44 protein-coding genes and 1 pseudogene are annotated in these 48,036 nt (G+C 65.1%); 28 read left to right on the top strand and 17 right to left on the bottom strand.

Going from position 1 to position 48,036, the window contains the following annotated elements:
- Both PMI15_RS08425 and PMI15_RS08420 read left to right on the top strand, forming a co-directional pair.
- Positions 1-337, top strand: a pseudogene (locus PMI15_RS08425) (DJ-1/PfpI family protein); the annotation flags it as partial.
- Between the two features lie 35 nt (positions 338-372).
- Positions 373-1,353, top strand: coding sequence for a tripartite tricarboxylate transporter substrate-binding protein (locus PMI15_RS08420; RefSeq protein ID WP_007866692.1), 981 nt, complete (start codon positions 373-375; stop codon positions 1,351-1,353).
- 50 nt (positions 1,354-1,403) lie between these two features.
- Here the strand turns inward: PMI15_RS08420 and PMI15_RS08415 are convergent, their stop codons facing one another.
- The 3 genes from PMI15_RS08415 to PMI15_RS08405 all read right to left on the bottom strand — a co-directional run bounded on the left by PMI15_RS08415 (position 1,404) and on the right by PMI15_RS08405 (position 6,014).
- A complete protein-coding gene (locus PMI15_RS08415) occupies positions 1,404-2,600 on the bottom strand; it encodes an FAD-dependent monooxygenase (protein WP_007866690.1) in 1,197 nt (398 codons plus the stop codon).
- Positions 2,600-5,488 (bottom strand): aconitate hydratase, encoded by a 2,889-nt coding sequence (locus PMI15_RS08410; RefSeq protein ID WP_007866688.1) that lies wholly within the window; start codon positions 5,486-5,488, stop codon positions 2,600-2,602. Before PMI15_RS08410 ends, PMI15_RS08415 begins: the two co-directional genes overlap by 1 nt.
- A gap of 112 nt (positions 5,489-5,600) precedes the next feature.
- On the bottom strand, positions 5,601-6,014 hold the full coding sequence (locus tag PMI15_RS08405; RefSeq protein WP_007866686.1) for a hypothetical protein: 414 nt from the start codon (positions 6,012-6,014) through the stop codon (positions 5,601-5,603).
- Positions 6,015-6,166: 152 nt separating this feature from the next.
- Between PMI15_RS08405 and PMI15_RS08400 the strand changes: the two genes are divergently transcribed.
- Positions 6,167-7,009, top strand: a complete 843-nt coding sequence (locus PMI15_RS08400) for a helix-turn-helix domain-containing protein (protein ID WP_036838067.1) — start codon at positions 6,167-6,169, stop codon at positions 7,007-7,009.
- Between the two features lie 85 nt (positions 7,010-7,094).
- Positions 7,095-9,401, top strand: a complete 2,307-nt coding sequence (locus tag PMI15_RS08395; protein ID WP_007866683.1) for a molybdopterin-dependent oxidoreductase — start codon at positions 7,095-7,097, stop codon at positions 9,399-9,401.
- A gap of 37 nt (positions 9,402-9,438) precedes the next feature.
- Here the strand turns inward: PMI15_RS08395 and PMI15_RS08390 are convergent, their stop codons facing one another.
- The 4 genes from PMI15_RS08390 to PMI15_RS08375 form a co-directional block, all read right to left on the bottom strand.
- Positions 9,439-9,801 carry a DUF1428 domain-containing protein gene (locus tag PMI15_RS08390; RefSeq protein ID WP_007866681.1) on the bottom strand — a complete coding sequence of 121 codons (363 nt, stop codon included), beginning with the start codon at positions 9,799-9,801 and terminating at the stop codon, positions 9,439-9,441.
- A 179-nt stretch (positions 9,802-9,980) separates the two neighbouring features.
- The gene (locus PMI15_RS08385) at positions 9,981-11,078 is read right to left on the bottom strand and encodes an ABC transporter ATP-binding protein (protein ID WP_007866680.1); all 1,098 of its coding nucleotides are present in this window, start codon (positions 11,076-11,078) and stop codon (positions 9,981-9,983) included.
- Between the two features lie 4 nt (positions 11,079-11,082).
- Complete coding sequence (locus PMI15_RS08380; RefSeq protein ID WP_007866678.1) at positions 11,083-12,684, bottom strand: iron ABC transporter permease; 1,602 nt, start codon at positions 12,682-12,684, stop codon at positions 11,083-11,085.
- Between the two features lie 34 nt (positions 12,685-12,718).
- Complete coding sequence (locus PMI15_RS08375; protein ID WP_007866675.1) at positions 12,719-13,747, bottom strand: iron ABC transporter substrate-binding protein; 1,029 nt, start codon at positions 13,745-13,747, stop codon at positions 12,719-12,721.
- A gap of 256 nt (positions 13,748-14,003) precedes the next feature.
- On the opposite strand from PMI15_RS08375, the gene PMI15_RS08370 reads away from it, so the two are divergent.
- Together PMI15_RS08370 and PMI15_RS08365 are read left to right on the top strand one after the other, a co-directional pair.
- Positions 14,004-14,507: a pyridoxamine 5'-phosphate oxidase family protein gene (locus tag PMI15_RS08370; protein WP_007866673.1), complete on the top strand. Its 504-nt coding sequence runs from the start codon at positions 14,004-14,006 to the stop codon at positions 14,505-14,507.
- A gap of 17 nt (positions 14,508-14,524) precedes the next feature.
- Positions 14,525-14,908 (top strand): hypothetical protein, encoded by a 384-nt coding sequence (locus PMI15_RS08365; RefSeq protein WP_007866670.1) that lies wholly within the window; start codon positions 14,525-14,527, stop codon positions 14,906-14,908.
- A 69-nt stretch (positions 14,909-14,977) separates the two neighbouring features.
- Here PMI15_RS08365 and PMI15_RS08360 read toward each other — a convergent pair whose 3' ends face one another.
- Genes PMI15_RS08360 through PMI15_RS08335 form a run of 6 tightly spaced genes read right to left on the bottom strand, consistent with a single transcriptional unit; the run spans position 14,978 to position 21,715 of the window.
- Positions 14,978-15,478, bottom strand: coding sequence for a BON domain-containing protein (locus PMI15_RS08360; RefSeq protein WP_007866668.1), 501 nt, complete (start codon positions 15,476-15,478; stop codon positions 14,978-14,980).
- Positions 15,479-15,533: 55 nt separating this feature from the next.
- Positions 15,534-18,149: a bifunctional aconitate hydratase 2/2-methylisocitrate dehydratase gene (locus tag PMI15_RS08355; RefSeq protein WP_007866665.1), complete on the bottom strand. Its 2,616-nt coding sequence runs from the start codon at positions 18,147-18,149 to the stop codon at positions 15,534-15,536.
- Positions 18,150-18,200: 51 nt separating this feature from the next.
- Positions 18,201-18,854, bottom strand: a complete 654-nt coding sequence (locus PMI15_RS08350; RefSeq protein ID WP_007866663.1) for a hypothetical protein — start codon at positions 18,852-18,854, stop codon at positions 18,201-18,203.
- A 33-nt stretch (positions 18,855-18,887) separates the two neighbouring features.
- Positions 18,888-19,889, bottom strand: a complete 1,002-nt coding sequence (locus tag PMI15_RS08345) for a CoA ester lyase (RefSeq protein WP_007866660.1) — start codon at positions 19,887-19,889, stop codon at positions 18,888-18,890.
- Positions 19,886-20,671: a trans-aconitate 2-methyltransferase gene (tam, locus tag PMI15_RS08340; protein WP_007866658.1), complete on the bottom strand. Its 786-nt coding sequence runs from the start codon at positions 20,669-20,671 to the stop codon at positions 19,886-19,888. The genes PMI15_RS08345 and tam overlap by 4 nt, the downstream gene beginning before the upstream one ends.
- A 57-nt stretch (positions 20,672-20,728) precedes the next feature.
- On the bottom strand, positions 20,729-21,715 hold the full coding sequence (locus PMI15_RS08335; protein WP_007866656.1) for a malate dehydrogenase: 987 nt from the start codon (positions 21,713-21,715) through the stop codon (positions 20,729-20,731).
- Between the two features lie 301 nt (positions 21,716-22,016).
- Here PMI15_RS08335 and PMI15_RS08330 point away from each other — a divergent pair, with 301 nt between their 5' ends.
- The 22 genes from PMI15_RS08330 to PMI15_RS08225 all read left to right on the top strand — a co-directional run bounded on the left by PMI15_RS08330 (position 22,017) and on the right by PMI15_RS08225 (position 44,829).
- On the top strand, positions 22,017-22,814 hold the full coding sequence (locus PMI15_RS08330; RefSeq protein WP_007866654.1) for a GntR family transcriptional regulator: 798 nt from the start codon (positions 22,017-22,019) through the stop codon (positions 22,812-22,814).
- 127 nt (positions 22,815-22,941) lie between these two features.
- The gene (sdhC, locus tag PMI15_RS08325) at positions 22,942-23,388 is read left to right on the top strand and encodes a succinate dehydrogenase, cytochrome b556 subunit (RefSeq protein ID WP_007866652.1); all 447 of its coding nucleotides are present in this window, start codon (positions 22,942-22,944) and stop codon (positions 23,386-23,388) included.
- Between the two features lie 18 nt (positions 23,389-23,406).
- Positions 23,407-23,772: a succinate dehydrogenase, hydrophobic membrane anchor protein gene (gene sdhD / locus PMI15_RS08320; protein WP_007866650.1), complete on the top strand. Its 366-nt coding sequence runs from the start codon at positions 23,407-23,409 to the stop codon at positions 23,770-23,772.
- Positions 23,773-23,821: 49 nt separating this feature from the next.
- Positions 23,822-25,615, top strand: coding sequence for a succinate dehydrogenase flavoprotein subunit (gene sdhA, locus PMI15_RS08315; protein ID WP_007866648.1), 1,794 nt, complete (start codon positions 23,822-23,824; stop codon positions 25,613-25,615).
- Positions 25,616-25,663: 48 nt separating this feature from the next.
- The gene (locus PMI15_RS08310; protein ID WP_007866645.1) at positions 25,664-26,368 is read left to right on the top strand and encodes a succinate dehydrogenase iron-sulfur subunit; all 705 of its coding nucleotides are present in this window, start codon (positions 25,664-25,666) and stop codon (positions 26,366-26,368) included.
- A 24-nt stretch (positions 26,369-26,392) separates the two neighbouring features.
- Entirely contained in the window at positions 26,393-26,701 is a 309-nt protein-coding gene (locus tag PMI15_RS08305; RefSeq protein ID WP_007866643.1) for a succinate dehydrogenase assembly factor 2, read from the top strand.
- A 49-nt stretch (positions 26,702-26,750) separates the two neighbouring features.
- Positions 26,751-28,061 (top strand): citrate synthase, encoded by a 1,311-nt coding sequence (gene gltA, locus PMI15_RS08300; RefSeq protein WP_007866641.1) that lies wholly within the window; start codon positions 26,751-26,753, stop codon positions 28,059-28,061.
- Positions 28,062-28,241: 180 nt separating this feature from the next.
- Entirely contained in the window at positions 28,242-29,216 is a 975-nt protein-coding gene (locus PMI15_RS08295; protein WP_036838063.1) for a LysR family transcriptional regulator, read from the top strand.
- A gap of 59 nt (positions 29,217-29,275) precedes the next feature.
- Positions 29,276-30,697 carry a 3-isopropylmalate dehydratase large subunit gene (gene leuC, locus PMI15_RS08290; RefSeq protein ID WP_007866636.1) on the top strand — a complete coding sequence of 474 codons (1,422 nt, stop codon included), beginning with the start codon at positions 29,276-29,278 and terminating at the stop codon, positions 30,695-30,697.
- Between the two features lie 24 nt (positions 30,698-30,721).
- On the top strand, positions 30,722-30,859 hold the full coding sequence (locus PMI15_RS08285; protein ID WP_007866634.1) for an entericidin A/B family lipoprotein: 138 nt from the start codon (positions 30,722-30,724) through the stop codon (positions 30,857-30,859).
- Positions 30,860-31,510 carry a 3-isopropylmalate dehydratase small subunit gene (gene leuD, locus PMI15_RS08280; RefSeq protein ID WP_007866632.1) on the top strand — a complete coding sequence of 217 codons (651 nt, stop codon included), beginning with the start codon at positions 30,860-30,862 and terminating at the stop codon, positions 31,508-31,510. It abuts the gene before it with no gap.
- 72 nt (positions 31,511-31,582) lie between these two features.
- Positions 31,583-32,653 carry a 3-isopropylmalate dehydrogenase gene (leuB, locus tag PMI15_RS08275; protein WP_007866628.1) on the top strand — a complete coding sequence of 357 codons (1,071 nt, stop codon included), beginning with the start codon at positions 31,583-31,585 and terminating at the stop codon, positions 32,651-32,653.
- Between the two features lie 285 nt (positions 32,654-32,938).
- Positions 32,939-34,078, top strand: a complete 1,140-nt coding sequence (gene asd / locus PMI15_RS08270) for an aspartate-semialdehyde dehydrogenase (RefSeq protein WP_007866627.1) — start codon at positions 32,939-32,941, stop codon at positions 34,076-34,078.
- 253 nt (positions 34,079-34,331) lie between these two features.
- On the top strand, positions 34,332-37,091 hold the full coding sequence (locus PMI15_RS08265; protein ID WP_007866606.1) for a FimV/HubP family polar landmark protein: 2,760 nt from the start codon (positions 34,332-34,334) through the stop codon (positions 37,089-37,091).
- Between the two features lie 39 nt (positions 37,092-37,130).
- A complete protein-coding gene (gene truA / locus PMI15_RS08260; protein WP_007866603.1) occupies positions 37,131-37,925 on the top strand; it encodes a tRNA pseudouridine(38-40) synthase TruA in 795 nt (264 codons plus the stop codon).
- Positions 37,922-38,653 carry a phosphoribosylanthranilate isomerase gene (locus PMI15_RS08255; protein ID WP_007866600.1) on the top strand — a complete coding sequence of 244 codons (732 nt, stop codon included), beginning with the start codon at positions 37,922-37,924 and terminating at the stop codon, positions 38,651-38,653. Before truA ends, PMI15_RS08255 begins: the two co-directional genes overlap by 4 nt.
- Positions 38,631-39,923, top strand: coding sequence for a tryptophan synthase subunit beta (trpB, locus tag PMI15_RS08250; RefSeq protein WP_007866597.1), 1,293 nt, complete (start codon positions 38,631-38,633; stop codon positions 39,921-39,923). Before PMI15_RS08255 ends, trpB begins: the two co-directional genes overlap by 23 nt.
- Positions 39,920-40,738, top strand: a complete 819-nt coding sequence (gene trpA / locus PMI15_RS08245; protein ID WP_007866594.1) for a tryptophan synthase subunit alpha — start codon at positions 39,920-39,922, stop codon at positions 40,736-40,738. The genes trpB and trpA overlap by 4 nt, the downstream gene beginning before the upstream one ends.
- 108 nt (positions 40,739-40,846) lie before the next feature.
- Positions 40,847-41,719: an acetyl-CoA carboxylase, carboxyltransferase subunit beta gene (accD, locus tag PMI15_RS08240; protein WP_007866591.1), complete on the top strand. Its 873-nt coding sequence runs from the start codon at positions 40,847-40,849 to the stop codon at positions 41,717-41,719.
- A gap of 125 nt (positions 41,720-41,844) precedes the next feature.
- The gene (locus tag PMI15_RS08235) at positions 41,845-42,507 is read left to right on the top strand and encodes an LON peptidase substrate-binding domain-containing protein (RefSeq protein ID WP_007866589.1); all 663 of its coding nucleotides are present in this window, start codon (positions 41,845-41,847) and stop codon (positions 42,505-42,507) included.
- 150 nt (positions 42,508-42,657) lie between these two features.
- Positions 42,658-44,205: a lysine--tRNA ligase gene (gene lysS / locus PMI15_RS08230; RefSeq protein WP_007866587.1), complete on the top strand. Its 1,548-nt coding sequence runs from the start codon at positions 42,658-42,660 to the stop codon at positions 44,203-44,205.
- A gap of 99 nt (positions 44,206-44,304) precedes the next feature.
- A complete protein-coding gene (locus PMI15_RS08225) occupies positions 44,305-44,829 on the top strand; it encodes a YgjP-like metallopeptidase domain-containing protein (RefSeq protein ID WP_036838071.1) in 525 nt (174 codons plus the stop codon).
- A 26-nt stretch (positions 44,830-44,855) separates the two neighbouring features.
- Here the strand turns inward: PMI15_RS08225 and nagZ are convergent, their stop codons facing one another.
- From nagZ to recO, 4 genes are read right to left on the bottom strand one after another with little or no spacing between them, the layout of a single operon-like run.
- Positions 44,856-45,914, bottom strand: a complete 1,059-nt coding sequence (nagZ, locus tag PMI15_RS08220) for a beta-N-acetylhexosaminidase (RefSeq protein ID WP_007866583.1) — start codon at positions 45,912-45,914, stop codon at positions 44,856-44,858.
- Positions 45,915-45,945: 31 nt separating this feature from the next.
- Entirely contained in the window at positions 45,946-46,341 is a 396-nt protein-coding gene (acpS, locus tag PMI15_RS08215) for a holo-ACP synthase (RefSeq protein WP_007866581.1), read from the bottom strand.
- Positions 46,338-47,144 carry a pyridoxine 5'-phosphate synthase gene (locus PMI15_RS08210; RefSeq protein ID WP_007866580.1) on the bottom strand — a complete coding sequence of 269 codons (807 nt, stop codon included), beginning with the start codon at positions 47,142-47,144 and terminating at the stop codon, positions 46,338-46,340. Before PMI15_RS08210 ends, acpS begins: the two co-directional genes overlap by 4 nt.
- A gap of 12 nt (positions 47,145-47,156) precedes the next feature.
- Positions 47,157-47,909, bottom strand: coding sequence for a DNA repair protein RecO (recO, locus tag PMI15_RS08205; RefSeq protein WP_193372143.1), 753 nt, complete (start codon positions 47,907-47,909; stop codon positions 47,157-47,159).
- Between the last annotated feature and the right edge of the window lie 127 nt (positions 47,910-48,036).

Below are 48,036 nucleotides of genomic sequence, written 5' to 3'. Positions count from 1 at the left end.
GCGAACCCCCTGCCACTGGCAGGCCATCGATTTTCTGTCGGCGTTCGGCGCCATCGTCACCAGGGAGCGCATGTGCGTGGACGGAAATATCTTCACCGCGGGCGGCGTGACATCCGGCATCGACATGGCCTTGAAGGTCGTCGCAATGCTGATGGGAGACGAAGCCGCCAAGCAAATCCAGCTCCAGATCGAATACGACCCCAAGCCGCCCTTTCCAGGTGGTACACCCTTTACCTCGGAGCCGGGCATCGTTGAAAAATGCCTGGCCGCCACACAGGCGCGGCGGGCTTTGCGAGCCTCGGCTGTCGGCCATGCAGCCCTTCGCATGCCGGCTTGAAAAGTACTGAAGTACCGGTAACCCAGGAGAAACTTATGAGCAAGAAACTGTTTTCACTGCTTGTGTGGGCTTTGCTGGCATGTGGCGCGGGCGCGCAGGCGCAAGGTGCCTACCCCTCAAAACCGGTCACCCTGATTGTTCCCTACCCCGCGGGAGGTCCCATGGACAAGCTCGCGCGGGAATTCGCCTTGCCAATGGAGAAGCAGTTGGGACAGCCCGTCGTCATCCAGAACCTGTCAGGCGCCGGAGGCAACCTGGGCAGCGCCATCGCCGTGCGTGCGGCTCCCGACGGCTATACCCTGCTGCTGAACCATATCAGCATGGCGACAGCCCCTGCCCTGTATCGCCGCCTCGGCTTCAACCCCGAAACGGATTTCGAACCTTTGGGCATCATGGCCGAATCCCCGCTGATGCTGGTGACGCGCCCGCAGATCGCGGCAGGCTCGGCGGTTGAACTGGTGCGATGGATCGCCAGGCAACCACAGGTCAAGCTTGCCAATGGCGGCATTGGGTCGGCATCACACCTGTGCGGCCTGCTGCTGCAGTCTTCGCTGGGCATCGGCATGACCACCGTTCCCTATCGCGGCACCGCTCCGGCATTGACGGATTTGCTGGGAGGCCATGTGGACCTGATGTGTGATTTGACGGCCAATGTGCTCCCTCAGGTATTCAACGGAAAAACCAGGCCCATCGGCGTGACATCACGCAAGCCGCTCAGCGTTCCCGGCGCCTCATCAATCCCGACGCTCGAGAAATTCGGCATCCCCTCCGTCCAGGTTGGCGTCTGGTACGGCCTGTACGCGCCGAAGAACACGCCTGCGGCAGTACAAACCAGGATCAACAGCGCATTGCTGGCCGCCATCCAGACGGACGCATTCAAACAGGCGCAACTCGCTTCCGGGATCGATGTGGTTCGAGACGCGCGCAACACGCCCGCGGGCCATCGCGAATACCTGCGCAGCGAGATTGCGCGCTGGACGCCGGTGATCAAGGCGGCGGGAGCCTATGCGGACTAGGGCCGTGAGGAAGCGCGCAGCGATACATCACCCGACGGTTTCCCGAACCATCAGGACTGCGCGCTTGCGGCCCCATACAACCAAGGCAAATCCAGCACCTTCTCCCCCAGCATCTTCATCGCCATGTCCCGCCCCCACCGAACCACTCCATCGGCATGGAAAATCTGCCCGTTGCGCAGCGCCCTCGCCTGCACACGCGCATTGCGTTGCCAGCGGTTGAGCGCATAGCGCTGCAGCATGGTGGGCACGTCCAGGGCCGGGTCCAGCGCCTGGGCCAGGGCGCGGCCCAGTTCGGCGGCGTCTTCAATCGCCATGCCCGCGCCTTGCGCCAGGTAGGGGCGCATGGGATGGGCGGCGTCGCCCAGCAGGGCCACACGGCCGACCGCGTGCTGGTGAGCGCCCTGCATGGGCGCGCGGTCGTGCAGCACCCACAGGCGCCAGCCTTGGATGGCGTCCATCACTTCGCGTAGCGCGGCGCAGCAGCCGGCGGTTGCGGCGGCCAGGTCGGCGGCGTTGGCGCTGTGATCCCAGAGGTCGGCTTCGGACGCGACTTCGCCATGCACGATGGCCACCACGTTGAGTGATTCGCCGCCGCGCACCGGGTACTGCACCACATGCATGCGCGGCCCCAGCCAGGCAGTGACCTGCTGGCTCCTGAGCCCTTCGGGCAGGTCCGCCTGCCGCACCAGTGCGCGGTATGCCAGGTGGCCGGTGCGGCGCGGCAGGCCGTCGCCCAATAACTCCTGGCGCACCGTGCTCCAGATGCCGTCGGCGCCTATGAGGGCGTCGCCTTCAATGCCGGGGCCGTCGTCGGCCTGCACCGTGACGGCTTGCGCGGTCTGGCTGAAGGACTGCAGCGGGCGGCTCAGGTGCAGCTTGACGTCGGCGTTTTGCTGCACGGCCTCCAGCAAAAGGCGGTGCAAATCCGCGCGGTGCAAGGTGGCATAGGGTGCGCCATAGCGTTCGGCGATGGTGGCACCCAGCGGCAACTCGCCCAGCACCTGGCCCGAAATGGCGCTGCGCACCTGCAGGCGCTCAGGAAACGCGGCCACGATCTGCAAGGCGCCGGCCAGGCCCCAGCCCTGCAGCACCTTGACCACATTGGGGCCGAGCTGGATACCCGCGCCGACCTCACTGAACGCGTTTGCGCGTTCAAACAGGCGAACATCCCAGCCGGCGCGCGACACCGCGAGCGCCGCCGCCAGTCCGCCGATGCCGCCGCCGGCTACCAGGGCTTGCCTGAACATCAAGCCAGCAACTGCCGCAATACAAAAGGCAGGATGCCGCCGTTGCGGTAGTAGTCGACCTCGATGGGTGTATCCACACGCAGGATCACGGTGACTTCCTCGCGCGAGCCGTCGGCGCGCGTGATGACCAGCTTGGCCTCGCTTTGCGGCTTGAGTTCGGGGTGCGGAATCACGTCGATGACTTCGGTGCCGGTGAGCTTGAGGGTTTGCCACGATTCGCCCGGCTTGAACTGCAGGGGCAGCACGCCCATGCCCACCAGGTTGCTGCGGTGTATGCGCTCGAAGCTGCGCGCCACCACGGCCTTGATGCCCAGCAGCTGCGTGCCCTTGGCGGCCCAGTCACGCGAGGAGCCGGTGCCGTATTCCTCGCCGGCAAAAATCACCGTGGGCGTTCCCTGCGCCATGTACTTCATGGCGGCGTCGTAGATGAACATCTTTTCGTTGCCGGGCTGGAACAGCGTCACGCCACCCTCTTCACGCGAACCTTCCGCGTCGGGCGGGATCATCAGGTTCTTGATGCGCACATTGGCAAACGTGCCGCGCATCATCACGTCGTGGTTGCCGCGGCGCGCACCATAGCTGTTGAAGTCGGCCTTCTGCACGCCGTTTTCCTGCAGCCACAGCCCAGCGGGAGAGCTGGCCTTGATGGAGCCGGCCGGCGAGATGTGGTCGGTGGTGATGGAATCGGCAAACAGCGCCATGATGCGAGCGCCCTTGACCGACACGCTGCCGGCCGCACCTGCGGCCATGCTGAAGTCCTTGAAGAAAGGCGGCTCGGCGATATAGGTGCTGGCGGGCCAGGTGTAGGACGTGCCCTTGACGCCCTTGATGTTCTCCCAGAGCTTGCCCGGCTCTGTCTTGACCTTGGCGTAGTTGGCGCGGAAGGCCTTACCGTTCATGGCGTACTTCATGAGCTTGTAGATTTCGTCGCTGCTCGGCCAGATATCGCCGAGGTAGACGTCCTTGCCACCCTTGCCCTTGCCGACGGGCTCGGTCATCAGGTCGCGCATCACCGTGCCGGCAATCGCATAGGCCACCACCAGCGGCGGGCTGGCCAGGAAGTTGGCCTTGAGGTTGGGGTGTATGCGCGCCTCGAAGTTGCGGTTGCCCGAAAGCACGGCCGCGCAGACTAGGTCGCTTTTGGTGATGGCTTCGTTGAGCTCGGGCGTCAGGTCGCCGGCATTGCCTATGCAGGTGGTGCAGCCGTAGCCGGCCAGCGCGAAGCCGAGCTTTTCAAGGTAAGGCAGCAAACCGGTTTCCGTGAGGTACTCGGTCACGATGCGCGAGCCGGGCGCCAGCGAGGTCTTGATGTGCGGCTGCACCTTGAGGCCCGCCTCCACCGCCTTCTTGGCCAGCAGGCCCGCTGCCAGCAGCACGCTGGGGTTGGAGGTATTGGTGCAGCTGGTGATGGCGGCGATCAGCACGTCGCCGTTGCCCACCGTCACGCCGGGCGGCGAATGCACCACCTCGGTCTGTGCCGTGGCTGGTGCGTCCGTGGTGTTGCTGGCGCGGGCATGGGCCAGCGTGGGCCGGTTGCCTTCCATCTCGACCACGGCGCGCGCGGCGCCCGCGGGTGTGGGCGGCGCGGCCGGCAGGGTGTCCTGGCGGCCTTCGTCGGTGCGGCGCACCAGGTGGCGCGTATTGAGCATGGCCGGCGGCTGGTTGAAACCGTTCTCGGCAATCGGCTTGCTGAACAGCGACTTGAACTGGCCGGCGACATTGCCGAGCTCGATGCGGTCCTGCGGGCGCTTGGGGCCGGCCAGGCTGGGCGTGACGTCGCCCAGGTCCAGCTTCACCACATGCGAGTAGTCGATCTCGCCCGCCTTGGCCACGCCGAACAGGCCCTGGGCCTTGAAGTAGGCTTCAAAGGCTTCGATCTCTTCCTTGGTCCGGCCCGTGCCCTTGAAGTAGTCAATGGTTTTTTCGTCGACCGGGAAGAAGCCCATGGTGGCGCCGTACTCGGGCGCCATATTGCCTATGGTGGCGCGGTCGGGCAAGGCCAGCGTGCGTGTACCCTCGCCGAAGAATTCAACAAACTTGCCGACGACCTTTTCCTTGCGCAGCTGCTCCGTCACGCGCAGCACCAGGTCGGTGGCGGTGACGCCTTCGCGCAGGCGGCCGGTCAGCTCAAAGCCGACCACGTCGGGCGTGAGGAAGTAGACCGGCTGGCCCAGCATGGCGGCCTCGGCCTCGATGCCGCCCACGCCCCAGGCGACCACGCCAATGCCGTTGATCATGGTGGTGTGGCTGTCGGTGCCCACCAGCGAGTCGGGGTAGTACACGCCACCGGCCGTTTTATGCACGCCGCGCGCCAGGTATTCGAGGTTGACCTGGTGCACGATGCCGAAGCCCGGCGGCACGACGCCGAAGGTGTCGAAGGCCTGCATGCCCCACTTCATGAACTCGTAGCGCTCGCGGTTGCGCTGGAACTCGAGCTTCATGTTGAGGTCCAGCGAATTTTTCTTGCCGTAATAGTCGACCATGATGGAGTGGTCGACCACGAGGTCCACCGGCACCAGCGGCTCTATGGCTTTCGGGTTCTTTCCCAGCTTGAGCGCCACGCTGCGCATGGCGGCCAGATCGGCCAGCAGCGGCACGCCGGTGAAATCCTGCAGCACCACGCGCGAGACCACAAAGGGGATTTCCTCGCTGCGCTCGGCCTTGGGCAGCCAGTTGGCCAACTGGGCCACGTGTTCGGCCGTGACTTTTTTGCCGTCACAGTTGCGCAGTACCGATTCGAGCACGATGCGCATGGACACCGGCAGGCGCGCGACTTTGGGGAATTGTTTGGCCAGTTCCGGCAGGGAGTAGAACTTGCCGGTTTTTCCCGAAACGGTCTTGAAGCTTTTGAGCGTGGAGGGAAAAGCGTGGGGAGGCGGTTTGGCCATGGCGGACTCCTTTTTTATTGACGGCAGCCCCCATTCTGGCAGGCACTGCGGCCCCGTGGGGGGCCGAGCCCGCATATCCTGCCCTCCTGCCCAGTCTTGTGCTTTCTTTTTCTTACCAAGCCGGTTGCGGCGCCGCGCGGCGCAGGCCGAAGTATTGCAGTTCGGCCAGCACCGCGACCGTCAGCGCCTGCACCACCACATAGGCCACACCCAGCATGGAAGGCGACACCCGGCCGCCGACCAGCAGCAGCACGCAGGCCAGCGCCCAGCCTATATTGCCCGCCACCAATACCCAGACGATGGACCGCGGCAAAGGCTTACGCGTTGAAACAAACGCAACGATGGCGGCATAGACCAGCAAAAACGCCCCGGTGTAGGCAAGCAAGCCCTCGGGCAGGTTCAAGAGGCGGGCCATCGCGGCCGGAAAAGCGACCTGCAACACGCCGCAGGCAATGCACGACAGCGCATCCACGCGCAGCACGTTGCGCAGGAAGTTGGGGGAAGACAGCATGGAACTCGAAGACATGGCAAAACTCCTGATGCGGCAGCCGGTGACGTGGATCAGCGCGCCGGGCCGCCGGGTCGGTGCGCATGGAAGCCATCATTCCCGGGCCCCGGCCGACCGTCGATAACCTGGCAGGTAATGGAAAACCGGCCCCATGGCTTTACGATGAGGCCATGACCGCCAGCACCCACTCCCCCAGCCGCCCGGCGCCGCGCAGCGCGCCCCAGCCCTTTGGCGACCACCTGCGCCACTGGCGCCAGCACCGGCGCCTGAGCCAGCTGGATCTGGCCCATGAGGCCGACATCTCGACGCGCCACCTGAGTTTTGTGGAAACCGGCCGATCCGTGCCCAGCCGCGAAATGGTGCTGCGGCTGTCGGAGCGGCTGGACATTCCGCTGCGCGAGCGCAACGTGCTGCTGGTGGCCGCCGGCTACGCACCCATGTACCGCGAAAGGCCGCTGGCCGACCCGGCCCTGGACTCGGCGCGCCGGGCGGTGGAACTGATTCTGAAAAGCCACGAACCCTGCCCCGCGCTGGCGGTAGACCGCCATTGGAACCTGGTGGCAGCCAACGCCATGGTGCCGCACCTGCTGGCGGGCGCCGACCCCTCCCTGCTGCAGCCGGGCCAGACCAATGTGCTGCGGCTGAGCCTGCACCCGAAAGGCCTGGCGCACGCCATCGTCAACATCGTGCAGTGGCGCAGCCATATCTTTGAACGGCTGCGCCAGCAGGTCACGGCCACGGCCGACCCTGGGCTGGCGGCGCTGCTGGAGGAACTGCGCGCCTACCCCTTGCCGCCGGGCGCCGAAGACACGCAGCTCGACGGAGAGCACCTGGGTGTGGTGATGCCGCTGCGGTTTCGCACGCCGGCCGGTGTGCTCAACTTCATCAGCACCACCACGGTGTTTGGCACGCCCGTGGACGTCACCCTGCAGGAGCTGGCGCTGGAGACTTTTTTCCCGGCGGACGAGACCACCCTCCAGATGTTGCAGGGCTTGAGGAACCCGAAACCCTGAACGCCATGTCGCCCGCGTGATTGGCAAGCCGGCGCCGCAAGCGCGTAATGAGGGGACAGACCAGCCACAGACAGCGGAGACAGCCATGACCGAATCCACAGCCATCCAGTCAAACGGGGAGACCACCCACCACCGCATCTGCCCGCTCTGCGAGGCTTGCTGCGGACTGGAGCTCAAGGTGAAAGCCGGCAAGGTCATCAGCATTCGCGGGCACGAGGCCGATGTCTTCAGCGCCGGCTACATCTGCCCCAAGGGGGTGGCGCTGAAAGACCTGCATGAAGACCCTGACCGGCTGCGCACACCGCTGATCAAACGCGACGGGGTGTTTGTCGAAGCCAGCTGGGACGAGGCGTTTGAGGAAATCAACCGCCGCCTGCCGCCGCTGATAGCCGCCCACGGCAAAGACAGCGTGGCCGTGATGGCCGGCAACCCGACCTCGCACAAGGCCGGCCTGCTGCTGTACTTTCCGCGCCTGGTGCGCGCACTGGGCTCGCGCAATGTGTACTCGGCCTCCACGCTGGACCAGATGCCCAAGCAATTGGCCTCCGGCCTGATGTTCGGCAACTGGCTGAGTGTGGCCGTGCCCGACATCTCGCGCAGCGACTTTGTGCTGATGCTGGGTGCCAACCCGCTGGCCAGCAACGGCAGCCTGTGGACCGTGCCCGACTTCAAGGGCAAGGCCAAGGCGCTGCAGGCGCGCGGCGGCAAGCTGGTGGTGGTGGACCCTCGCCGCACCGAGACGGCCGCCATGGCCGATGAGCACCACTTCATCCGCCCCGGCGGCGACATGTTCTTTTTGCTGGGCCTGCTGCACACCGTGTTTGCCGAGAAGCTCGCCCACCCCGGCCGGCTGGCGGAGCACCTCAACGGCCTGGCCGAGCTTGAAGCGGCAGTGGCGCCGTTTGACGCGGGCACCGTGGCCGCGCGGTGCGGCATCGGCGCGGACACCATCCGCAGCCTGGCGCGCACGCTTGCAGGCACACCGCGCGCCGCCGTCTACGGCCGCATCGGCACCTGCACGCAGGAATACGGCACGCTGGCCAGCTGGCTGATCGACGTGCTCAATGCCGTGACCGGCCATCTCGACGAAATCGGCGGCGTGCTGTTTCCCAAGGCCGCGGCCTTTGCCGCCAACACCGCGGGCCGACCCGGCAGCGGCAAGGGCGTGACCACCGGCCGCCACCACAGCCGCGTGAGCCGCGCGCCCGAGGTGCTGGGCGAGCTGCCGGCCACCTGCCTGGCCGAAGAAATCGAAACCGCGGGCCCCGGCCAGGTCAAGGCCTTCATCAGCATCGCGACCAACCCCGTGCTGTCGGTGCCCAACGGCGAGCGCCTGTCGCGCGCGCTGGACCAGCTGGACTTCATGGTCAGCCTGGACATCTACCTCAACGAAACCTCACGCCACGCAGATGTGATTTTGCCCGGCCCCTCGCCGCTGGAAGACATGCACTACGACGTGGTCTTCACGCAGTTCTCGTGGCGCAATCACGCGCGCTACAGCGCACCGGTGTTTGCCCGTGCGGACGGGCAGCCCGATGAATGGGAGACCCTCACCCGGCTGACGGGCATCCTCCAGGGAAAAGGCATTGGCACCAGCGCGGTAGACCTGGACGACATACAGTTCGCACAGGACACCCAGCGCCTGTTTGGTGAGCACAGCGCGGCGGTCGTCCACGCGGTCAGCGGTCTCAAGGGGACCGAACGCCTGCTGGATGTGGCCCTGCGCAGCGGCCCCTACGGCGACGGCTTTGGCCGCAAGCCGGAGGGCTTGACCCTTGCCAAGGCCAAAAGCATGAGCGGCGCCCTGGGCGGCATGGACCTCGGCGAACTGGCGCCGCGCATCCCCGAGATATTGCGCACGCCTTCCGGCAAGGTGGAGCTGGCGCCCCCTTCGTTGCTGGCCGACCTGGCCCGCCCCGCGGCTGATTTGCTTCGCCCCGTGCCCGACCTGGTGATTGTCGGCAGGCGCGACGTCAGGTCCAACAACAGCTGGATGCACAACCTGCCCTTGCTGGCCAAGGGGCCCTTGCGCTGCACCGCCCTGGTCCACCCACAGGACGCGGCGCGATTCGGCCTGGCCGACGGCGCTATCGCGCGCATCAGCAGCAGCAAGGTGGCCGGCCCGCGGCACATCGAGGCGCAGGTGCAATTGAGTGAAAGCATGATGCCTGGCGTGGTGAGCCTGCCGCACGGATGGGGCCACGGCCAACCCGGGACACGGCTGTCGCTGGCGGCCGAGCGCCCCGGCGCCAACCTCAACGCCCTGCTGGATGAGCAGTGGCGCGACCCGCTGTCGGGCAATGCAGTGCTGAGCGGCATACCGGTGACGATCAGGGCGCTGGAGGCCCGGCCGGCGGCCAGCGCCACCGCGGCAGCGGTGGTGCAGGCCTAGGAGACAGTCCCAGGACTCAGGGTTCAGAGCTCAGAACTCAGAACTCGACGATGGTCTTGAAGCCGCCCCAGAACATGCGTTTGGCGTCGAAGGGGTGGTTCTTCGGATCCATCATGCCCTCCAGGCGCGGGTCGGACATGACCTTCTTGTTGATGCTGTCGCGCTGCTTGCGCGACTTGAAGCTGATCCACGAAAACACCACCACCTCATCCTTCTTGAGCTTGACGCTTTGCGGGAAGGAGGTGAGCTTGCCGGGCTTGACGTCGTCGGCGATGCACTCGGTGTAGTCGAGCGCGCCGTACTCCATCCAGATCTTGCCGGCCTTGCGCGCCAGCTTGCGGTAAGCGTCGACTTTCTTCTTTGGAACGGGAAGCACAAATCCATCAACATAACGGGCCATGGGAAGTCTCCTTGCTTGAGGGTCAATGAAGTGCATGCGACACAAGCGGGAAACAGCAGCGGGTGCCATCGCAGCGCTTGTGTACGCCGTACACAATATACCCAAAACAGGAATTCCCTCGCCGGAAAAAGTAACAAAGCTTGCTGGCCCTCCGGGGGCGGTCGCCCTCGGTGGCGGTTTCAGGCGCTGAAAACGTGGGCCTGGCCGGCCACCGTGATGCGCACCATGGCGCCCAGCGCCGGCGCATGCATGCTCGCGCTGTGTACCAGCAGCGGCTCATCCCAGGCGGCCGATGGCGCCGGCGCCGCGGCGGCGGGGCCGGCGCCGCGCACCAGGCGCACCGACAGCACGCACACCGAGCCGCCGAAATCGGTGTCGGTGACCGCGCCGTAACAGGCATCGCCATGCACCGCCGCTTCAGCAGGCACTTGCACCACCTGCAGTTGCTCGGGCCGCAGCATGATCTGCGCCGCGCCCCGGCGCCCGCTGTCGTTGACGGCGACACGCCCCAGCGCGCAATCGGCCCAGCCGCCGGCCAGTTGCGCGGGTAGCACAATGCTGTCGCCCAGGAAGCCGGCCACCGCCGCGTCGCGCGGCCGCAAATACACATCAAGCGGCCGGCCGGCCTGCACCAGCAGCCCCCCGCGCATCACGGCCACCTGGTCGGCAAACGAAAGCGCCTCGGCCTGGTCGTGCGTGACGAGGATGGTGGTGATGCCCGCCGCGCCCAGCAGCTGCGCCACCGCCTTGCGGGTGCTGGCGCGCAGGCCGGTATCGAGCGCCGAGAAAGGCTCGTCCAGCAGCATCAGCCGCGGCCGCTGCGCCAGCGCGCGTGCCAGCGCCACGCGCTGCTGCTGGCCGCCCGAGAGCTCGTGCGGGCGGCGCGCCAGCATGGCGCTGTCCAGCGCGACCATGTCCATCAGTTCGGCAATGCGTTCGGCGCGCCGCGGCGTGTTGCGCGGCAGGCCGAAGCCGACGTTGCCTTCAATCGTGAGATGCGGAAACAGTGCGCCGTCTTGCGGCACATAGCCTATGCCGCGTTCGTGTGCGGGCACGGCCTCAGGCCCGTCAGCCAGTTGCCGGCCGCCCAGGGTGACGCGGCCCGCGTCGGGCGCTTCGAAACCCGCGATGATGCGCAGCAGCGTGGTCTTGCCCGAGCCCGAGGGGCCGACGATGGCGGTGCGGCTGCCGGGTGCGACGCTCAGGTCCACGCCGCCCAGTGCCTGGACAGTGCCGTAGTGTTTGTGTATCGCTTTCAATTCCAGGGAAGTCGTCATCGCGTCATCGTCCCGCCGTGCGTTTGGATTGGTGGTAAAGCAGCCAGGTCATGGGCAGCGAGAGCAGCACCATGATGAGCGCATAGGGCGCGGCAGCGGCGTAATCGATCTCGCTGCTGTAGGCCCAGAAAGAGGTCGCCAGCGTGCGCGTGCCGTTGGGCGCGAGCATCAGGGTGGCGGTGAGCTCATTGGTGATGCCCAGGCCCACCAGCGCCGCGCCGGCCGCAGCACTCGGCGCGGCCAGCCGCAGGGTGACGGCCCACAGCGCCTGCGCGGGCGTACGGCCCAGGCTGCGCGCGGCCTGCTCGAGCTCCACCGGCGCCTGCGCGATGCCGGCGCGCAGGCTGATCAGGGCACGCGGCAAAAACATCAGCAGATAGGCCAGCAGCACCGTGATCGCCGTCTGGTAGATCGGCAGGCGCACGGTGACGGTGACAAGGGCCAGCGCCACCACCACGCCGGGCAGCGAGCCGACCATGTAATTGCAGGCTTCCAGCACGCGCTGCAGCCGGCCCGGCGAGCGGATCGACAGCCAGGCCATGGGCACGGCAGCCACGGTGGTCAGCAGCGCGCCGGCGAGCGCGAGACCCAGGGTTTGCAAAAGCGACGGACCGAGTTCATCGAAGCGCCAGACGGCCGCGCCGCCCGCCAGCAGCCAGCGCCCCAGCGTGAACAGCGGCACGCCCAGCGCCAGCAGGCTGAGCAGCGTGGGCAGCAGCAGGCTCAAGGCGGTCAAGCGGCCCAGCTTGCGCTTGGATGGCATGCGCGCCGCGCCCGTGCCCACACGGGCATAACGCTCCTTGCCGCGCGCGGCCGCTTCCAGCCCCAGCAACGCGAAGCAGCACACCACGAGAACGCCCGACAGCATGTTGGCGGCGGGCCCGTTGTAGGTTGACTGGAACTGGTCGACGATGGCGGTGGTAAAGGTGTCGAAGCGGATCATCACGTAAAGGCCGTACTCGGCCAGCAGGTGAAGCCCCACCAGCAGCGAGCCACCGCACACCGCGAGGCGCAGCTGCGGCAACACCACACGAAAGAACACAGCCCAGGGGCCCAGGCCCAAGGAGGCGGCGCTGTCTTCCATGCCCGGGTCCAGCCGGCGCAGGGCTGCGGCCACCGGCAGATACAGAAACGGAAAATAGGCGATCAAGGAGACCATCACACCGGCTGTGAGGCCATGCAGGCCGGGCGCCACCGTCATCCAGGCATAGCTGTGCACAAAGGCCGGCACCGCCAGCGGCGCGACCAGCAGCCAGGCCCAGGTGCGCGCGCCGGGCAGGTCGCTGCGCTCGGTGAGCCAGGCCAGCGCCACCGCCAATACCGCGCACAGCGGCACCGTGAGCGCCACCAGCAGCGCGGTATTGAGCAGCAGCTCGCCGACGCGGGGCCGGAAGATCAGGGCCGAGGCCGTGTCCCAGCCGGTCTGCACACCGACCCAGAGCACAAAGCCCAGCGGCAGCAAGGCCAGCAGCGACACCACCAGGGCCGCGCCGCCCACCCAGGACAGGCGCCAGCCGCCGCGGCCGGCCGCCGGCGCGGGCAGCAGCACCGCGGTCGCCGGCTTCAGGGCGACATCGGCACCAGCATCGAGGGGTAAGGCGCTCAAGGGAAGCGTCCGGTCAGCGGAGCCCAAAAACGGTTTACAACAGGCCGGCCTGGGTCATCAGGTCGGTGACTTTCTTGCTGTTGAGTTTGGAGGGCTCGACCTTGGGCGCCTGCAGCTCGGCCAGCGGCACCAGCTTGGGGTTGGACTGCGCGCCCGTGCCGACGGCGTACTCATAGGCATCGCCGGTTTTCAGGATGTCCTGGCCGCCCTTGCCGGCGATCCATTTCACGAAGGCCTGGGCTTCGGGCTGGTGCTTGCTCGAGGCCAGCACGCCGCCGCCGGAAATGCTCACAAAGGCGCCGGCATCCTGGTTGCGGAAATAATGCAGCTGGGTGTTGTTGCTGTTCTCGCCGGTCTTGGCCTGGTCGCCGTAGTAGTAATAGTGGTAAATCACGCCGCCCTCGATCTGGCCGGCGTTGACGGCCTTGAGCACCGTGCCGTTGCCTTTGTAAGGCGTGGCGTTTTCCTTCATGGCCTTGAGCCAGGCGGCGGTGGCGGCCTCGCCCTTGAGCTCAAGCAGCGCGCTCACGATGGCCTGGAAGTCGGCGCCCGAGGGCGACGCGGCCCAGCGGCCCTTCCAGGCGGGCGTGGCCAGGTCCAGCATGGACTTGGGCAACTGGGCCGGCGTGAGCTTGGCCTTGTTGTAGACAAACACGGTGCTGCGCGCGGCGATGCCTGTCCAGCGGCCGTGCGCGGGGCGAAAGTTGGCGGGCACTTCAGACAGCGTGGCCGCGTCCAGCGGGGCAAACAGCCCGGCGGTGTCAACCAGCGCCATGGCGGGCGAGTTCTCGGTCAGGAACACGTCTGCGGGTGATGCGGCGCCCTCCTGCACGATCTGGTTGCCCAGTTCGGTATCGCTGCCGTTGCGCAGCGTGACCTTGACGCCGGTTTCCTTGCTGAAGGCCTCGGCCCAGGCCTTGGTCAGGCTGGCGTGCTGCGCGTTGTAGACCACGATGCCTTCGGGCGTGGGCTTGACGCCCTGGGCGGTGGCGGCCAGGGGTGCGGCCAGCAGGCCGGCGGCCAATGTGGCGGCGGCGGCGAGGAATGGGAGGGACAATTTCATGAAACACCTTCAGGGGATGGAAAACGGCGCGTGCTGCGGCGGGTCACGCCTGTAAGCAAGCCGTAATACAAATGCGAATTACTTGCATCTGTATGGTAACCGCTTCCACAGCCCCGGGGCATGTCTGGTGGGTAAACCTGGGCGGACCGTGAGGCTGTGGGCCCGCGCTGACAGACGGCCGCGACCGAGGCTGATGCGCCGACCCCGTATGCACTCCTAGCATGGGCCGGATACGCCAACTTTTCAGGGAGTTCCCATGAGCACACCCAAATCCGACCACGATACGCTGTGGGAGCTGATCCAGGGCATACGCTTCGGCATGCTGACGCACCGACATGCCAACGGCATGCTGCACGCCCATCCGCTGACCACCCAGAACCAGTCGCTGGACGAGGACGCGCGGCTGTATTTCTTCATCTCGCGCAAAAGCGAGCTCGCGCAACGCCTGCAACAGGACGGCAACGTCAACGTGTCTTACGCCGACCCCGGCGAAGACAGCTATGTGTCGCTGTCGGGCCAGGCGCTGGTCGCCGAGGACCAGGATAAAAAAGAGGAGCTCTGGTCGCCGCTGGCCCGCAGCTGGTTTCCCGCCGGCGTCCACGACCCGGACCTGGCTTTGCTCGAAGTGCGCGTCCACCATGCCGAATACTGGGACGTGAAGGAAAGCAAGATGGTGCAACTGTTCAAGATGGCCAGGGCGGCCATCACGGGCGAACTGCCGCGCAAGCTGGGCGAGCACAAAGAACTGCACATTTCCTGACCCTGAAGGCTTGCCCCATGCCCTTTATCTCGTTCAACAAATCCACCGAGCCGGCCGCGCCCGACGACCTGCGCATCAACTCCGCCGCGGTGCTCTATGTGGAGGCTTCGCCGCCCGACCTGGTCGGCCGGACCTTGATCCACATGCTGGGCCAGGGCGGCACAGTCAACGCCGTTACCGAGTCCATAGGCACCGTGGTCTCCACCATAGGCGGTCTGGTGGGCTTCAGGCGCCACTACCTGGCGCCGCCGCCCGAGGACGGCGCGTCCACGGTCTATGTACAGGCGGCCAACGTGAGCTATATACGCCCCAACCTGCCGATGGCGCCGGAATTCTGGTACCTGAAGTTTGTCGACGGTTCGGAACTGCGGGTGGCGGACCCGCTGCCGTCGGGACTTTGAGCACACGCGCCAGACGCCCAAAAGAAAAGCCCGGCCGAAACCAGCAAGGCTTTGTGTCGTGGTGCCGGATTATTTTGAAGCCGATTGCGCGGGCACGTAACGGATCGGCTCATCACCCACACGCAGGTAGTTCACAACGCCCATCACGTCATCGACCAGCCAGACGGCTTTTTCAAGGGCCTCGGACTGCTCGCGCGTCTTGACGCAGCCTTTGAGAAACACCAGCCGCCGCTCACCCTGCACCCAGACGCTGGTGTCGTCAAAGCGTCCGTCGAGCTTGATGTATTGCGACACGCGCGGAATGATTTCGGCGTCGTACCAGTAGGAGTTGGGCAGCCGGCAGCGGCCCACGCGGTAGCAACTGCCGCCGTGCTGCGCCCGCACATGGGCCACGTCGCGCACTTCCTGCTCGGTGTAGAGCGGCCCTTCGGGAACCGGGCACTGGGCAATGGCCGAGGTGACCTGCAGGAAGGGATCGTTGAAGGCGTTGGTGCGAGCTTCCTGAGCCTGCACGCCCGCCGCCGGAAGAAGGGCAAAAAAAAGGAAGGAAAGAAGTGATGGTTTCTTCATCACTTCATCCTTCCAGTTCATCTTGCGGCTGTCAAGCCGCAGGCAGCGTGTCCGCTCAGGCGGGCACGCCGTCCTTCACGGTATCGGCCATGTCGGTGTAATCCTTGACCTGATCGAAGTTGAGGTACTGGTAGACCTGCGCACTGGCGGCCGTCAGAACGCCCATGTCGGCCATGTACTCGGCCTTGGTGGGGATGCGGCCCAGCTTGGAGCAGATCGCGGCCAGTTCGGCGGAGCCGAGGTAGACGTTGGAGTTCTTGCCCAGGCGGTTCGGGAAGTTGCGGGTGGAGGTGGAGAACACCGTGGCGCCCTCCTTCACCTGCGCCTGGTTGCCCATGCACAGGCTGCAGCCCGGCATTTCCATGCGCGCGCCGGCCGAGCCGAGCACGCCGTAGTGGCCTTCTTCCGTCAATTGCTTGGCATCCATCTTGGTGGGCGGCGCCATCCACAGCTTGACCGGGATGTCGCGCTTGTTTTCGAGCAGCTTGGAAGCCGCGCGGAAGTGCCCGATATTGGTCATGCAGCTGCCGATGAAGACTTCATCGATCTTGCTGCCGGCCACTTCGGCCAGGGTCTTCACGTCGTCGGGGTCGTTGGGGCAGGCCACGATGGGTTCGTGGATGTCGGCCAGGTCGATCTCGATGACGGCGGCGTATTCGGCATCCGCATCGGCCTTGAGCAACTGCGGGTCGGCCAGCCAGGCTTCCATGGCGGCGATGCGGCGTTTGATGGTGCGCACGTCCGAGTAACCCGTGGCGATCATCCACTTCAGCATCGTGATGTTGCTGTTGATGTACTCGATGATGGGTTCCTTGTTCAGGTGCACCGTGCAGCCACCGGCGGAACGCTCGGCCGAGGCGTCGCTGAGCTCGAAGGCTTGCTCCACCTTGAGGTCGGGCAGTCCTTCGATTTCCAGGATGCGGCCCGAGAAGATGTTCGTCTTGCCCTGCTTGGCGACCGTCAGCAGGCCGGCCTTGATGGCGTAGAGCGGGATCGCGTTGACCAGGTCGCGCAGCGTGATGCCGGGCTGCATCTTGCCCTTGAAGCGCACCAGCACCGATTCAGGCATGTCCAGCGGCATGACGCCGGTGGCGGCGCCGAAAGCCACCAGGCCCGAGCCCGCGGGGAAGCTGATGCCGATGGGGAAACGGGTGTGGCTGTCGCCGCCGGTGCCCACGGTGTCGGGCAGCAGCATGCGGTTGAGCCAGCTGTGGATGATGCCGTCGCCGGGACGCAGCGAAATGCCGCCGCGCGTGCTGATGAAGTCGGGCAACTCGTGGTGCATCTTCACGTCGACGGGCTTGGGATAAGCCGCCGTGTGGCAGAAGGACTGCATGACCAGGTCGGAGCTGAAGCCCAGGCAGGCCAGGTCTTTCAGTTCGTCGCGGGTCATGGGGCCGGTGGTGTCCTGCGAACCGACCGAAGTCATCTTGGGCTCGCAGTAGGTACCGGGGCGCACGCCCTGGCCTTCCGGGAGTCCGACCGCGCGGCCGACCATTTTTTGCGCCAGCGTGAAACCGCGGCCGTTGTCCTCGGGACTGACGGGCAGGCGGAACTGGGTGGACAGCGGCAGGCCCAGCGCGAAGCGCGCCTTGGCCGTGAGGCCACGGCCGACGATCAGCGGAATGCGGCCGCCGGCGCGCACTTCGTCGAACAGCACGTCGCTCTTGAGCTTGAACTCGGCGATCACCTTGCCGTCCTTGAGCGCCTTGCCTTCGTAGGGACGCAGCTCGATCACGTCGCCCATCTCCATCTGGCTCACGTCGAGCTCAATCGGCAGCGCACCGGAGTCTTCCATGGTGTTGTAGAAGATCGGGGCGATCTTGCCGCCCAGGCAGACGCCGCCAAAGCGCTTGTTGGGCACGAAGGGAATGTCTTCACCGGTCCACCAGAGCACGGAGTTGGTCGCGGACTTGCGCGAGGAGCCGGTACCGACCACGTCGCCGACATAAGCCACGAGGTTGCCCTTGGCCTTGAGTTCTTCAATGAACTTGACCGGGCCGCGCTTGCCGTCTTCCTCGGGCGTGACGCCGGGCCGCGCGTTCTTGTGCATGGCCAGGGCGTGCAGCGGGATGTCGGGACGGCTCCAGGCGTCGGGCGCGGGCGAGAGATCGTCGGTGTTGATTTCGCCGGCCACCTTGAAGACGGTCAGCTTGATGGACTGGGGCACTTCGGGGCGGCTGGTGAACCATTCGGCATCGGCCCAGCTTTGCAGCACGGCCTTGGCGTATTTGTTGCCCTTCTCGGCCTTTTCCTGCACGTCGTGGAACTGGTCGAACATCAGCAAGGTGTTTTTCAGGCCGCTGGCGGCTTGCGTGGCAACGCTGTCTTCGGCGTCGTCGAGCAGTTCGACCATGGGGCTGATGTTGTAGCCGCCCAGCATGGTGCCCAGCAGCTGCGTGGCTTTTTCACGCGAGATCAGCGCGCATTTTTCCGTGCCGTGGGCCACGGCGGCCAGGTAACTGGCCTTGACCTTGGCGGCGTCATCCACGCCGGCGGGAACGCGATAGGTGATGAGTTCGACCAGGAAAGCTTCTTCACCCTTGGGCGGATTCTTCAGCAGCTCGATGACTTCGCCGGTCTGCTTGGCGGACAGCGGCAGCGGCGGGATGCCGATCACCGCGCGCTCAGCGACATGGTTGCGGTAAGTTTGCAAGAACTCGGATGACATGCTGGTTTCTCCTGTGATCGAAATCGTGGTGTGTAAAAAATCGGTTGCTGTTTACTTGGCGGCCGAGGCGGGCTGCGCGGCGACGGCCGACGCATCGGAAGTGCCGGGTGCAGCGGCGGCAGGGGCGGCGGCGACGGCCGGCTTGGGCGCGTCCAGCACGCTGGCGGGCGGGTTCAGCTTGATGGCTTCGGCCACCGCCAGCTGCGCCGGGCTCATGCACTCGTCGGCCAGGCGTATGCCCAGCTTCTGGTTCATCAGCATGGATTTATTCGCCAGTTGCAGCCAGACGGCGCCGGCCTTCTGGTCTTCCAGGCGGATCGCGCCGGTGCTGGTGGCCACGGGGAACATGCGGTACTTGAAGTTCTTGCCGACGACGCTGAAATAGCCGGGCGCCTTGGGGTCGGCCGTGAGGTCGACCGCCGCACCCAGTTCGCAGGGCAGCTTGCCCACATGCACACGCTCGGCGATGGCCAGCTCGGCCGGCGTCAGCGCGGCTTCGGCGGCCTCAATGCCGGCGGCCACGTTCTTGGCAGCGCTCTTGAGGTTGGTGCGGCTGGACGGGTTGACGACGGGCTGCTTCTTGGCGGCGGGTTTTGCCGCGGGCTTGGCGGCCGCATCGGTCTGGGCCATGGAAAAACCGGAAGCGGCCAGCAAAACAGCGGCGGCCAGTGCGTGGACAACGGAGGGGGTGTGGAGTTTTTGCATGGGGCTTTCGTACGGTGATGAGATGGTGAACGTTCAGTGAAACGCGGTCTTGAAATAAGCTTGCGCCTCTGGGGGAAGCGCCCGGCCGGTCTGGTGCGCGCGCTCCAGCACCTGCCAGAAGAAACGGTAGCTCGCGCGGTCGTGCAGCTTGCCTTCAAAGCTGATGGGCGCCCAGTCGGCGCGAGCGGCGGCGGTGATGATTTTGGCGGCGTCTTCAATCTCGCCTTCGCCGGGCGCGAAGGCCTCCAGGATGGGGCGGATCTGGTTCGGGTGGATACTCCACATCCGGGTGTAGCCCAGTTCACGGGCGGCATGGCGTGCGGCGGCGGTCATGGCTTCAGTGTCATTGAATTCCGTGACAACACAATGCGAGGGCACTTTGCCGTGGGCATGGCAAGCCGCGGCGATTTCGAGCTTGGCGCGCAGCACCAGCGGATGCGTGAACTGGCCGCGGCTACTCATGCCGGCGGCGGGAATCGCGCCTCCATGGGCCGACACAAAATCCATGAGCCCGAAGCTCAATGACTGCACGCGCGGGTGCGCGGCGATCTCAAAGGCATTGCTCACCGCCAGCGGCGACTCGATCAGCACATGCAGGGGCAAATCCCCGGCGCCGGCGGCCAGCAGCGCCTGCTCGGCGCGCAGCACGTCGGCCAGCGATTCCACCTTGGGGACCATGATGTGTGAGAGATGGCGCGCCAGCTTGCCGGCAATGACCGCCATGTCGGCATCAAAAGCCGGGTGGCCGACCGCATGCACGCGCACGGCGACACGCGCCTTGTCGCTGGCAAGCGCCGCCAGCGCCACCACCATGGCCGCATGGTCGGCTTCGCCGCCCACGGGCGCACCGTCTTCACAGTCCAGCGTCACGTCGAACACGCAGGCGCCGAACTCCTCGATCATCTCGGCCTGTAGCTGCAGGCTTTTGCGCATGCGCGCTTCCACGCCACTGTAGTGGTCGCAGACCGGCAAAATCATGGCACCGGCCTGAGCGCCCAGCAGCACTTGCGCGGGATGAACGGCGGTGGTGCTCATGGTTTGCGTTGGGCGACGATGAACATGCGCGGGAAGGCCAGTAACCGTTTTCCATCGCTGCGCGGCGGATAGGCCCGGTCGACGCGGCGTTCGTATTCAGCGAGGTAACTCGCCCGCAGGTCCGGCGGGAGGCGGTCCACAAAAGGCTTGAGGCCCGTCGCACGCACCCATTCCACGATCGCCGCGGCCGAAGCCATGGGATGCTGGTAGGCCGTACGCCAGACATCGACGTGCGCGGCCTTATCGGCCAGCAGGTCGTAATAACGGTCTATGGAGAACAGCTCGGTGCGCAGTTTGGAGTAGTCACCGATCGCCTCGGTCCACGGCGCCTCGGCGGCCAGTTCGCGCATCAGGCGATGCGTGGGCTCGTCGCGGTTGTCCGGCATCTGGATGGCCAGCACGCCGCCGGGCGCCAGCGCGGCGAACAGCCGCGGGATCAATATGGCGTGGTCGGGCACCCATTGCAGGGCCGCATTCGCGTAAATCAGTTGGGGCGCGGCATCGCCTGAAGCGGGCTGCCAATCGGCGATGTCGCTCAACTCGAAACGCGCGGCCGGCAAGCGCTGGCGCGCGTTGGCCAGCATGGCTTCGGAATTGTCGGTGCCCGTGACCGTGGCGCCCGGAAAGCGGCGAACCAGCAACTCGGTGGAATTGCCAGGCCCGCAGCCCAGGTCGAACACCGCGGCCGCCTGCGCCAGCGGAACCCGCGCCAGCAACTCCTGGGCCGGGCGCGTGCGCTCGTCCTCATAGCGGCTGTAGAGTGCGGGGTTCCAGTCGCTCATGAGGGGCGGCGGTGGTGTGCGGGCAAGGTGCTGGGCGGCCTCGAACTGGGTACTGGTTTACAGCAGGTGCTTGACGCCGTCCTGCTCACCCTTGAGCTCGTCCAGGGTCTTGGTGATGCGTTCCTGGCTGAAGGCGTCGATTTCCAGGCCTTCGACCAGTTTGTACTCGCCGTTCTCGCAGGTTACGGGGAAGCCGAACATGATGTCCTTGGGAATGCCGTACTGGCCGTCCGAGGGGATGCCCATGGTGACCCACTTGCCGTTGGTGCCCAGCGCCCAGTCGCGCATGTGGTCGATTGCGGCGTTGGCGGCCGATGCGGCCGAGGACAGGCCGCGCGCCTCAATGATGGCGGCGCCTCGCTTGCCGACGGTAGGCAGGAACACATTGGCGTTCCATTCCTGGTCGTTGATCATCTTGGCGACGCTCTCGCCCTTGATGGTGGCGAAACGGTAGTCGGCGTACATCGTGGGCGAGTGGTTGCCCCAGACGGTGAGTTTTTCGATGTCAGCCACAGGCTTGCCGGTCTTGGCGGCGATCTGGCTGGCAGCGCGGTTGTGGTCCAGGCGCAGCATGGCGGTGAAGTTCTTGCGCGGCAGGTCGGGCGCGCTCTTCATGGCGATATAGGCGTTGGTGTTGGCGGGGTTGCCGACCACCAGTACCTTGACGTTGCGGCTGGCGACGGCATTGAGGGCCTTGCCCTGCGCCGTGAAGATGGCGCCGTTGACGGCCAGCAGTTCGGCGCGTTCCATGCCGGGGCCGCGCGGGCGCGAACCGACCAGCAGCGCGTAGTCGGCATCCTTGAAGGCCGTCATCGGGTCGCTGTGGGCTTCCATGCCGACGAGCAGCGGGAAGGCGCAGTCGTCGAGCTCCATCATCACGCCCTTGAGCGCTTTTTGCGGGCCTTCAACAGGCACTTCGAGCAGTTGCAGAATGACGGGCTGGTCCTTGCCGAGCATTTCGCCGGAGGCAATGCGAAACAGCAGTGCGTAACCGATTTGGCCAGCTGCACCGGTGACTGCAACACGGACGGGTTTTTTGCTCATGATCGAGGGCTCCAGGAAAGTTAAGAATCGGTTGATGAGGGTGTGATGTGAGATGTCTGGCGCGAGCCTGGGATATTCAGGGATGGTTTGGCGGGATTTCACCCCTCAAAATCACCGCAAAACGGCAGGCCATGCACTGGCTCAGCCCAAGATTTTACGCTTGAAAAGTGACGGGCGTCAATTTGTCTTATGTCTTATATAAGATATGATTCGGGCTTGATTCGGAGTTTATTTCCCGGGATGCCGCGCGCCCGCCGCGGCGTCGCCTCAACCTGCCGTTAACCGCCGCCAAACTGTTGCCATGGCCATCCATACGTCCTCATTGACCGATCCCGCCGCCCTCGCCGGCGATGCCGGCGCGGCGGCGGGCGTGGCGCCGGCCTTCAGCCCGCTGTACCAGCAGATCAAGGTGCTGATCCTGCAAAGCCTGCAGGCCGGCGAATGGAAACCCGGCGAAGCCATCCCCAGCGAGATGGACCTAGCCGCGCGCTTTCGCGTGAGCCAGGGCACGGTGCGCAAGGCGATTGACGAGCTGGCCGCCGAAAACCTGGTGGTGCGCCGCCAGGGCAAGGGCACCTTTGTGGCCACGCATGCCGAGCAGCATGTGCAGTACCGCTTCCTGCGCCTCATGCCCGACAGCGGCGACACCAACAGCGAAGGCCCGGCCGAGCGGCAGATCATCGATTGCAAGCGCCTGCGCGCGCCCGCCGACATCGCCCGCCCGCTGTCGCTGCGCACCGGCGACGCCGTGCTGCAGCTGCGCCGCGTGCTGGCTTTCCAGGGCACGCCGACCATCCTCGAAGACGTCTGGCTGCCCGGCGGCCCCTTCAAGGGCCTGACCGCCGAGCGGCTGGCCACCCACCGCGGCCCCATGTATGCGCTGTTTGAAACCGAGTTCGGCGTGCGTATGGTGCGCGCCGAGGAAAAAATCCGCGCCATCGCGGCCGATGAAGCATCCGCAATGCTGCTCGGCGTGCCGGTGGGCGCGCCGCTGCTCAGCGTGGAGCGCATCGCCTTTACCTACAACGACCTGCCCATGGAATTGCGCCGGGGCCTGTACCGCACCGACACCCATCACTACAAAAACGACCTTAGTTGACGGGATTCATCAAGAAGCTGCAATCGTTTGTAAGCTTATTGTTGCGTTGCAATAGAATTCGGCTGTTTAGCTGTAATTGCATCCCCGGTTACCCATCAGTTACACCCCCCCACGAAAGCCTAAAAAAATGACAGAGCTGGCATCCAAACAGCGTCCCAAGCGGCCCGAGTTCCGCAACATCAACGCGCTCTCCGACCTCCCTTCCTATCGTTTGCCGCCCGCAGGCTGGGTTTCCATCCTCCACCGCATCAGCGGCTTCATCATGTTCCTGCTGATGCCCTTCATCATCTGGATGTTCGACACCTCGATCTCTTCCGAGATCTCCTTCGAAAAATTCAAGGCCGCCTTCAATATCGGCATGCTGGGCCTGCCCGGCTTCCTCTGGAAGCTCGCGGCCCTGGCCCTGATCTGGGCCTACCTGCACCACTTCATCGCCGGCCTGCGCCACCTCTGGATGGACGTCAGCCACGCCGCCGTCAGCAAGGAATTCGGCAAATCCTCCGCCATCTTCACGCTGGCCGCGAGCATCGCCCTGACACTGGTCCTCGGCGCCAAGCTGTTCGGCCTTTACTGATCACAAGGAGCATAAAAAATGGCAGTTAACTACGGCTCCAAGCGCATTGTTGTCGGCGCCCACTACGGTTTGCGCGACTGGCTCGCGCAGCGCGTCACTGCGGCCCTGATGGCCCTCTTCACGGTGCTGCTGCTGGCCCAGGTCATCTTCAGCAAGGGCCCCATCGGCTACGACAAATGGGCCGGCATCTTTTCGGCGCAATGGATGAAGGTGCTGACCTTCACGGTCATCATCGCCCTGCTCTACCACGTGTGGGTCGGCATGCGCGACATCTGGATGGACTACATCAAGCCGGCCTCCATCAAGCTGGTCCTGAATGTGTTCACCATCGTCTGGCTCGTGGCCTGCGCCGGCTGGGGCATCCAGGTGCTGTGGCGCCTCTGAGCCACCGCCCTCCAGATCCGACAAGAAGACCGACACCCCCACAAAAATCATGACCGCAACTTCCCAACTCCCCAAGCGCAAATTTGACGTCGTCATCGTCGGTGCCGGCGGCTCCGGCATGCGCGCATCGCTGCAGCTGGCGCGCGCCGGCCTCAACGTGGCCGTGCTCTCCAAAGTGTTCCCCACGCGTTCGCACACCGTCGCGGCGCAGGGCGGCATAGGCGCCTCGCTCGGCAACATGAGCGAGGACAACTGGCACTACCACTTCTACGACACCGTCAAGGGCTCCGACTGGCTCGGCGACCAGGACGCGATCGAATACATGTGCCGCGAAGCGCCCAAGGTCGTGTACGACCTCGAGCACATGGGCATGCCCTTTGACCGCAACCCCGACGGCACGATTTACCAGCGCCCCTTCGGCGGCCACACCGCCAACTACGGCGAAAAACCCGTGCAGCGCGCCTGCGCCGCGGCCGACCGCACCGGCCACGCCATGTTGCACACGCTGTACCAGCAAAACGTCAAGGAAAAAACCAGCTTCTTCGTCGAGTGGATGGCGCTGGACCTGATCCGCGACGCGGCGGGCGACGTCGTGGGCGTGACCGCCCTCGAAATGGAAACCGGCGACGTCCACATTTTTGAAGCCAAGACCACGCTGCTGGCCACCGGCGGCGCGGGCCGCATTTTCGCCGCCTCGACCAACGCCTTCATCAACACCGGCGACGGCCTGGGCATGGCGGCGCGCGCCGGCATCCCGCTGGAAGACATGGAGTTCTGGCAGTTCCACCCGACCGGCGTGGCCGGCGCCGGCGTGCTGCTGACCGAAGGCTGCCGCGGCGAAGGCGCGATCCTGCGCAACAGCAACGGCGAGCGCTTCATGGAGCGCTACGCGCCCACGCTGAAGGACCTGGCGCCGCGCGACTTCGTCTCGCGCTCCATGGACCAGGAAATCAAGGAAGGCCGCGGCTGCGGCCCCAACAAGGACTACATCCTGCTGGACATGACCCACCTGGGCGTGGACGCCATCATGAAGCGCCTGCCCTCGGTGTTCGAGATCGGCCACAACTTCGCCAACGTCGACATCACCAAGGAACCGATTCCCGTGGTGCCCACCATCCACTACCAGATGGGCGGCATCCCGACCAACATCCACGGCCAGGTCGTCACGCAGGACGCCAACAACCAGAGCCAGGTGGTCAACGGCCTTTACGCGGTGGGTGAGTGCTCCTGCGTCAGCGTGCACGGCGCCAACCGCCTGGGCACCAACTCGCTGCTGGACCTGCTGGTCTTCGGCAAGGCCGCCGGCAACCACATCGTCGAGTTCGCCAAGACCACCACGCACAAGCCGCTGCCGGCCGACGCCGCCGACAAGACCCTGGCCCGCATCGCGCGCCTGGACAACGCGACCGACGGCGAATACGCGCAGGACGTGGCCAACGACCTGCGCGCCGCCATGCAGCAGCACGCCGGCGTGTTCCGCACCCAGGCCATCATGGATGAGGGCGTGACCAAGATCGCCGCCCTGCGCGAGCGCGTCAACCGCATCGGCCTGAAAGACAAGTCGAAGATCTTCAACACCGCGCGCATCGAGGCCCTGGAAGTTGAAAACCTGATCGAGGCCGCGCAAGCCACCATCGTGTCGGCCGCCGCCCGCAAGGAAAGCCGCGGCGCGCACTCGGTCGACGACTACGGCGACACGCCGGAGCACCCGAACGGTCGCAACGACACCGACTGGCACAAGCACACGCTGTGGTACAGCGAAGGCAGCCGCCTGGCTTACAAGCCGGTGCAGATGAAGCCCCTGACCGTCGATTCCGTGCCGCTGAAGACGCGCACGTTCTAAAAACAGACACGACAGACGGCCTGCGACCCCATAAGAAGCGAGAACCCCATGACCAAACGCACCTTCAAGATCTACCGCTACGACCCGGATACCGATGCCAAGCCCTACATGCAGACCATCGAGGTGGAACTCGACGGCCATGAGCGCATGCTGCTGGACGCGCTGATGAAGCTCAAGGCGCAGGACCCGTCCATCAGCTTTCGCCGCTCCTGCCGCGAAGGCGTCTGCGGTTCGGACGCGATGAACATCAACGGCAAGAACGGTCTGGCCTGCCTGACCAATATGCGCACGCTGCCCGAAGTCATCGTGCTCAAGCCGTTGCCGGGCCTGCCCGTGGTGCGCGACCTGATCGTCGACATGACGCAGTTCTTCAAGCAGTACAACTCGATCAAGCCCTACCTGATCAACGACAACGTGCCGCCCGAAAAAGAGCGCCTGCAGAGCCCCGAAGAGCGCGACGAACTCAACGGCCTCTACGAGTGCATCCTGTGCGCCAGCTGCTCGACCTCCTGCCCCAGCTTCTGGTGGAATCCCGACAAGTTCGTCGGCCCGGCCGGCCTGCTGCAGGCCTACCGCTTCATCGCCGACAGCCGCGACGAAGCCACCGCCGAGCGCCTGGACAACCTGGAAGACCCCTACCGCCTGTTCCGTTGCCACACCATCATGAACTGCGTCGACGTCTGCCCCAAGGGCCTGAACCCGACGAAAGCCATCGGCAAGATCAAGGAAATGATGGTTTTGAGGACAGTCTGACCGTTCGCTGACCGACCCGACACTATGGAAACCGCCGACGCCCTGCTCGATGAGCGCGCCCTGAGCAAGCTCAAGTGGCGCTGTCGGCGCGGCCTGCTGGAAAACGACCTGCTGATAGCGCGCTTCTTCCAGGGCCACGAGGCCACCCTGACCGTCAGGCAGGCTAAAGGGTTGAGTGATTTAATGGATTTGTCCGACAACGACCTGCTCGACCTGCTGTTAAAACGGAAGGCCGCTGGCCAGCTGGCGGACGAATCGGCCAAGGCAAGCGCCTCTACTTCTGAAGCCCATGACGTTTTAAAGTTGCTGCAGCCCTCGACCCCGGCTCCGTGATTCCCAGCCCGTCCCAATTTGACACTGATACGAAAGAAAGAAGCAAGAAATGAAGCTAGCTGACAACAAAGCCACCCTGTCCTTCAGCAACGGCAGCCCCAGCATTGAACTGCCGGTGTACCAGGGCAATGTCGGCCCGGACGTCGTCGACATCCGCAAGCTGTATGCCCAGACCGGCATGTTCACCTACGACCCCGGTTTCCTTTCGACCGCTTCCTGCCAGTCGGCCATCACCTACATCGACGGCGACAAAGGCGAGCTGCTGTACCGCGGCTACCCCATCGAGCAGCTGGCCACCAACTGCGACTACATGGAAACCTGCCACCTGCTGCTGTACGGAGAGCTGCCCAATGTGGCTCAGAAAGCCGACTTCGTGCACCGCGTGACCAACCACACCATGGTCAACGAGCAGATGCAGTTCTTCCTGCGTGGTTTCCGCCGCGATGCTCACCCCATGGCCATCATGACCGGCCTGGTCGGCGCCCTGTCGGCCTTCTACCATGACAGCACCGACATCAACAACCCGGAACACCGCGAAATCGCCGCGATCCGCCTGATCGCGAAGATGCCGACCCTGGTCGCCATGGCCTACAAGTACACCGTGGGCCAGCCCTACATGTACCCCAAGAACAACCTGAGCTACGCCGGCAACTTCCTGCACATGATGTTCGCCACGCCGTGCGAGGAATACAAGGTCAATCCGGTGCTCGAACGCGCGCTGGACCGCATCTTCATCCTGCACGCCGACCACGAGCAGAACGCCTCCACCTCCACCGTGCGCCTGTGCGGCTCCTCCGGCACCAACCCGTTTGCCGCCATCGCGGCCGGCGTGGCCTGCCTCTGGGGCCCGGCCCACGGCGGCGCCAACGAAGCAGCCCTCAACATGCTGGGCGACATCCAGAAACAGGGCGGCGTCGAGAAAATCGGCGAATTCATCAAGCAGGTCAAGGACAAGAGCTCCGGCGTCAAGCTGATGGGCTTCGGCCACCGCGTTTACAAAAACTACGACCCGCGCGCCAAGCTCATGCAGGAAACCTGCAAGGAAGTGCTCCAGGAAATGGGCCTGGAAAACGACCCGCTGTTCAAGCTGGCCATGGCCCTGGAAAAAATCGCACTCGAGGACGACTACTTCGTCTCGCGCAAGCTCTACCCCAACGTCGACTTCTACTCCGGCATCGTGCAGCGCGCCATCGGCATCCCCGTGCCGCTGTTCACCGCGATCTTCGCGCTGGCCCGCACCGTCGGCTGGATCGCCCAGCTCAATGAAATGATCGGCGACCCCGAGTACAAGATCGGCCGCCCGCGCCAGCTGTTCACCGGCGCCACGACCCGCCAGGTCAAGCCGCTGGCCAAGCGCTAAGCAAGCCTGCGCTTTGCGCAAAGCCCGCCTGATGGCAGCATCGGCGGGCTTTTTTACGCCCCGGCCGGGAAACGCCTGCCGGCAAGCGGGCCATCGCGTATTGCGATGACAAAATCCTATTCTTAGCGGCAAAATAGCGATTCATCGTCGTCTAACGCGATGACGACAAGCCCCACGCCCATGAAAAGCTCAGAACGCAACTTTGCCCGCCGCATAGACCTGACCTCGCTTCAGCTCTTTGTGGCCGTGTGCGAGCTGGGCAGCATAGGCAAGGCCGCCGAGCGCGAATTCATCGCCGCCTCGGCCGTGAGCAAGCGCCTTTCCGACCTCGAGGCCACGCTGGACACCCCGCTGCTGTACCGCCACACCCGCGGTGTCGACCTGACACCGGCCGGCGAAAGCCTGCTGCACCATGCGCGCTCGGTGCTGTTCAGCCTCGAAAAAATGCAGAGCGAGCTCAGCGAGTACGCCGACGGCGTGCGCGGCCATGTGCGCGTGCACGCGAGCATCTCGGCCATCGTGCAGTTCTTGCCCGAAGACCTGGGGGCTTTCACGCGCGAGCATTCCGGCATCAAGATAGACCTCGAGGAGCACCTGAGCACCGAGGTCGTGCGCGCGGTGCAGGAAGGCGCCGCCGACCTGGGCATCTGCAACACCGCCGACGGCGCGGGCGACCTGCAGATACTGCCCTACCGCAGCGACAAGCTGGTGCTCATCGTCCCCAGGGGCCACCCACTGTGCGCGCAAGGCGCCATCCGCTTCGAGGCGGCACTCGACTACGACCAGGTCGGCCTGCATTCCAACAGCTCGATTTACCTGGCCATGCGCGAGGCCGCGGCCCGGCTGGGCCGCACCATCAAGCTGCGCATCCACGTGACCGGCCTGGACGCCATGTGCCGCATGATCCACAACGGCCTGGGCGTGGGCGTGATGCCGCAGCGCGCCTTTGAGCTGACGCACGGCGTCGGCGAGCTCGAATCCATACCGCTGCTGGACAGCTGGGCGGAGCGCCAGATCCAGCTGGTCGCCCGCGACTTTTCCACGCTGCCGCTGACGGCCCGGCTGCTGGTGGAGCACCTGACGCAACCCGCGGCGCCGGCGCCCCGCGCCAAACCGGCCCAAACCGGGACCGTCCCCGTCGGTGCGGCCGCCTAAAATCACCTGCAACGACAAACACAAACACAAACGGCAACGAGAGACCACGAAGGAAAACCATGGGACGCACCCTTTACGACAAGATCTGGGACGAGCACGTCGTTCATACCGAAGACGACGGCACGTCAATCCTCTACATAGACCGCCACCTGGTGCACGAAGTCACCAGCCCGCAGGCCTTTGAAGGCCTGCGCGAGGCCGGCCGCAAGGTCTGGCGCATCAGCTCCATCGTCGCCACCGCCGACCACAACACCCCCACCACCGGCTGGGAACTCGGCTACGACGGCATCACCGACCAGGTCAGCAAGGAACAGATCACCACGCTGGACAGCAACATCAAGGAATTCGGCGCGGCCGCCTTCTTCCCCTTCCTCTCCAAGCGCCAGGGCATCGTGCATGTGATCGGCCCCGAAAACGGTGCCACCCTGCCCGGCATGACGGTGGTCTGCGGCGACTCGCACACCTCCACCCACGGCGCCTTCGGCGCGCTGGCGCACGGCATAGGCACCAGCGAGGTCGAGCACGTGATGGCCACGCAAACCCTGCTGGCCAAGAAGGCCAAGAACATGCTCGTGAAAGTCGAGGGCAAGCTCGCTCCCGGCCTCACGGGCAAAGACATCGTGCTGGCGATCATTGGAAAGATCGGAACAGCAGGTGGCACCGGCTACACGATTGAATTCGCCGGCGCGGCGATACGCGCGCTCAGCATGGAAGGCCGCATGACGGTCTGCAACATGGCGATTGAAGCCGGCGCGCGCGCCGGCCTGGTCGCCGTCGACCAGAAAACCATCGACTACGTCAAGGGCCGCCTGCTGTCGCCCACCGGCGTCGAATGGGACATGGCCGTCAAGTACTGGAACACGCTGCACTCCGATGCCGACGCGAAATTCGATGCCGTGGTCGAGCTCGACGCCAGCCAGATCCTGCCGCAGGTCACCTGGGGCACCTCGCCCGAAATGGTGCTGTCGATTGACGACCGCGTGCCCGACCCCGACAAGGAAAAAGACGCCAACAAGCGCGATGCCATCGAACGCGCCCTGAAATACATGGGCCTGGAGCCTGGCAAGGCGCTGAACGACCTCTACATCGACAAGGTGTTCATAGGCTCCTGCACCAACAGCCGCATCGAGGACATGCGCGAAGCCGCCGCCGTGATCAAGAAGATTGGCCAGAAGGTCGCGAAAAACGTCAAGCTCGCGCTGGTGGTACCGGGCTCCGGCCTGGTCAAGGAGCAGGCCGAGCGTGAAGGCCTGGACAAGATTTTTGTGGCTGCCGGCTTTGAATGGCGCGAACCGGGCTGCTCCATGTGCCTGGCCATGAACGCCGACCGGCTGGAGCCGGGCGAACGCTGCGCCTCCACCAGCAACCGCAACTTCGAGGGCCGCCAGGGCGCCGGCGGACGCACCCATCTGGTCAGCCCCGCCATGGCGGCGGCGGCGGCCGTGCACGGCCACTTTGTCGATATCCGCAAGTTTGTCTAACCCGAGCCACAGGAGGAACTTTCCATGAAAAAAATCACCACCCTGCTCGCGCTGTCGCTGGCGTCCATGTCCCTGCTGCTGGCCGGCTGCAACACCTTCCGCGGTGTCGGCCAGGACGTCCAGAAAGTCGGCGAGAAAATCGAAAACGCGGCGAAGAAGTAAATGAAAAAATTCACCATACACAAGGGCCTCGTGGCCCCCATGGACCGCGAGAACGTCGACACCGACGCCATCATTCCCAAGCAGTTCCTCAAATCGATACGCAAGACCGGCTTCGGCCCCAACCTGTTCGACGAATGGCGCTACCTGGATGCGGGCTTTCCCGGCCAGGATCCGGCCACGCGCAAACCCAATCCCGACTTCGTGCTGAACCAGCCGCGCTATGCGGGCGCCTCCATCCTGCTGGCGCGCAAGAACTTCGGCTGCGGCTCTTCGCGCGAACACGCGCCCTGGGCGCTGGACCAATACGGCTTTCGCGCCATCATCGCGCCCAGCTACGCCGACATTTTCTTCAACAACAGCTTCAAGAATGGCCTGCTGCCCATCGTGCTGCCCGAAGCGCAGGTGGCCCAGCTGTTCGACGAGGCGCTGGCCTTTCCCGGCTACCAGCTGACGGTGGACCTGGAGCGCCAGGTGATCGTCAAGCCGCAGGGAGAAGAACTCCCCTTCGAGGTGCAGGCCTTCCGCAAATACTGCCTGCTCAACGGCCTGGACGACATCGGCCTGACCCTGCGCCAGAGCGACAAGATCAAGGCCTTTGAAGCCGAGCGCCTGGCGACCAAACCCTGGCTGAACCACACCGTCGCGGGCTGAACACCCCTTCCTTTCACGCATCCGCTGCGCGTCGCCTCATAGAGGGGCGCGCAGCCATCCAAAGACTGCACCATGAAAATCGCAATCCTGCCGGGTGACGGCATTGGCACCGAAATCGTCGCCGAGGCCGTCAAGGTCCTGAAGGCCCTGGACCTCAAATTTGAAACCGAGAGCGCGCTGGTCGGCGGCGCCGCCTACGAGGCCCACGGCCACCCCTTGCCCGAGGCCACGCTCAAGCTCGCCAAAGAAGCCGACGCCGTGCTCTTCGGCGCGGTCGGCGACTGGAAGTACGACAAACTGGACAGGCCGCTGCGGCCCGAGCAGGCCATCCTGGGCCTGCGCAAAAACCTGGGGCTGTTCGCCAACTTCCGCCCGGCGATCTGCTACGCGCAACTGGTGGACGCCTCCAGCCTCAAGCGCGAGCTGGTGTCCGGCCTGGACATCCTCATCATCCGCGAACTGACCGGCGACATCTACTTCGGCCAGCCGCGCGGCCGCCGCGTCTCGCCCGACGGCCACTTTCCCGGGGCGGAAGAGGCTTTCGACACCATGCGCTATTCGCGCCCCGAGATCGAACGCATCGCCCACGTCGCCTTCCAGGCCGCCCGCAAGCGGGGCAAGCGCGTGACCAGCGTCGACAAGGCCAATGTGCTGGAGACCTTCCAGCTCTGGAAAGACGTGGTCACCGAGGTCGGCACGCAATACCCCGACGTCGCACTGGACCATATGTATGTGGACAACGCCGCGATGCAGCTGGTCAAGGCGCCCAAAAAGTTTGACGTGGTCGTCACCGGCAATATGTTCGGCGACATCCTCAGCGACGCCGCCGCCATGCTGACCGGCTCCATCGGCATGCTGCCCTCGGCCAGCCTGAACGACAAAAACCAGGGCCTGTACGAGCCCAGCCACGGCAGCGCGCCCGACATCGCCGGCAAGGGCGTGGCGAATCCGCTGGCAACGATTTTGAGCGCGGCCATGATGCTGCGCTTCAGCCTGAACCAGCCCGAAGCCGCCGCCCGCATCGAAAAAGCCGTGGATGCGGTACTGAGCCAGGGCCTGCGCACGCCCGACATTTACAGCGAAGGCACGACCAAAGTCGGCACGGTGCAGATGGGCGACGCGGTCGTCAAAGCGCTGAGCTGACGTTTTTTCGCCGCAAACCGCCTCAAACCACGGTTTTACCGATGGTTTGAGGCGGCTGTCAGCCTCGGCAAAGCCAAGCCTGGCTACAATTGACACTTATGCGCAAAAACCCCGCTTTCACCCACTGCCCCGCCGCCCTGCGCGCGGGTCATGGCGCGCCGGTTCTTGCCCAGATCACCAAAACGACCACCATTAAAGGCTAGCAAGCCTGGTTCGTCGTGCCCTGCCGGCTCGATGAGCCGGGCCCAAAAGCCATATTTTTGACTTTTTGAAGGGGCAGTTCCAATGAAACTCAAAGGCAATCTCACAGGGCTCGTCGGCTGGCGCGGCATGGTCGGCTCGGTGCTGATCGACCGCATGCAGGCCGAAGGCGATTTCGACCTGATCGAGCCGGTGTTCTTCTCGACCTCCAACGCGGGCGGCAAAGCCCCCGCCCAGGCGAAGAACGAAACCACGCTCAAAAACGCCTTTGACATTGAAGCGCTCAAGAAGTGCGACGTCATCATCACCGCCCAGGGCGGCGACTACACCTCCGAAGTTTTCCCCAAGCTGCGCGCAGCCGGTTGGAAGGGTCACTGGATAGACGCGGCCTCTACGCTGCGCATGAACGACGACGCCGTCATCATCCTGGACCCGGTCAACCTGCCGGTGATCCAGAACGCGCTGGCCAAGGGCGGCAGCAACTGGATTGGCGGCAACTGCACGGTCAGCTGCATGCTGATGGGCGTGGGCGCGCTGTACAAGGCCGGCCTGGTCGAGTGGATGACCAGCATGACCTACCAGGCGGCTTCGGGCGGCGGCGCGCAGCACATGCGCGAATTGCTGACGCAGTTCGGCACGCTCAACAGCGAAGTCCGCTCGCTGCTGGACGACCCGAAGTCCGCCATCCTTGAAATCGACCGCCGCATCCTGGCCAAACAACAGGGCTTGAGCGCCAGTGAGACCGCCAACTTCGGCGTGCCGCTGGGCGGCTCGCTGATCCCCTGGATCGACAAGGACCTGGGCAACGGCATGAGCAAGGAAGAATGGAAGGGCGGCGCCGAGACCAACAAGATCCTGGGCCAGGGCGCGAGCTTCGGCACGGCCGAAACCCCGGTCGACGGCTTCTGCGTGCGCATAGGCGCGATGCGCTGCCACAGCCAGGCGCTGACCTTCAAGCTCAAGAAGGACGTGCCGCTGGCCGACATCGAGGCCATGATCGCGGCTGACAACGAGTGGGTCAAAGTCGTGCCCAACACACGCGAGGCCTCCATCAAGGACCTCACGCCTGTGGCCGTCACCGGCACCATGCAGATCCCTGTGGGCCGCCTGCGCAAGCTGGCCATGGGCCCTGACTACCTGGGTGCGTTCACGGTGGGCGACCAGCTGCTGTGGGGCGCCGCCGAGCCGCTGCGCCGCATGCTGCGCATCCTGCTGCAGGCCTGAAATAATGCAGGTGAGCGGCTGCCAACATACAGCCGCCCATCAGTAACTACATGTCACAAGACGTTGTCGTCAGACAACATCCGAAACTTGTAAGTTGCTGCTAACTCGCTGTGTCAAAACTTAAGTGGTGTCTTAGCTTGTCAGCCTAATGCCTTGATGTTAAGGTTGTTTTTCGAAAATTCGCATCGAGGTTTTTGTGCGCATAAGCAGAATAAAGTTACATGCAGACCGAGCACTGGAGGCTCACAACCCCATGAATAATCGCGGTCGTTGGCGTATAGGCGCCCTGGCAAGTGCCATTGCACTGCTCGGCAGCCTGGCAAGTCTGGAGGCCCACGCGCTCGCGCTGGGCCGAATCACGGTTCAGTCGGCATTGGGCGAGCCCCTTCGCGCGGAAATCGAAATCGCCGATATCAGGCCCGATGAAGCGTCCAGCCTCAAGGCCGGCGTGGCCCCGCCCGACACCTTCAAGGCCGCAGGGCTTGAATACGGCAGTGTGGTTTCCGGCGTCGAGGTCAGCCTGCAAAAACGCGCCGATGGCCGCTCCTTTCTGCGCCTGAGCAGCAGCCGCCCCGTCACCGAACCGTTTGTCGACCTGATCCTGGAAGCCAGCTGGGCCAACGGCCGTATCACGCGCGACTACACCATGCTGTTCGACCCGCCGGCCCTGCGCTCGGGCAGCTCCGCAGCCGCGCCCACCGCACCGGTCCTGTCGTCCCGCCCCGCGGCGCCGCCGGCCAAGGGCATTGCCTCCATCCCCTACTCGCCGCCGGCCGGCCCCAGCACCCGGCCCGCGCCGGTCGCCAAGGCTCCCGCCGCGCCTCTCGAAAAAGTACCCGCCGGCGGAGACAAACAAGTCACCGTCAAGACCGGCGACACGGCCGGCAAGATTGCCGCCCAGAACAAGCCCGCCAGCGTGTCGCTGGACCAGATGCTGGTGGCCCTGCTGCGCAGCAACCCGGACGCCTTCATCGGCGGCAACGTGAACCGCATCAAATCCGGCGCCGTGCTGGACATCCCGAGCGCCGAAACGGCCGGCGCGATTGCCGCCGGTGAAGCCAGCCAGACCATCGTCGCGCAAAGCAAGGACTTCAACAGCTTCCGCCGCAAACTGGCCGAAGGCGTGCCGGCCACCCAGGTGGCCAGCGCCGACCGCCAGGCCGGCGGCAAGGTGCAGGCCAAGGTCGAAGACCGCGCGCCTGCCAGCAGCACACCCGACAAGCTGACCCTCTCCAAGGGCGCAGTCCAGGGCAAGGCAGCTCCGACGGCGGCCGAAGACAAGATCGCCAAGGAACGCCAGGCCAAGGAAGCCTCTACACGGGTGGCCGAACTGTCCAAGAACATCAGCGAACTGAACAAGCTGGGCGCGGCTCCTGCGGCGGCGCCCGCGGCCAGTGCGACCAAAGCCCCTGGCGTCGCCGTTCCCGCACCCGCCAGCGTGCCGACCCCCGCGGCCGCACCGGCTCCTGCCGCGGCAGCCGCCCCTGCCGCACCCGCATCCACGCCAGCCATCACGCCGGCACCGGCACCGGCACCGGCTGTTGCCGCCGTCACACCGCCAGCAACCGCCGCCAGCGCACCAGTAGCAGCAGCCTCCGCTTCCGCAGCAGCGGCATCCGCCTCCGCCAGCCCTGCCCCGATGGCTTCGGCCTCCGAACCGGCCCCGGCCGCCAGCGCTGCGGTCACACCGCCTGTGGCTGCTGCCAAAAAACCCGTGGCGCCACCGCCACCACCCCCGCCTGAACCCAGCCTGCTCGACGAACTGCTCGACAACCCGCTGATACTGCCCATCGCCGGCGGCCTGCTGTTGCTGCTCGCCGGTTTCGGCTTTTACCGCTATCGCCAGCGCGGCGGCGCGGCCCAGGTCGACAGTTCCTTCCTCGAAAGCAGGCTGCAGCCCGATTCTTTTTTCGGCGCCAGCGGCGGCCAAAGAATTGACACGAATGAAGGCAACGCCACGGGCTCGTCCCTGGTGTATTCGCCCAGTCAATTGGATGCCGCTGGCGACGTCGACCCCGTAGCCGAAGCCGATGTGTACCTGGCCTATGGACGTGACCTGCAGGCCGAGGAAATCCTCAAGGAAGCGATGCGCACCAGCCCGATGCGTGTGGCCATCCATGCCAAGCTGATGGAAATCTACGCCAAGCGCCGCGACAGCAAGGCGTTTGAGACCGTCGCCATCGAGGCTTTCAACCTCACTCACGGTAGCGGTCCCGAGTGGGCCTACATCACCGAAATGGGCCGCGAACTCGACCCCGCCAACCCGATGTACCAGCCAGGCGGGCAGCCCGCCGGCTCCGGCCACGGCGGCAGCACCTCGGCCTTCAGCCCGGGCGGCACCGTGGCCATGGTGGCACAACCGGCGCATGTCCCCGCGCCCACGCCTTCGGTGGATGTTGACCTCGACCTGGACTTCTCGCTCGGTGACGAACCCAGTGAGCCGACCACCCCGGCAGCCATCTCGGCCCCGCCTCCGCCGCCGCCGGCACCTGTGCGCGTTGAGCCCACAGTGGCCATGAAGGCACCGGAACCCGCTCCCCTGAACATGGATTTCGGCAGTGCCACGGTGGCGCTCCCGACGGCGACGCCGCCGGCCGCCAAACCCGCCCCGGCCGCGGCCGACGCGTCTTTCCTCGACGAAGGCCTGAATTTCACGCCCGAACCGTTCACACCGGCGCCCAAACCGGCACCCGCCCCCGTGAAAGCGGCAGCGCCCGCGCCGGCCCCTGCGCCAGCAGCGGCACCGGCACCCGCGGCTGACAGCGGCATGCTGGAGTTCGACCTCGGTTCGCTGTCGCTGGACCTGAACGGCCCCACCACGGAAAGCCCCGCCCATCCCGAGGAAGCCTTGTCCGTATCGGGAGACCCGCTGGAAACCAAATTCCTGCTGGCCGAGGAATTCCGTTCGCTCGGCGATTCCGATGGCGCCAGGTCCCTGGCCGAAGAGGTGATGGCCGAAGCCAAGGGCCCGCTGAAGGTCAAGGCGCAGGCTTTCCTGAACGCACTGTCGTGAGCGCAGCCTGAACGCGCTGCGTTCACTGCGTGCCCGCCTGTGAGGATCGCACTCGGCATCAGCTACAGCGGCAGCGGCTACGAAGGCTGGCAGAGCCAGCTTTCGGGCAACACGGTCCAGGACAAGCTGGAGCTGGCGCTCGGCAAATTCGCCGCCCAGCCGATCCGCACCCTTTGCGCCGGCCGCACCGACGCCGGCGTGCACGGCCTCATGCAGGTCGTGCACTTCGACACCTTTGTGCAGCGCGACATCGCCTCCTGGGTGCGCGGCACCAACGCCTTTTTGCCGGTCGACATCGCCGTGCAATGGGCACGCGAAGTCCCGGACGAATTCCATTGCCGCGGCAGCGCCATCGCGCGCCGCTATGCCTACGTGGTGCTGGAGTCGCCGGTGCGCCCCAGCGTGGAAGCCGGGCGCGTCGGCTGGGTCTACCGGCCGCTGGACGAGGCGGCCATGCGTCAGGCCGCCACCCACCTGGTCGGCGAGCACGATTTCAGCTCCTTCCGGGCCGCGCAATGCCAGGCCAAGTCCCCGGTCAAAACCATCAGCCGCATCACGATCTCGCACCGTGGGGAGCCTGGAGCCCGGTACTGGCGCTTCGAGTTCGAAGCCAACGCCTTTTTGCACCACATGATCCGCAACATCATGGGCTGCCTGGTCGCCATAGGCCAGGGCAGCTACCCGCCGGACTGGCTGGCCGGCGTGATGGCCGCGCGCAGCCGCGATGCCGCCGCGCCGACGTTTTCGCCGGACGGTTTGTATTTCCTGGGGCCGGTCTATGAAGACCACTACGGCCTCCCAAGTCGCACAGCGGCCTATGATTGGCTGCCATGACACCGACCCCGATCACCCGTACCCGCATCAAGATCTGCGGCCTGACCCGCGAGGAAGACGTGGACGCCGCCGTGGCGGCCGGGGCTGATGCGGTCGGCTTTGTGATGTACGAGGCCAGCCCGCGCCATGTGACGGCCGAACGCGCCGCCGAACTGGCCCGCCGCCTGCCGCCCTTTGTGACCCCGGTGCTGCTCTTCGTCAACGCGCCCGCGGCCCGCATCAGCGCCGCCTGCGCCCTCATGCCCACGGCTTTTCTGCAATTTCACGGGGACGAAACGCCCGAAGCCTGCCTGCAGGCCGGTCGACCCTTCATGCGCGCCGCGCGCATTCCGCTTGATGAAAAAACCGCCCCAAACACCCCGGGCAACCCAGGCGGCTTTGATCTCGTAAAATACGCCCAGGACTTCAAGGCCGCACAAGCCATCCTGCTCGACGCTCATGTCGAGGGTTATGGCGGCGGCGGGAAAACATTCAATTGGTCACTTCTTCCTCCAAACGTCAACGCTCACCTCGTTTTGTCTGGTGGATTGACGCCTGCAAACGTGATCGATGGCATTTCGCAAGTCTGGCCGCGTTGCACGACGCTGGCCGTTGATGTCAGTTCCGGCGTCGAGGTTTCCAAGGGAATCAAAAGCGCCGACAAAATCAACCAGTTCGTCGCGGCCGTGCGCGCCGCCGACGAGTTACTTGCAAAGAGTCCCCATCATGTACGAGTACCACCAGCCTGACGTTTCAGGCCATTTCGGAATTTACGGCGGCAGTTTCGTTTCGGAAACGCTGACCCACGCGATCAACGAACTGAAGGCCGCCTACGCCAAGTACCAGCACGACCCGGAATTCATCGCCGAATTCCATTCCGAGCTGGCGCATTTCGTGGGCCGCCCTTCCCCGATCTACCATGCCGCGCGCATGAGTCGCGAACAGGGCGGCGCGCAGATCTACCTCAAGCGCGAGGACCTCAACCACACCGGCGCGCACAAGATCAACAACACCATAGGCCAGGCCATGCTGGCGCGCCGCATGGGCAAGCCGCGCGTCATCGCCGAGACCGGCGCCGGCCAGCACGGCGTGGCCACCGCCACGATCTGCGCGCGCTACGGACTGGAGTGCGTGGTCTACATGGGCAGCGAGGACGTCAAGCGCCAGAGCCCCAATGTCTACCGCATGAACCTGCTGGGCGCCACGGTGGTGCCGGTCGAAAGCGGGAGCAAGACGCTCAAGGACGCGCTCAACGAGGCCATGCGCGACTGGGTCGCCAACGTGGACAACACCTTCTACATCATCGGCACGGTGGCGGGCCCCCACCCCTACCCCATGATGGTGCGCGACTTCCAGAGCGTGATAGGCGCCGAATGCCTGCAACAGATGCCGGAATTCATCGGCAACAAGCAGCCCGACGCGGTGATCGCCTGCGTGGGCGGCGGCAGCAATGCCATGGGCATCTTCCACCCTTATATCCAGCACGCTAAAACCCGCCTGATCGGCGTCGAGGCGGCCGGCGAGGGCCTGGAAAGCGGCAAGCATTCGGCCTCGCTGCAGCGCGGCCTGCCGGGCGTGCTGCACGGCAACCGCACCTATGTGCTGCAAAACGAGGACGGCCAGGTCACCGAGACCCACAGCATCAGCGCCGGGCTCGACTACCCCGGCGTGGGCCCGGAACACGCCTTTCTCAAGGACATAGGCCGCGCCGAATACGTCGGCATCACCGACAAGGAAGCCCTGGAGGCCTTCCATTACCTGTGCCGCACCGAAGGCATCATTCCCGCGCTGGAGTCCAGCCATGCCGTGGCCTGCGCCATGAAGATGGCCCGCAGCATGCGCAGCGACCAGAGCCTGCTCGTCTGCCTTTCGGGTCGGGGCGACAAGGACATAGGCACGGTGGCCGACCTCTCGGGCGCCGACTTCTACGACCGGCCTTCCATGCGCGGCCTGTCCGTCAAGGGCGGCGCGGCTTCGGCCAGCGCCAACGGGGCAAAGGGCAGCGGGGTGCAATCATGAGCCGCATTGCTGCCACCTTCTCCACGCTCAAAAGCCAGGGCCGCAAGGCCTTGATTCCTTACGTCACCGCGGGCTTCCCCTTTGCCGACGTCACGCCCGAGCTGATGCATGCCATGGTGGCCGGCGGCGCCGACGTGATCGAGCTGGGCGTGCCATTTTCCGACCCCAGCGCCGACGGCCCGGTGATCCAGAAAGCCGGCGACAAGGCCCTGTCCTTCGGTGTCGGCCTGGCCCAGGTGCTGGAGATGGTGCGCCAGTTCCGCAGCAAAGATGGCAGCACACCGGTGGTCCTGATGGGTTACGCCAACCCGGTGGAGCGCTACGACATCAAGCACGGCGGCAGCAAGACGGAAAGCGCCTTCATCCGCGATGCAGCCCAGGCCGGCGTGGACGGCGTGCTCATCGTCGACTACCCGCCCGAGGAATGCGTGGAGTTCGCCGCCCGGCTGCGCGCGCACAACATGGATTTGATCTTTTTGCTGGCGCCCACCAGCACTGACGCGCGCATGGCACAGGTGGCCGAGGTTGCCAGCGGTTATGTCTATTACGTCTCGCTGAAGGGCGTGACGGGCGCCGGCACGCTGGATGTCGCGGCCGTCGAAACCACGCTGCCGCGCATACGCAAGCATGTGAACGTGCCCGTGGGCGTGGGCTTCGGCATACGCGACGCCGCCACGGCCAAGGCTATCGGCAAGGTGGCCGATGCCGTGGTCATAGGCAGCAAAATCATCCAGCTGATCGAAAACCAGCCCCGCGACAAGGTGGCCGCCACCGCGCAGGCGTTTTTGCAGGAAATCCGTACTGCTTTGGACTGACTTTCAAGCGGGCCGGCCTGGGGCCGGACACCGGGCAAACCGGCGCATAATTGCGCTTTTCGCCCGGCAAGGCCCCAGGCGCCGCCCGACACCACAAGGACTGACTTCATGTCTTGGCTAGAAAAACTTCTCCCCCCCAAAATCAGCCCCACCGACCCGACGGAACGCCGCCAGGTGCCCGAGGGCCTGTGGATCAAGTGCCCGAGCTGCGAAGCGGTGCTTTACAAAACCGACCTGGAGAAAAACCAGAACGTCTGCCCGCAGTGCAGCCACCACCACCGCATAGGCGCGCGCGCGCGGCTGGACGCCTTCCTGGACCCGGAAGGCCGCTACGAGCTGGGCCAGGAAGTGCTGCCGGTCGATGCCCTGAAATTCAAGGACAGCCGCAAATACCCAGAACGCCTCAAGGAAGCCCTGGAAAACACCCAGGAAACCGACGCGCTGGTCGTCATGGGCGGCGCGGTGCACAGCATAGGCGTGGTTGTGGCCTGCTTTGAGTTCGACTTCATGGGCGGCAGCATGGGCAGCGTGGTGGGCGAGCGCTTTGTGCGCGGCGTGCACGCAGCCATCGAGCAAAAAGTACCTTTCATCTGCTTTACCGCCACCGGCGGCGCGCGCATGCAGGAAGGCCTGCTCAGCCTCATGCAAATGGCCAAAACCAATGCCGCCCTGACGCGCCTGGCCAAAAAAGGCCTGCCTTACATCAGCGTGCTGACCGACCCGACCATGGGCGGGGTGAGCGCCGGCTTCGCGTTTGTCGGCGACGTGGTGATTGCCGAGCCCAAGGCCCTGATCGGTTTTGCCGGCCCGCGCGTGATTGAATCGACCGTGCGCGTCACGCTGCCGGAAGGTTTCCAGCGCGCCGAGTTCCTGCAGACCAAGGGCGCGATCGACTTCATCTGCGACCGCAGGGAACTGCGCAAGACCGTGGCCAACTCCCTGGCCATGCTGCTGCGCCAGCCTGCGGATGCCGTCAGCTGAGAAACCGGCAGGCCCTGCGTCCCCCGAAAAGCCCCTCAAGCAAGGCGTATTAGCCGCACGAAAAATTTGCAGCGCGGGTCACATGGGATGATGTGGTTCACGGCACCCCAGAGCACGATGAGACCATGTCAGAAGCCTTGACCCTGAGCTCCCTTCCCCTGTTTCCGCTGGGTGCGGTGCTGTACCCCGGCGGTGTCTTGCCGTTGCGTATTTTTGAGGTCCGCTACCTCGACATGATCGGCAAATGCCACAAGGCCGGCGCGCCCTTCGGCGTGGTTTCGCTCATCGAAGGATCCGAGGTCCGCCGCCCCGCCGATGCCGGTGCCCCGACGGGCGACGGCTTTGCGCACGAGGCCTTCAGCAGCGTGGGAACCCTGGCCACCATCACCGAATTCTCTATCCCCCAGCCGGGCCTGATGACCATACGCTGCACCGGCGCGCAGCGCTTTGAAATCTCCCGCCGCGAAAAACTCAAGCACGGCCTGTGGATCGCCGACGTCACCCGGCTGGAAGACGACCAGCCCGTCGCCATTCCACCCGACCTGCAAGCCGCGGCCGACGCGCTGGGCAGGCTGATCAAAAGCCTGCAGGTGCGCGACATACCTCAGGCCCAGATGCCGCTGCAGTCGCCTTACCGGCTGGACGACTGCGGCTGGGTTTCCAACCGCTGGTGCGAGCTGCTGCCCATCCCCCTGGAGCTCAAGCAGCGCCTCATGCAGCTGGACAACCCCCTGATGCGGCTGGAACTGGTAAGCGACATCCTGGAGCGCACCGGCATCGCGCTGTAGGGATCTGTGGGCGATCCCAAAGCCTTTTCAGGCGACCGGGCCAAAACGCCCCTGTAAAAACTTAAAATCGACAATTCGGCGCTTTTCGGACCCACCTCGCGTGGGCCGGCGCCCGGCACCTTTCGACCCCTTTCCGGAAAACTTGACCTTATGTCCAACCAGCCGAATACGCCCACCGCCACCCCCGCGCCACAAGACGAGAACAAGCTGATCGTCGAGCGCCGCGAAAAGCTCAAGGCCTTGCGCAAAGACCAGGCGGACGGCAAAGGCGTGGCCTTCCCGAACGACTTCAAGCCGAGCGACCATGCGGGCAAGCTGCACGCAGCGCACGGTGGCAAGGACGGCGAGACACTGGCCGCCGAGGCGATTCCCGCGAAGATCGCCGGCCGCATGATGCTCAAGCGCGTGATGGGCAAGGCGAGTTTTGCCACGCTGCAGGACAGCACCGGACGCATCCAGATTTTCCTCACGCGCGACGAGATCGGCGAAGAGCTCTATGCCGCTTTCAAGCACTGGGACCTGGGCGATATCGTGGCGGCCGAAGGCAAGGTCTTCAAGACCAAAACCGGCGAGCTGTCCATCCATGCCACCAGCGTGCGCCTGCTGACCAAGAGCCTGCGCCCCCTGCCCGGCGATTTTTACGGCATGGCCGACCAGGAGCAGAAATATCGCCAGCGCTATGTGGACCTGATCACCGACGAACAGGCGCGCAAGCGTTTCACCGCGCGCAGCAAAGCCGTCAGCTCGATCCGCGAATTCATGGTCAAGCACGATTTCCTCGAGGTCGAGACGCCCATGCTGCACCCTATCCCGGGCGGCGCCAATGCCAAACCCTTCAAGACGCACCACAATGCGCTGGACCAGGAGATGTTCCTGCGCATCGCGCCCGAGCTCTACCTCAAGCGCCTGATCGTCGGCGGTTTTGACCGTGTCTTCGAGATCAACCGCAGCTACCGCAACGAGGGCATCTCGGTACGGCACAACCCCGAATTCACCATGATGGAGTTCTATGCGGCCTACTGGGACTACAACGACCTGATGGACTTCACCGAGGCGCTGATCCGCGACGCGGCACAAAAAGCCGTTGGCACGCTGCAGCTGAGCTACGGCGGCAAGGAAGAAAAAGTCGACCTCGCCAAACCCTTTGAGCGGCTGACGATACGCGAAGCCATCCTCAAGCATACCGAAGCCGGCGAGCACGTCGATGACGCGGCCTGGCTGACCAACGCCCTTAAAAAGCTGGGCATGAACGAAGAAAAAGACCGCCTCTCGACCCGTTCGCTGGCCAGCCTGCAGGTGCTGTATTTCGAGGAACTGGTCGAGGAAAAGCTCTGGCAACCGACCTTCATCATGGAACATCCGACGGAAATCTCGCCGCTGGCGCGCGCCAACGACAGCCGGCCCGAGGTGACCGAGCGTTTTGAGCTTTACATCACCGGCCGCGAGTTCGGCAACGGCTTCAGCGAGCTCAACGACGCCGAAGAGCAGGCCGCCCGCTTCAATGCCCAGGTGGCGGCCAAGGACAGCGGCGACGACGAAGCCATGTTCTACGACCACGACTTCGTGCGCGCCCTCGAATACGGCATGCCCCCCACAGGCGGCTGCGGCGTGGGGATCGACCGCCTGATGATGCTGCTGACCGACAGCGCCAGCATTCGCGACGTAATTCTGTTCCCAGCGCTGCGCCGCGAGAGTTAGCCCCCACGGCCGCGCACTTCGTGTCGCTCCCTGCCCCCCGGGGGGGCCGCCTGCGGCCCGGCAAAGCCGGTTCCGCGGCTTATGCTGGTTAAAGAATTCATGGCACCGCTCAAATACCTCGCCGGCTATCCGGACAACTTGCAAACCCAGGTTCAGCAATTGCTGACCCAGGGCCGGCTGGGCGAAGTGTTGCTCACCAAATACCCCCAGGGCCACGGCGTGCGGACCGACAAGGCGCTGTACGACTACGTGATGGATCTCAAGAACGATTTCCTGCGCAGTTCCGAGCCGCTGTCCAAGGTGGCCTTCGACAGCAAGCTCCACGTGATCGCCCACGCGCTGGGCACGCACACCACCGTGTCACGCATGCAGGGCAACAAGCTCAAGGCCAAACGCGAGATCCGCGTGGCCACCTTGTTCAAGGACGTGCCCGTGGAGTTTTTGCGGATGATCGCGGTCCATGAACTGGCCCACATCAAGGAGAAGGCCCATGACAAGGCTTTCTACCAGTTGTGTACGCATATGGAGCCGCAGTATCACCAGTATGAGTTTGATTTGCGGGTCTACCTCACGCACATGGACGTGGTGGGTAAGCTGGCTTGGCCAGGAAGCCAGGCGGCCTGAGGTTTAGCAGCCAGCAGGCCGCGGTATCAGGGAATCAACCCCACCGCATGCATATACGCCGGCTGCACCATCAATTCATCCCAGCCAAACGCCCTCCCCTGCGGCAGCAGCGCCAGCCGCCGCAACTCGCTGGCTTCCATGGCTTCCCACTGGCCCTTGAGCAGGGCCTCGGACATGCCGTCCAGCAGTTCGTCGACAGGCTGGCCCTCGCCTACGGACTGGTTGCACAGCAGCACCATGTCGCAGCCGGCGTTGAGTGCCGTGACGGCCGCCTCGCTATAGCTGACTTCCTTGCCGTCGATCAGGCGGGCACCGGCCATGCTGAGGTCGTCGCTGAAAATCGCACCGCCGAAGCCCAGCTGGCTGCGCAGGATGAAGTTCAGCCACTGGCTGGAGAAACCGGCCGGTCGGGCATCGACCTTGGGATAGATCACATGGGCGGGCATCACGCTGCTGAGCGTGGTGTTGAGCCAGCCGTAAGGCGCGGCATCGTCGGCCAGTATGGCTTTGAGGCTGCGCTTGTCGACGGGGATGTCGGTGTGGGAGTCGGCCTTGACAAAACCGTGGCCGGGGAAGTGCTTGCCGCAGTTGGCGACGCCGGCCTGCAGCAGGCCGTGCATCAGGCTCTTGGCCAGCAGCGTGACGACGCGCGGGTCGCGACCGAAGGCGCGGTCGCCGATCACGCCGCTTTCACCGTAATCGAGGTCCAGCACAGGTGTGAAGCTGAAATCGACGCCGCAGGCGCGCAACTCGGCGCCCAGCACATAACCGCAGGCGGTCGCGGCATTGGTGGCGGCCAGTTGGTCTTTCATCCACAGCAGGCCCAGCTCGCGCATGGGCGGCAGGTGGGTGAAGCCGTCGGTCTTGAAGCGCTGCACGCGGCCGCCTTCGTGGTCCACGCAGATCAGCAAATCCTCGCGGATGTCCTTGATCTCGGCACACAGGTCGGACAGCTGCCGGCGGTCCTTCCAGTTGCGGGCGAACAGGATGATGCCGCCGGTCAGCGGGTGTTTCAGGCGCCGGCGGTCGGCCTTGGTGAGCGCGTGGCCGGCGATATCGATGATGAGGGGGGCGTGCTGGGTCATAAAAAATCCGGAGTGGGGGTTCCGTTGAGGGTCAGGAGAGCTTTTCCACCACGCAGAAACTGGCGGCGTAATCGGTCTCGTCGGTCACGGTGACATGGGCGGTGAGCTGGCGCGCCTCGAACCAGGCCTTGAGCGCGCCGTGCAACACGATCTCGGGCTTGCCGCTCGCAGCCTTGGCGATCTCGCAGGAACGCCAGGTCATGGGCATGCGCATGCCCATACCTATCGCCTTGCTGAAAGCCTCCTTGGCGGAAAAACGGGTAGCCAGGTAGCTGACGCCGCGGTCCGGCCAGCGCGCGCTGCGGGCCTTCCAGGTGGCCAGTTCGCCGTCCGCCAGTATCTTCTTGGCAAAGCGCTCGCCGTGCCTTTCAAGGCTGGCGCGAATGCGGCGCACGTCGCAAATATCAGTGCCAATGCCGTAGATCATGCAGAAACGAACGCCCGGTCTATGCTGGCCAGATAGCTTCTGACGGTGGCGGCGTAGCCCAACTCCAGCGCGTCGGCGATCAGGGCGTGGCCTATGGACACCTCCAGCACGCCCGGCACTTCACGCACAAACTCCGTGAGGTTGTCACGGTTCAGGTCGTGACCGGCGTTGATGCCCAGGCCGGCGGCCGCCGCAGCCTGCGCCGCCAGGGTAAAACGGGCCAGCACCTTCGCTTTTTCGGAACCAGCCCAGGCGCGGGCATAGGTTTCCGTATAAAACTCCACGCGGTCGGCGCCCACGGCCTTGGCCGCCGCCATGGCTTCGGGCACCGGATCCATGAAGAGGCTGACGCGCACGCGGCGATCGTGCGCCTGCTGGATCAAAGGCCGCAGGCGCTCGGCGTCCTCGGGAAAGCTCCAGCCGTGGTCGCTGGTGAACTGGTCTTCGCTGTCGGGCACAAAGGTGCACTGGTGCAGCGGCAGGCCGCGGGCGGCGAGGTCGTGCACAAAATCCATGAGGTTCTGGAAGGGATTGCCTTCGATGTTGAATTCGCGGTCGGGCCAGTCCTTCATCAGCGCCGCGAGCTCAAAGACGTCGTCGCGGCGGATGTGGCGCTCGTCGGGCCGTGGATGCACCGTGATGCCTTGGGCACCGGCCTCCAGGCACAGTTCGGCGGCGCGGAGCACGCTGGGAATGTCCAGGTGCCGGGAATTGCGCAGCAAGGCGACCTTGTTGACATTGACCGACAGTGCGGTCTTGTCGTGCGCATGGGACACGACGGGAACGGGCGAAAGGATTTTCATGGCGGTGGCTCGTTAAAAAGCTTGCAGGTCCATCATCATTTGCCGGGTTTTCAGGACCTTGACGCCACAATGGTAGTGCAGCAGGCCGCGCAGCTGGGTTTTAAGCTCATTGAAGCCCGGGATACAGGCCCGCACGGTGTCGGAAAACAGGGACTCGTCGCCCAGCGCCTGCTGCAGCGCCTGCCATTGCCCGCCGGGCAGGCTGACGCGGTCGTCGTCATGCGCCTGCCGCAGGCCCGCCTCGGGCACCAGTACATAGCCGGTGTCCGGGTCCAGCGGCGCCAGCGTGGCGGTTTCGGCGTCCAGCAGCGGCAAAAGGCCTATGTCGCGCAGCAGCCGCAACTCGAAGGCGCGCAAGGCCAGCTGCAGGGTCTCGGCACTCTGCGCGGCAAGCAATTGCACCGTGGCCGCGTAGGCGTCAAACAGCACGGGGTGCGGGTCGTCGCGGGCCAGCAGGCGCATCAGCAGCTCATTGAGGTAGTAACCCGACAGCAAGGCATCGCCGGTCGGCATCACATGCCCACCTTGCCATTCGGCACTCTTGAGGGTGCGGATTTCCGCGTCACCGCCGAAGGCAATATGCAACGGCTGAAGCGGCAGCAAAATAGGCCGGAAACTGGAACTGGGCTTTTTAGCCCCCCGCGCCACCAGCGCCACCCGCCCGTACTTGCGGGTGAATACCTCCAGGATCAGGCTGGACTCGCTCCAGTCGTAGCGGTGGAGGACGTAGGCGGGTTCGTCACCGATGCGTTTGGTGGCCATGATCAGGCCTCAGGCGGAGAAGCAGCAGCACACCGCCAAGCACGCAGCCAAAGGCAAGCAGGGGCCGCGGAACCGGCTTTGCCGGGCCGCAGGCGCAGCGGCCCCCTTGGGGGGCAGCGCATTACACGAA

This window comes from Polaromonas sp. CF318, assembly GCF_000282655.1.
Taxonomy (GTDB): domain Bacteria; phylum Pseudomonadota; class Gammaproteobacteria; order Burkholderiales; family Burkholderiaceae_C; genus Polaromonas.
This window is presented reverse-complemented; position numbering and strand designations above follow the sequence as displayed.

Bases quoted from the DNA above. Each gene is read 5' to 3' on its own strand.
- PMI15_RS08295 (WP_036838063.1), top strand. From the start codon at position 28,242: ATGAAAAGCTCAGAACGCAACTTTGCCCGCCGCATAGACCTGACCTCG.
- PMI15_RS08345 (WP_007866660.1), bottom strand. From the start codon at position 19,889: ATGAGCACCACCGCCGTTCATCCCGCGCAAGTGCTGCTGGGCGCTCAG.
- PMI15_RS08255 (WP_007866600.1), top strand. From the start codon at position 37,922: ATGACACCGACCCCGATCACCCGTACCCGCATCAAGATCTGCGGCCTG.
- nagZ (WP_007866583.1), bottom strand. From the start codon at position 45,914: ATGACCCAGCACGCCCCCCTCATCATCGATATCGCCGGCCACGCGCTC.
- PMI15_RS08335 (WP_007866656.1), bottom strand. From the start codon at position 21,715: ATGAGCAAAAAACCCGTCCGTGTTGCAGTCACCGGTGCAGCTGGCCAA.
- sdhA (WP_007866648.1), top strand. From the start codon at position 23,822: ATGACCGCAACTTCCCAACTCCCCAAGCGCAAATTTGACGTCGTCATC.
- tam (WP_007866658.1), bottom strand. From the start codon at position 20,671: ATGAGCGACTGGAACCCCGCACTCTACAGCCGCTATGAGGACGAGCGC.
- lysS (WP_007866587.1), top strand. From the start codon at position 42,658: ATGTCCAACCAGCCGAATACGCCCACCGCCACCCCCGCGCCACAAGAC.
- leuB (WP_007866628.1), top strand. From the start codon at position 31,583: ATGAAAATCGCAATCCTGCCGGGTGACGGCATTGGCACCGAAATCGTC.
- PMI15_RS08285 (WP_007866634.1), top strand. From the start codon at position 30,722: ATGAAAAAAATCACCACCCTGCTCGCGCTGTCGCTGGCGTCCATGTCC.
- PMI15_RS08375 (WP_007866675.1), bottom strand. From the start codon at position 13,747: ATGAAATTGTCCCTCCCATTCCTCGCCGCCGCCGCCACATTGGCCGCC.
- PMI15_RS08400 (WP_036838067.1), top strand. From the start codon at position 6,167: ATGACCGCCAGCACCCACTCCCCCAGCCGCCCGGCGCCGCGCAGCGCG.
- PMI15_RS08395 (WP_007866683.1), top strand. From the start codon at position 7,095: ATGACCGAATCCACAGCCATCCAGTCAAACGGGGAGACCACCCACCAC.
- sdhD (WP_007866650.1), top strand. From the start codon at position 23,407: ATGGCAGTTAACTACGGCTCCAAGCGCATTGTTGTCGGCGCCCACTAC.
- PMI15_RS08405 (WP_007866686.1), bottom strand. From the start codon at position 6,014: ATGTCTTCGAGTTCCATGCTGTCTTCCCCCAACTTCCTGCGCAACGTG.
- leuD (WP_007866632.1), top strand. From the start codon at position 30,860: ATGAAAAAATTCACCATACACAAGGGCCTCGTGGCCCCCATGGACCGC.
- sdhC (WP_007866652.1), top strand. From the start codon at position 22,942: ATGACAGAGCTGGCATCCAAACAGCGTCCCAAGCGGCCCGAGTTCCGC.
- leuC (WP_007866636.1), top strand. From the start codon at position 29,276: ATGGGACGCACCCTTTACGACAAGATCTGGGACGAGCACGTCGTTCAT.
- gltA (WP_007866641.1), top strand. From the start codon at position 26,751: ATGAAGCTAGCTGACAACAAAGCCACCCTGTCCTTCAGCAACGGCAGC.
- PMI15_RS08385 (WP_007866680.1), bottom strand. From the start codon at position 11,078: ATGACGACTTCCCTGGAATTGAAAGCGATACACAAACACTACGGCACT.
- trpA (WP_007866594.1), top strand. From the start codon at position 39,920: ATGAGCCGCATTGCTGCCACCTTCTCCACGCTCAAAAGCCAGGGCCGC.
- PMI15_RS08350 (WP_007866663.1), bottom strand. From the start codon at position 18,854: ATGCAAAAACTCCACACCCCCTCCGTTGTCCACGCACTGGCCGCCGCT.
- PMI15_RS08330 (WP_007866654.1), top strand. From the start codon at position 22,017: ATGGCCATCCATACGTCCTCATTGACCGATCCCGCCGCCCTCGCCGGC.
- PMI15_RS08355 (WP_007866665.1), bottom strand. From the start codon at position 18,149: ATGTCATCCGAGTTCTTGCAAACTTACCGCAACCATGTCGCTGAGCGC.
- PMI15_RS08265 (WP_007866606.1), top strand. From the start codon at position 34,332: ATGAATAATCGCGGTCGTTGGCGTATAGGCGCCCTGGCAAGTGCCATT.
- trpB (WP_007866597.1), top strand. From the start codon at position 38,631: ATGTACGAGTACCACCAGCCTGACGTTTCAGGCCATTTCGGAATTTAC.
- PMI15_RS08370 (WP_007866673.1), top strand. From the start codon at position 14,004: ATGAGCACACCCAAATCCGACCACGATACGCTGTGGGAGCTGATCCAG.
- PMI15_RS08410 (WP_007866688.1), bottom strand. From the start codon at position 5,488: ATGGCCAAACCGCCTCCCCACGCTTTTCCCTCCACGCTCAAAAGCTTC.
- PMI15_RS08235 (WP_007866589.1), top strand. From the start codon at position 41,845: ATGTCAGAAGCCTTGACCCTGAGCTCCCTTCCCCTGTTTCCGCTGGGT.
- asd (WP_007866627.1), top strand. From the start codon at position 32,939: ATGAAACTCAAAGGCAATCTCACAGGGCTCGTCGGCTGGCGCGGCATG.
- PMI15_RS08360 (WP_007866668.1), bottom strand. From the start codon at position 15,478: ATGAAGAAACCATCACTTCTTTCCTTCCTTTTTTTTGCCCTTCTTCCG.
- acpS (WP_007866581.1), bottom strand. From the start codon at position 46,341: ATGATCTACGGCATTGGCACTGATATTTGCGACGTGCGCCGCATTCGC.
- PMI15_RS08225 (WP_036838071.1), top strand. From the start codon at position 44,305: ATGGCACCGCTCAAATACCTCGCCGGCTATCCGGACAACTTGCAAACC.
- PMI15_RS08310 (WP_007866645.1), top strand. From the start codon at position 25,664: ATGACCAAACGCACCTTCAAGATCTACCGCTACGACCCGGATACCGAT.
- PMI15_RS08420 (WP_007866692.1), top strand. From the start codon at position 373: ATGAGCAAGAAACTGTTTTCACTGCTTGTGTGGGCTTTGCTGGCATGT.
- PMI15_RS08390 (WP_007866681.1), bottom strand. From the start codon at position 9,801: ATGGCCCGTTATGTTGATGGATTTGTGCTTCCCGTTCCAAAGAAGAAA.
- PMI15_RS08305 (WP_007866643.1), top strand. From the start codon at position 26,393: ATGGAAACCGCCGACGCCCTGCTCGATGAGCGCGCCCTGAGCAAGCTC.
- accD (WP_007866591.1), top strand. From the start codon at position 40,847: ATGTCTTGGCTAGAAAAACTTCTCCCCCCCAAAATCAGCCCCACCGAC.
- PMI15_RS08415 (WP_007866690.1), bottom strand. From the start codon at position 2,600: ATGTTCAGGCAAGCCCTGGTAGCCGGCGGCGGCATCGGCGGACTGGCG.
- PMI15_RS08210 (WP_007866580.1), bottom strand. From the start codon at position 47,144: ATGAAAATCCTTTCGCCCGTTCCCGTCGTGTCCCATGCGCACGACAAG.
- PMI15_RS08365 (WP_007866670.1), top strand. From the start codon at position 14,525: ATGCCCTTTATCTCGTTCAACAAATCCACCGAGCCGGCCGCGCCCGAC.